The organism is Pseudomonas sp. PAMC25584, assembly GCF_058135675.1.
Map to the genome: position 1 here is coordinate 5038095 of NZ_CM176870.1, position 57671 is coordinate 5095765.

Genomic DNA, 57671 nt, shown 5'->3' on the forward strand with positions numbered 1-57671 from the left:
GACGCTGGGGAATTCTCTGTAGGGGAAATATTAGCGGCAGGCTTCAAGCGCTAGCTCAATCGCGCTCGCCGACCAGCCATTGCAGTTGCACTTCATGCTGGCCGCGGTCGTCGGTGACGAAGATCGTGCCTTCGCTGATCATCACGTCCCACTTGATCACGCGGGGCATGTCCTTGGCCAAGGTCTCGAGGACCTCTTGCGGTACGGCAGCGATGTGTACGTTTTTCAGGTTTTTCGCCACCGGAACCACTTTGCCTTCCCACACGCGCAGGCTGCCGTAAGCCAACAGACTGGTGCGTTCGGTGCGACGCGAGCACCAGGTCAGGCGGTCGGCATCGGGCTGGCCGACTTCGATCCAGTGCAAAACCCGATCATCCAGACTTTTTTCCCACAGGGCTGGCTCGTCTACATCTGACAGGCCACGGCCGAACGACAGTTGCTCGTTGTACCAAAGGGCATAGGCCAGCAGACGCACGGTCATGCGTTCTTCGGTTTCCGAAGGGTGGCGGGCGATGGTCTGTTTGACGCTCTCGTACACCGAGCGATCGAGGTCGGTGAGGTTGAGTTCGAATTTGTAGGTCGTGGACGGCTGGGCCATGAACGGACTTCTAGAGACAGGAAAAGGCTGGCAGTCTAACCGATGGCGAGGCGATTCAACGAATGCTGCGCTGCATCATCCTTATCCCTGCCCCCCTCGGCTATGTTAAAAGGCATCACACCACTGTGCTGCGTATGAAAGGTTCCTCATGTCGTTTAACGCCAAACCGCTTGCCGGCCTGAAGGTCATCGAACTCGGCACCCTGATCGCCGGCCCGTTCGCCTCACGCATTTGCGCCGAGTTTGGCGCCGAAGTGATCAAGGTCGAATCCCCGGACGGCGGCGACCCGCTGCGCAAATGGCGCAAGCTGTACGAAGGCACCTCGCTGTGGTGGTTCGTGCAGGCGCGCAACAAAAAATCACTGACGCTGAACCTCAAGCACCCGGACGGCCTGGCGATCCTCAAGCAGTTGCTGGCGGACGCCGACATCCTGATCGAAAACTTCCGCCCTGGCGTCCTGGAAAAGCTCGGCCTGAGCTGGGACACCTTACATGCGCTGAACCCGAAACTGGTGATGGTGCGCCTCTCGGGCTTTGGCCAGACCGGGCCGATGAAAGATCAGCCGGGGTTTGGCGCGGTAGGCGAATCGATGGGCGGGCTGCGTTACATCACCGGTTTTGAAGACCGCCCGCCGGTGCGCACCGGTATTTCCATCGGCGACTCCATTGCCGCCCTGTGGGCGGTGATCGGCGCGCTGATGGCGTTGCGACACCGCGAGGTCAACGGCGGGCTGGGCCAGGTGGTTGATGTGGCACTGTATGAAGCCATCTTCGCCATGATGGAAAGCATGATCCCGGAGTTCGATGTGTTCGGGTTCATTCGCGAGCGCACCGGCAACATCATGCCCGGCATCACACCATCCTCGATCCACACCAGCGCGGACGGCAAGCATGTGCAGATCGGCGCAAATGGCGATGCGATCTTCAAACGCTTCATGTCCGCCATCGGCCGCGAAGATTTGGCCAACGACCCGCAATTGGCCAGTAATGACGGGCGTGACGAGCGCCGCGACGAGCTGTATGGCGTGATTGATCGCTGGGTCAATTCGCTATCGCTGGAACACGTGATTGAGCAGCTCAACAAGGCTGAGGTGCCAGCCAGCCGCATCTACAGCGCCGAAGACATGCTCGGGGATCCGCAATTTCTGGCGCGGGAAATGTTCCTCAACGCGCAACTGCCCGACGGCAAGGCCTTCAAGATGCCAGGTATCGTGCCCAAGCTCTCCGACACGCCGGGCAGTTGTGAGTGGGTGGGGCCGCAACTGGGTGAACACAACGGCGTAGTACTGGGAGAATTGGGCTATGACGCGGCTGCCATCATCCGCTTGCGTGAGCAAGGAGCGATCTGATGGTGCGCTCAAGATAGTGGCTCACCGCTGGCTGTTGCACCTGTGCGCCCCTTTGCTGGGACTTTTGCCGCTGCCGACCCAGGCGGCGCAAACCTTGATCTGGCTGGTGCGAGACCTGCCACCACTGACGATCTTCGAAGGTCCGCAAAAAGGCCAGGGCGCCATCGACGAATTGTTGCCGATGCTGATGGAGCGCCTGCCGGAGTATCAGCACCAGGTCCAGCACGTCAACCGTGCCAGGAGCATGCAGATGCTCCAGGCGCCCTCCCTCACCTGCGACCCTACCCTGATGTGGACGCCGGAGCGGACCCAATGGATTGTATATTCCGACCAGGCTTTTTCCGTGGTGAGCAATGGCGTAGTCGTTCGCCAGCAAAACCGTGAAGTGTTGGCGCCCTTTGTCGCGCGAGGCAAGGTCGACCTGCAAGCGATGCTACGGGACAAGAGCACACGCCTGGGCATCATCGCCGAGCGCAGTTACGGGCCATTCATCGACGGCATGTTGCGGCATGGCGACACGCACAATCGGGTGATGCACTACGGCAACGACGCCTTGGGCAGCCTGCTGCAAATGCAGCGCCTGGGACGCCTGGAAGGGGTACTGGGTTACTGGACCGAAATTCGCTATCACGCATTGCAGCAAGGTATTGATCCCGAGGCGCTGGCGTTTTATCCGATTGCCGGCACCACGCCCTATCAGCACATCCATATCGGCTGTTCGGATACGCCCGAGGGGCGCCAGGTCATGACGCGTATCAACCAGTTGCTGGGCGACCTGCCGCAGGCGCAGTTGCTACGTGCCTACGCGTCATGGCTCGGCCCGGCCCTGGGTGAGCAATACCTGCTGGATCATCAGCGATTCTATGAAGAAGCGCCCACCCCGTGATAAATCGCGGGCAAAAAGAAACCCCGAAGAGTGGGGAAACACTTCGGGGTTAAACGTGGCCTACAAAGACCAGTACAGCAAGTCACAAACACCGGAGCACAATGTCTGCTCTTGCTGTTACTAAATCAGACCAGCCACGCAGTAGGAAGTTTCCGCCGATAAACAATTCTTCATGCAAGGGCGCTGCTGCGGGTCTGGGCAGCGTTGCGCAAGGCGGCGATCACCGAGGGTTCCAGGCGCCCTTCGGCAATTTTCAGGTCGCGCAGCAGGCAATCGACGACATCCACCAGCACGCGCTTGTCGGTCAGTTGCGCCCGGTCGACATCACGCTCGACCACGATAGCACCGGCAGGATTCTTTACGGTCACCAGGCACTCGCCCTGCACACCAGCGGTGGTCAGCGTAACCTGATAAGGGCTCAGTGCTTCTTCGAGCAATAGGCTGATACTTTCCATTTCGATCACCACTCAATAGTTCGGGAACAATCGTTTCAACGGGGGCTGCCTCTCTCCTAAGTGACGGGTTGTGACGTAGGAAAGTTCGCTTTTTCGTCTTTATGAGGCCGCGGGGGAGTGACTTGGAACAGCATGCGCTTGCAACATGACAACGAAAAAACGGCCGCACATAACTGCTTACGCAATGGGTTGCCGTTTCAGGGTTCGCCCTGCAGCGCGGCTGAGGGTGAACCCTATACTCAGTAAGCGCTGATCACGCTGTCACACAGCTAGAAGTGCATGTCAAAGGCCCTTATTGCTAAGGATGAACATGATGGTGGAACACAACGAACAACAAGCGTCGATGGAGAAGATGCATGCTGACGTATCTCGCATCTATGCCGAAATTTCACGCATGCATGCCGAGCAAGGCAAGCTCAACGCGGAGTCCTTGAAGATAACCTGTGAGACGTTTTGGTACCCCATGGGCGTAGCGATGGCCGTTGTCGCCACAATTGCTTCAATTACCGGAATGGCCATTAAATTACTGTTGTAACCAGCACACTGTTGGGCCTGCCAGAAACAAAAAACGCCGCTGACCCAAGGAAGGGAAAGCGGCGTTTTTGTCTGCGCCGAAGCGCCAGCAGTTTGCCTTACAGCGGCTTACCACGATTGCCATGCTGGCTGACAAACGCCTGCATCGCCTTCAAGTCATTCGGCAGCACGGTGCAACGTTCTTCACGCTCGAACAAGTCGGCCAGATGCTCCGGCAACTCCAGCGCCTTGCCAACGCCCGCTTTCTCCACCGCTTCCGGGAATTTGACCGGGTGCGCGGTGCCGAGGATCACCATCGGAATGTCCAGGCTACGACGGCATTCGCGCGCGGCCTTCACGCCGATAGCGGTGTGCGGGTCCAGCAGTTCGCCGGTCTGGGCATAGACTTCAGCGATGGTTTCGCACGTTTGTGCATCGTCCACAGCCAGGGAGTCGAACAGCTTGCGGGTTTCGGTCCAGCGCTCTTGATCGACGCTGAAACCACCACCGCTCTTGAAGCTGTTCATCAGCTCGGCGATGGCAGCGCCGTTGCGACCGTGCATGTCGAACAACAGGCGCTCGAAGTTCGACGACACCATGATGTCCATCGACGGCGACAGTGTGGCGTGCAGCGTTTCCTTGACGTACTGGTTGCCGCTCATGAAGCGGTGCAGGATATCGTTGCGGTTGGTAGCGACGATCAACTGGTTGATCGGCAGGCCCATGTTACGCGCCAGGTAGCCAGCGAAGATGTCGCCGAAGTTGCCGGTCGGCACCGAAAACGACACTGAACGTGCCGGGCCACCCAACTGCAGCGCGGCGTGGAAGTAGTAGACGATCTGGGCCATGATCCGCGCCCAGTTGATCGAGTTCACCGCGACCAGGCGCGTGCCCTTGAGGAAGCTCTGGTCAGCGAAGCTGTTCTTGACCATTTCCTGGCAGTCGTCGAAGTTGCCTTCGATGGCGATGTTGTGGATGTTCTCACCAAAAATGGTGGTCATCTGCCGACGCTGTACTTCCGACACACGCTTGTGCGGGTGCAGGATGAAGATGTCGACGTTTTCGCAATGCTTGCAGCCTTCGATGGCCGCCGAGCCAGTATCACCGGAGGTGGCGCCGACGATCACCACGCGCTCGCCGCGCTTCTCCAGCACGTAATCGAGCAGGCGACCCAGCAGTTGCAGGGCAAAGTCCTTGAACGCCAGGGTCGGGCCGTGAAACAGCTCAAGGACCCACTCGTTGCCATTCAGTTGGCGCAGAGGAGCGATGGCGCTGTGGGAAAACACGCCGTATGTCTCTTCCAGGATCTTTTTGAAATCCGCATCCGGAATGCTGCCAGTGACGAACGGGCGCATCACCCGGAACGCCAGTTCGTGATACGGCAGGCCAGCCCAGGAAGCGATTTCTTCCTGGGTGAAGCGTGGCAGGTTTTCCGGCACATACAGGCCGCCGTCGGTGGCAAGGCCTGCCAACAGGACGTCTTCGAAATTCAGGGCCGGTGCCTGGCCGCGGGTGCTGATGTAACGCATGACTGGCTCCTCAAAAACATTCTCGAACAGAGGCCGCCGATCACACGGGGCCCCTGGAACAAATCGGTTAGTTCAGGTGTTCGACGCGAATCCGTACCACAGGCCCCACTACGCCTTGCAAGGCTTCCAGGGCGGTGATGGCATCGTTGATGTGCTGCTCAAGCACGCGGTGAGTCAGCAGGATCATCGGCACCTGGCCGTTCTGCTCCTCGACTTCCTTCTGCATGATCGACTCGATGTTGATGCCGCGTTCCGACAAGATGCTGGCAACCTGGGCCAATACGCCCGGGTGATCCTTGGCCTGTATCCGCAGGTAGTAGGCGCTTTCGCACGCTTCGATCGGCAGGATCGGGTGGGCCGACAGCGAATCCGGCTGGAATGCCAGGTGCGGCACGCGGTTTTCCGGGTCGCAGGTCATGGCGCGAACCACGTCCACCAAGTCGGCGATCACCGACGAAGCGGTCGGCTCCATGCCGGCGCCGGCGCCGTAGAACAGGGTCGAACCGGCGGCGTCACCGTTGACCATCACGGCGTTCATCACGCCATTGACGTTGGCGATCAGGCGGTCGGCCGGGATCAGCGTCGGGTGTACACGCAACTCGATACCGGCCGGTGTGCTGCGCGCCACGCCCAGGTGCTTGATGCGGTAACCCAGGGCTTCAGCGTAGTTCACGTCGGCTGTGGTCAGCTTGGTGATGCCTTCGGTGTAGGCCTTCTCGAACTGCAACGGGATACCAAAGGCAATGGACGCGAGGATGGTCAGCTTGTGCGCCGCGTCGATACCTTCAACGTCGAAGGTCGGGTCGGCTTCGGCGTAACCCAGGGCCTGGGCTTCGGCCAGCACGTCTTCGAAGGTACGGCCCTTCTCGCGCATTTCGGTGAGGATGAAGTTACCGGTGCCGTTGATGATGCCGGCCACCCAGTTGATGCGGTTGGCGGACAGGCCTTCACGGATCGCCTTGATCACCGGAATACCGCCGGCCACCGCAGCTTCGAACGCCACGATAACGCCCTTCTCACGCGCCTTGGCGAAGATCTCGTTGCCGTGCACGGCGATCAGCGCCTTGTTGGCAGTGACCACATGCTTGCCGTTTTCAATCGCCTTGAGCACCAGCTCGCGGGCCACGGTGTAGCCGCCGACCAACTCGATGACGATATCGATGTCAGGGTTGGTCGCCACGGCGAAGACATCGTTGGTAATCGCAATACCGGTCGTTTCGAACTGAGGCTTTGGCGAACGCGTGGCAATCTGCGCCACTTCAATCCCGCGCCCTGCACGGCGGGAAATTTCTTCAGCATTACGCTGAAGTACGTTTAAGGTGCCGCCACCGACGGTCCCTAACCCACAGATGCCTACTTTGACCGGTTTCACTGAAGAACTCCCCATGAAACGGCCGACGCGAGGTCGGCCGTGGAAAACAGCCGCACAACTGCGGCTTTCAATTAATGGCCCATCGACTTATCAAAGGGCCATGATCGTCAAAGGTTCGACGATGCTGGTTTATTTGGCACTCAGCGCCAGTTTGGCAACTTGCGGTGCCGGCTGATAGCCCGGAATCACCTGGCCGTCAGCCAAAACGATGGCCGGTGTACCGTTCACACCAATGGACTGGCCCAGGGCAAACTGCTTGGAAACCGGATTGGCGCACTTGGCCGCCTTGATTTCCTTGCCGTCGACCATCTTGTCCATGGCCGCTTTCTTGTCGGCCGAGCACCAGACTGCCTGCAACTGCTCGTCACCCGGCGAGCCGAGGCCCTGGCGCGGGAACGCGACGTAGCGCACTTCCACACCGAGCTTGTTCAGCGCCGGCACTTCGGCGTGCAGCTTATGGCAGTACGGGCAGGTGGTGTCGGTGAACACGGTGATGTGCGTCTTGGTCTCGCCAATGGCCGGGTAAACCACGGTTTCAGCTACCGGAATGCCGTTGATCAGCTTGGACACGCCCAGCCGCTCGGCTTTCTCGGTCAGGTTGACCGGCTTACCATCCTTCAACTGGAACAGGTAGCCCTGGACAATGTACTGGCCGTCGGCACTGGCATACAGCACGCGGCTGCCCTTGAGCTTGACTTCGTACAGGCCGGCCATCGGGCTGGCACTGATGCTTTCGATCGGTGTATCGAGTTGCAGGTTGGCCAGGCTCTTGCGAATAGTCTGCTCGGCAGCGTCATCGGCGAAGGCAAAGGTGGAAACCAACGCAATGGCTGCGGCGGCAATAATCTGGGTCAAGCGCATGGGAACTCCTGAAGGCAGATGCAGGGACGGGCGTGCGGAACACCGATCTGGAAACACGGGGCTGTCATCACAAGTCACGCCGTACCCTTTGCTAACCGGCAAAGCCTACCACAGTTGGGCCGCAGGGCAGCCCGTGGCGGGATAATTTGGCGGTTTTCAGCCACGCGGATGGTGCTTGGCATGCATATCCTGCAAGCGCGCCCGTGCCACATGGGTGTAGATCTGGGTTGTGGATAAGTCGCTGTGGCCAAGGAGCATTTGCACCACGCGCAAATCCGCGCCGTGGTTGAGCAAATGCGTGGCAAACGCGTGACGCAACGTATGCGGCGACAGGCTCTTGCCGATCCCCGCCACCTTGGCCTGGTGCTTGATGCGGTGCCAGAAGGTCTGGCGGGTCATCTGCTCACCCCGTAGGCTGGGGAACAGCACATCACTGGGGCGCCCACCGAGCAATTCGCTGCGCGCATCACGCATGTAGCGCTCGATCCACACAATCGCTTCTTCCCCCATCGGCACCAGCCGCTCCTTGCTGCCCTTACCCATTACCCGCAGCACGCCCTGACGCAGGTTGACTTGCTCAAGGGTCAGGCTGATCAGCTCGGTCACCCGCAGGCCGCAGGCGTACAGCACCTCGAGCATGGCACGGTCGCGCTGGCCAATGGCTTCGCTCAAGTCCGGGGCGGCGAGCAAGGCGTCGACATCGGCTTCCGACAAGGATTTGGGCAATGGCCGACCCAATTGCGGCATATCGACCTGTAACGTCGGGTCGAGGGCGATGAGTTTTTCCCGCAGCAGGTAGCGATAAAAGCCACGCACACCAGAAAGGAATCGCGCCGTAGAACGCGGCTTGTAGTTCTGCTCCAGGCGCCAGGCCAGGTGATCGAGGATCAACTCACGGCCGGCATTGATCAGCTCGAGGTTATTTTCCTGCAGCCAGCCGTTGAACAGGGCCAGATCGCTGCGGTAGGCCTGGCGGGTGTTGTCCGACAGGCCTTTTTCCAGCCATAGGGCGTCGAGGAAGCGGTCGATCAGAGGGTGGTCGATGGCGGGCATGTGGGCTCAGGTTGACTACTGGGATGTCTGGTAGATCCTATCGCAGGCAAGCCAGCTCCCACATGGGATTTGTGTCGCACATCGATTTTATGACCACTGATAATCAAATGTGGGAATTGGCTTGCCCGCGATAGCTGCGACTCGGCCTCGGATCAGCCAACAAATTCCAGGCACAAAAAAAGCAGCCCGCAGGCTGCTTTTTTTCTGCATCGGGAAGCTGGACTTAAGCCAGTTTTTCCTTGATGCGAGCTGCTTTACCGGACAGGTCACGCAGGTAGTACAGCTTGGCTTTACGCACGTCACCGCGACGTTTAACGGCCATGCTGTCGATTTGCGGGCTGTAGGTCTGGAAAGTACGCTCTACGCCAACACCGTTGGAGATTTTACGAACAGTGAAAGCACTGTTCACACCACGGTTACGCTTGGCAATTACCACGCCTTCGAACGCTTGCAGACGCGAACGGTCGCCTTCCTTCACTTTCACCTGAACGACAATGGTGTCGCCCGGGGCAAAGGTAGGGATCTCTTTGGTCATCTGCTCTGCTTCGAGTGCAAGGATGATTTTGTTAGTCATGCTGTGCTCCTAAGGTAAGTCAATGGACCTACCATCGATACGTTGTTAACTATCGTCCCGCGCGAGGATGTATTCCTCGAGCAGCTTCTTCTCTTCTCCAGAAAGCGAGCGGCTTTCCAGAAGATCGGCGCGTCGTTCATAGGTCCGACCAAGGGACTGCTGTAAACGCCAACGCCGGATGTGTGCGTGATTGCCACTTAGCAATACGTCGGGAACACGCTGATCCGCATACACCTCCGGTCGGGTGTAGTGCGGGCAATCCAGCAAACCATCCGTGAAGGAATCTTCCTCCGCGGAGTCCGCATGCCCTAAAGCTCCAGGCAGCAGTCGTGTAACCGCATCTATCAGGACCATCGCCGGCAGCTCACCGCCAGACAGGACATAGTCCCCAATCGACCACTCTTCATCGACATGAGCTTCAATAAACCGCTCGTCAATGCCTTCATAGCGACCGGCAATCAGGATCAGTGCTTCCTCATTCGCCAGTTCGCGTACCGCCGCCTGTTTCAGCTGACGGCCTTGAGGGGACAGGTAAATTACCTTCGCCTTCTCCCCAGCGGCAGCCTTGGCCTGAACCAACGCGTCTTCCAGGGGCTTGATCTTCATCACCATGCCCGGGCCACCGCCAAATGGGCGATCGTCCACAGTGTGATGTCGATCCGTCGTGTAGTCTCGCGGGTTCCAACAGGTGAGCTGCAAGAGCCCCTGTTTCACCGCCCGACTGGTGATGCCGTACTCGCTGATGGCGGAGAACATCTCGGGAAACAAACTGATCACTTCAATGCGCAAATTAGCCACGCTTAGAAGTCCGCGTCCCATTCCACCTTCATCTCGCCCGCGGCCAGGTCGATGGCCAACACGCATTGCTCGGTATAGGGCAATAGGCGCTCGCGATCATCCAGGCTGCCAGCGCAAGGCTTGACCACCATTACATCATTGGCGCCGGTTTCCAGAAGATGATCAATTTTCCCGAACAATTGCCCGAGTTGATCAATAACCTTCAGACCTTCCAGCTGGTACCAGTAGTACTCGCCGTCGGTCAATTCAGGGAACAGGTTGCGCGGCACGCAGATCTCATAACCGGCCAGAAGACGAGCTTCTTCACGATCATCAAGACCCTTGAGCTTTGCGACCAGGAACTTGTCGTTCCCGCGTCCACTGACCAGCTCGACCTGTTTCACATTCCCCTCGCGCTTGAGCGTCCAGGTTTTGTACTGCAACAGGTTTTCTGTCGGATCAGTAAAGGAATACACCTTCACTTCGCCGCGAACGCCATGAACAGAATAAATCTTGCCGATAACGATCAAATCATCAGCAACAGCTGGCGTCGCGTTCATATTGCTCAGGCTGCGGCCTTAGCCGAGTCCTTCAACAACTTGGCAACACGCTCGGAAGGCTGTGCACCAACGCTCAGCCAGTAGGCTACGCGCTCTTGGTTCACGGACAGACGAACTTCTTGACCACGAGCAACAGGGTTGAAGAAACCAACCTGTTCCTTGTGCGAACCGTCACGCGGGTTGCGGCTGTCGGTTACGGTCAAGTGGTAAAACGGGCGCTTTTTGGAGCCGCCAAGGGCAAGACGGATTGTTAGCATGTGAACATCGTTCCTGTAGTCGGTGCTGCAAATCTAAATGCACAGCGGGCATAGGTGCCCGAAAGGCCGCATATTCTAAGGAATATCCGGACTTTTGCAAATGTCTTTTTCTGGCGCCTATCAGCGTGCCATTCAGATCTGCTATAGAGCCGTCGGTTAAAACGGCAAGTCAGCTCCCGCCAGACGGCGGGTTTGCTGGAGATCCCACATCCCTGTGGGTCGGAGCAGGAGCACGCTCCCGCTCGAATTCTTTACATCTTGGGCATGCCGCCGCCGGGCAACATACCGCCCATGCCGCGCATCATCTTGGCCATTCCGCCTTTGGCGGAGAATTTCTTCATCATCTTCTGCATCTGCTTGTGTTGCTTGATCAAGCGACCGATGTCCTGCACCTGGGTGCCGGAGCCCATGGCGATCCGACGCTTGCGCGAACCGCTGATCAGCTCAGGGTCGCGGCGCTCGGCCGGGGTCATGGAGTTGATGATGGCTTCCATCTGCTTGAACTGTTTCTCTGCCGCGCCCTGGGCATTGCCCATTTGCGCCAGGTTCACACCGCCCATATTCGGCAGCTTGTCCATCAAGCCGCCGAGGCCGCCCATGTTCTTCATTTGTTGCAACTGATCGCGGAAGTCTTCGAGGTCGAAGCCCTTGCCCTTCTTCAGCTTCTTGGCCAGTTTATCGGCCTTGTCCTTGTCGAGTGTCGCTTCGGCCTGCTCGATCAGGCTGAGTACGTCACCCATGCCGAGGATACGCGAAGCGATACGCTCAGGGTGGAACGGTTCGAGCGCGTCGCTCTTCTCACCCATACCGATGAATTTGATCGGCTTGCCGGTGATGGCGCGCACCGACAGCGCGGCACCACCACGGGCGTCGCCATCGACCTTGGTCAGGATCACGCCGGTCAGCGGCAGTGCGTCACCAAAGGCCTTGGCGGTATTGGCCGCATCCTGGCCGGTCATGGCGTCGACCACGAACAGCGTCTCGACCGGGTTGATCGCGGCATGCAGCGCCTTGATCTCGCCCATCATCTCTTCGTCGATGTGCAGGCGACCGGCGGTATCGACGATGACCACGTCGATGAATTTCAGCCTAGCTTCTTTGATCGCCGCGTTGGCAATGTCAACCGGCTTCTGGCTCAGGTCCGACGGGAAGAAGGTCACGCCCACTTCGCCGGCAAGCATTTCCAGTTGCTTGATGGCCGCCGGACGGTACACGTCGGCCGACACCACCATCACGGTTTTTTTCTTGCGTTCTTTAAGGAAGCGCGCCAGCTTGCCGACGGTGGTGGTCTTGCCCGCACCTTGCAGACCGGCCATCAGCACGACGGCCGGCGGCACGGCGCTGAGGTTCAGGTCTTCGTTGGCCGCGCCCATCAGGCTTTCGAGTTCGGCCTGGACGATCTTCACAAAGGCCTGGCCCGGCGTCAGGCTGCGGGACACTTCGGTGCCGACCGCGCGCTCTTTGACCGAGTTGACGAAGTCCTTGACCACAGGCAAGGCCACGTCGGCTTCCAGCAACGCCATGCGCACTTCACGCAGGGTGTCTTTAATATTGTCCTCGGTCAGCTTGGCCTTGCCGGTTACGTGGCGCAGCGTCTGCGAGAGACGGTCAGTCAAGTTTTCAAACATGCGCGATCCTTTCAGGCCCTATGGTAGACCGAGGTAATGGCGGCCCAGGCTGTGGTAAATCGCTATTAAAAACAGCGCTCGGCGAGCCTGCGGCGTGGGCAGGTCGCGGATTATAGCGAAGACTGCGCACATGCACACCCGCTGTCTGGCCCTAGAGTCTTTCGTGGAACGCAGGTGTATGCCAAACTCAGCGCCTTTCGGGCTTGCCTAACAGGATTTATGCTCCCTTTGTCACCCAGTTTACTACCCAGCCTCGCCGCCGCCTTTTTGTATGCCGCTGCGACCCTCTACCAAGGCACGCGCCTGGCGCAAGGCGCCAAGGCCGAAACGCGCCTGCTGGCAGGCCTTGGCGTCCTCGCCCTGCTGGCCCATGCCGCGAGCCTGTTCACCCACTTGATGACGCCGGTCGGCCTGGGCCTGGATTTTTTCAGCGCCGCCAGCCTGATCGCCGCCGCAGTGATCGCCCTCACGCTGATCGCCTGCGCACGCATCCCGGTGGAAAACCTGCTGGTGCTGCTGTTTCCCCTGGGGATGCTGACGGTGCTGCTGGCGCAATTCGCGCCCGCCGGCACGGTGCAGGTGATCGATGAAGAGCCGGGCATTCTTGCGCATATCCTGCTGTCGATCCTGGCCTACGGCATGTTCACCATCGCGGTGTTCCAGGCGTTGCTCTTGCTCGTGCAGGACCACCAGCTCAAGCACAAGCACCCGTCCGGCCTGATCAAGAACTTCCCGCCGCTGCAAACCATGGAAAGCCTGCTGTTCGGCTTCCTGTGGGCCGGCTGGACGCTGCTGTCGCTGTCGCTGATCTCCGGCTGGCTGTTCGTCGAAAACCTGTTCGCCCAGCACCTGGTGCATAAAACCCTGCTGGCGTGCCTGGCGTGGGTGGTGTTCAGCGTGCTGCTGTGGGGCCGCAACCGCCTTGGCTGGCGCGGGCACAAGGCGATCCGCTGGACCCTGGCCGGTTTCTGCCTGCTGATGCTGGCCTATTTCGGCAGCAAGCTGGTTCGCGAATACATCCTGCATATCTGACGGGCAGCGATCATGGATAACTTGCCCTTAGGGCCGATGCTCGCGGTAATCGCCTTGCTGGTTTTGTGGGCGGCGCTATTTACCGCCATCGAAGCCGCACAACAACACCTGCTGGCCCTGCGCCCCGGTACACGCCAGGGCGACAAGGCCGCCGCCCGCCTGAACTTCCCACGCCACAGCATGATCCTCTGCAACACCCTGTGCCGTGCTGGCGTGGTGATCCTCTGTACTCTGCTGGCGATCTACGCCTGGGCGCAAAACGGCGCGTGGCTTGGCTGGCTGGTCTCCTGCAGCATCCTGCTGGTGCTGGCCGATTACCTACCCCGCGCCCTGGCCACCCGCCATCCGCAAGCGGTGCTGGGCTTCGGCAATGCCCTGCTGGGCGTGCCGCTGAAAATCCTTTATCCCCTCGCCTGGCTGCTCAATGGCATCAGCCTGCTGTTGCTACGCCCCTTTGCACGCACGCCCGGCGTGGTGAAAAAAAGCGACGACCCGCAACCCGACCATGATGACGAACCCGAGCCAGAGGCCGATGAAAATCGCACGCCCGGCATGCCCGGCATCCACGCGCTGGACAACATCACTGTCAACGACATCCTGGTGCCACGCAGCGAAGTGGACGGCATTAACCTTGACGACTCGCTCGAAGCGATCATCGAGCAACTGCGCAGTTCCCAGCGCACCCGCCTGCCGGTGTTCCACAGCGACATCAACCAGGTCGAAGCCGTGCTCAACACCCGGCTGATCCAGCACCTGTTGCTGGATGCCAGCCTGACCAAGGAGACCTTGCTCGCCGCCTGCTACGAACCCTACTTCGTCCCGGAAAGCACGCCCCTGCAACTGCAATTGCTGAACTTCCACAAGCAGCAGCGGCGCCTGGGCATGGTGGTGGACGAGTACGGCGAAGTGCTGGGCATCGTCACCCTGGAAGACATTCTTGAAGAAATCGTCGGCGAATTCGAAAGCGAACAGAGTGCTGACAACCCGCATATCGAAGCGCAACCGGACGGCCGCTATATCATCGACGGCGCCGCCTCGATCCGCGAATTGAACAAGAGCCTGGGCTGGCACCTGCCCTGCGACGGCCCCAAGACCCTCAACGGCCTGGTGACCGAAGCGCTGGAAACCATTCCCGATTGCGCGGTGTGCTTGAAAATCGGCCGCTACCGCCTGGAAACCCTCGAGACCGAGGACAACCGCGTGAGCAAGGTGCTGATCTGGCACACCAGCCGCGTGCCGGTCGCCGCGTAACCCCTTGTTGGATGCGCAAACCGCTTCCTATAATCGGGTCGGCTTACCCAAGCCCCGCCCGACCGCGTGCTACCCGCACCGAGCGCGTCCAGGCACCGCCTTGCCATGTCTTACCGGTGTTCGCTCCCATCCCGAGCCGCTCCGCTCACAACCCTGATCCTGGGGTGTTCGACCAATAATAATCCGCGTCCAAACGCGCACTGACCGTCAGGGATACCTCCATGAGCACCACTTATAACGAGGCTGCGACCGCCGCCCCGACCAACTCGACCGCCCGCGTCGCCACCGCCAGCATCGTCGGCACTGCCATCGAGTTCTACGATTTCTATATCTATGCCACTGCGGCCGCGCTGGTGATCGGCCCCGTGTTCTTCCCGCAGACCTCCGGCACGGCGCAGATGCTCGCGTCATTCCTGACCTTTGGCATCGCATTCATCGCCCGCCCGCTGGGTTCGGCGCTGTTCGGCCACTTTGGCGACCGTATCGGCCGCAAATCCACGCTGGTGGCTTCGCTGCTGCTGATGGGGGTGTGTACCACGCTGATCGGCTTGCTGCCGGGGTATGACAGCATTGGTGCCTGGGCCCCGATTCTGTTGTGCGTGCTGCGTTTCGGCCAGGGCCTGGGGCTGGGCGGGGAATGGGGCGGGGCGGCGTTGCTGGCGACCGAGAACGCGCCCAAGGGCAAGCGCGCCTGGTTCGGCATGTTCCCGCAACTCGGCCCTTCGATTGGCTTCCTCGCGGCCAACGGCCTGTTCCTGATCCTGGCCATGAACCTGAACGACGAGCAGTTCCGCAGTTGGGGCTGGCGCATCCCGTTCATCCTCAGCGCCGCACTGGTGATGGTCGGCCTATATGCGCGGCTCAAGCTGCATGAAACCCCGGTGTTCGCCAATGCCGTGGCGAAAGAAGCGCCGGTAAAAGTGCCGTTGTTCGAGCTGTTCAGCCAGCATTGGATGCCGGTGCTGCTGGGCGCCGCGTCGATGGTGGTGTGCTATGCGCTGTTCTATATCACCACGGCATTTTCCTTGAGCTACGGCGTGTCGACCTTGGGCTACAGCCGCGAGACATTCCTCGGGCTGCTGTGTTTTGCCGTGTTGTTCATGGGCCTGGCGACGCCGCTGGCAGCCTTGGCCAGCGATCGATTCGGGCGCAAGCCGGTGCTGATTGTCGGTACGGTGCTGGCCATTCTGTCGGGTTTCACCATGGAGCCATTGCTGACATACGGTTCGACCTGGGCTGTGGCGCTATTCCTGGCCCTGGAGCTGTTCCTGATGGGCGTGACCTTCGCCCCGATGGGCGCGATGCTGCCGGAACTGTTCCCGACCCGCGTGCGTTATACCGGCGCTTCGGCGGCCTATAACCTGGGTGGGATCGTCGGCGCGTCGGCCGCACCGTTCTTCGCGACCAAGCTGGTGGCGATGGGTGGGCTGAGTTATGTCGGCGGGTATGTGTCGGCGGCAGCATTGATTAGCTTGATTGCGGTGCTGTGCCTGAAAGAGACGCGGGATAACGATTTGAACAAGGTCGACTGATAGACCGCTATCGGGGGCAAGCCCCCTCCCACACTTAACCGCGTTCAATCTGTAGGAGTGCGGTCAAAATGTGGGAGGGGGCTTGCCCCCGATAGGCGCGACGCGGTTTAAAGCTCTACAACAACCGCCTGAGCCGCACGGGTCGCCTTGGCGCGAGCCGCTTCAATCGACTCATCCCGCGCCAATGCCACGCCCATGCGGCGCTGGCCATTCACTTCCGGCTTGCCGAACAGACGCAACGCCGTGTCCGGTTCGCTCAAGGCCGCGCCGAGGTTAGCGAATGCGGTCTGGGTCGATTGCCCTTCCACCAGGATCACCGCCGACGCCGACGGCCCGAACTGCCGGATCAACGGGATCGGCAGGCCCAGGATGGCGCGCGCGTGCAGGGCGAACTGCGACAGGTCCTGGGAAATCAAGGTGACCAAACCGGTGTCATGCGGGCGTGGCGACACTTCGCTGAACCACACCTGATCGCCCTTGATGAACAACTCCACGCCAAACAAGCCACGGCCACCCAAGGATTCAGTCACGGCCTTGGCCACGCGCTCGGATTCTGCCAGGGCAATCGGGCTCATGGCCTGAGGCTGCCAGGATTCCTGGTAATCGCCCTTCTCCTGACGATGGCCGACCGGCGCGCAGAAGGTCGTGCCGCCGATGTGGCGCACGGTCAACAGGGTGATTTCGTAGTCGAAGTCGATAAAGCCTTCGATGATCACCCGGCCCTTCCCGGCACGCCCGCCTTCCTGGGCGTAATCCCAGGCTTTCTGCACGTCCTCGGTACTGCGCAGCAGGCTCTGGCCCTTGCCCGACGAGCTCATCACCGGCTTGACCACGCACGGGAAGCCCAGGTCGTGCACGGCCTTGCTGTAGTCTTCGAAGGCATCAGCGAAGTGATACGGCGAGGTCGGCAGGTCCAGCTCTTCAGCGGCCAGGCGACGGATGCCTTCGCGGTTCATGGTCAGCGATGCGGCGCGCGCGGTCGGGATCACGGTGAAACCTTCGGCCTCCAGCTCCACCAGGGTGGCGGTGGCGATGGCTTCGATTTCCGGCACGATGAAGTGCGGCTTCTCGGCTTCGATCACCGCACGCAGGGCGGCGCCGTCGAGCATGTTGATCACATGGCTGCGATGGGCAACCTGCATGGCCGGCGCGTTGGCATAGCGATCCACGGCAATCACTTCAACGCCCAAGCGTTGCAGCTCGATTACCACTTCCTTGCCCAGCTCACCGCAGCCACACAGCAAAACGCGGGTCGCGGTTGGCGACAATGGAGTTCCTATTCGGGTCATCTCAGGTCCTCAGGGGAGCGGATCATGGGGAGAAAGGCCGGCATTTTACATGAACTGTGCAGATTGGCTTCAGTTGGCGACGGCCCGTTTGCGGATACGCCAGGCCATGATCAGCCAGACCACCGTGACCCCGGCGAATTTCGACGCCAGGGCGGTGCCCACCACGGCGGGCGTAAGTGCACCGATCAAGCCGAAAAAGATAAAAGTATCGAGGGGAATGCTCAGCGCCGAACTTATCCACAGGCGATCGTGGAGCGGGCGTTTGGTGATGCTGAACACCAGCCAGTCGATGCACTCGGACACCGCGAACGCCGTGGCGCTGGCCAGGGCGATGGACGGGTCGGAGGTGATATACGACAGCGCGAGCGCCGCCAGCATGGCGAGGATCGCGCCGTGGCCGAAGCGGGTTTGCACCATGTCGCGCAGGATGAAAACCAGGCCACCCCAGGCGGACCAGATGACGTCCAGGTGCGGGGCAGTGGAAAAGGCAAAATTGATCAGCACGACGCTGCTGATGTAGGCGATCAGGAAGAGCATGGGGGATGGACCTGTGGGTAGTGCCGCACAGGGTACACAATTACAGGGATGTCGTCTGGGGTGGCCCTATCGGGGGCAAGTCGAATCGTCGCACCGCCCCTCCCACATGTGACCGCATTCCTACAGTTTAAACGCGGTTAAGTGTGGGAGGGGCGGTGCGACGATTCGACTTGCCCCCGATAGCGATGGTTCAGGCACCGGATTTACCGGAAGCCATAAACACCAACCCACTCGCCTTCGCCCGCTCATGACACACCCCCAGCACCACCCGGCGCTCGGCGTTGTCCATGCGGCTCCAGAGCGTGATTTCTTCCACGCTACGCCGGCAGCCGATGCATATATCGTCGTCATCCAGCGCGCAAATGTTCACGCACGGCGAGGCGACAGGGCGCTCTGACGGGTTCATTCTTCCTGCTCAACCAGATCCCGCGCATAACGCTGGGCGTTATGCACATAGTGCGCAGCGCTGGCCTCGAGCATCTTCTTCTGCGCGTCGGTCAATTCGCGCACCACTTTGCCCGGCGAGCCCATGACCAGGGAACCATCGGGAATGTCCTTGCCTTCGCCGATCAGCGAATTGGCGCCGATGATGCAGTACTTGCCGATCTTCGCGCCGTTGAGGATCACCGCATTGATGCCGATCAGGCTGTAGTCGCCGACGGTGCAGCCATGCAGCATGGCGTTATGGCCGATGGTCACACCGGTGCCCAGGGTCAGCGGGTAACCCATGTCGGTGTGCATCACGCTGCCGTCCTGCACATTGCTGTTCTTGCCGATCAGGATCAGTTCGTTGTCGCCACGCAACACCGCGTTGAACCAGACATTGGCGCCCTCCTCCAGCTTGACCTTGCCCACCAACGTGGCATTCGGCGCCACCCAGCTGTGTGGATGCGTCTCGACGCGGGCGTCGCCCAGGCGGTATTTCATGATGTGTCCTCACGGCTGGCCATTTAAACGATGGCTTATAGATGGATGAAGCTCTTGGGCGGCTGGTGCAGGCTGATGTTGGCATCGTCATAAAGCAGGTTGATCAGTTCGACGATCATGATCGCCGTCAAACCCCAGATCTTGTATTCGCCGAACCGATAGCTCGGCACGTACCAACTGCGACCCTGGTAATCGATGCGATGGGTATGTTCGCGCGGGTCTTGGCGGAAAAACTCCAAGGGCACGCTGAAGACCGCAGCGATTTCGGCGTCGTTGGCCAGGTATTCGACGTAGTCCGGGATGACGCCAACGTAGGGCGTGACCCGAATGCCATGCAGGGAAACCAACGGGCTCAACGGGCCGATCACCTCGACCAGGCCGGGCGGCAGGCCGATTTCTTCTTCGGCTTCGCGCAGGGCGGTGAAGATCAGGTCGGGGTCTTCGGGGTCGCGGCGCCCGCCGGGAAAGGCCACTTCGCCACCGTGGGTGGACAGGCCGCTGGCGCGCAGCGTCAGGATCAGCTCGGGTTCGTCACTGCGGGTAATCGGCACCAGCACGGCGGCCTCGGGGAAACGCCCGTCGGTCTCAAGCAGTTGCGGTGTGTGATTGCTTACCCGGCGAAGTAGCTCGTCCAGCATGAGTCATCTCGATCTGTTGGCTACCTTGCATCATGCACCAAAGCGCGCGGGTGCCCAACCCCAAAACCTGAGGGCTGTCGCGAAACGACAACTTGCAGGGCCCTGCCGCCCACGCCAAAATAGGCAGACTTTCCAGGAACCCCAGCATGAATTTCTGCAGCCAGTGCGGTAAACCGGTCACCCAACGCATTCCCGAAGGCGACGCACGCCTGCGTTTTGTCTGCGATCATTGTCAGACCATTCACTACCAGAACCCCAATATCGTCGCCGGCACGGTGCCAGTGTGGGGCGATCAAGTACTGCTGTGCCGCCGCGCCATCGAGCCCCGCCGGGGTTACTGGACCCTGCCCGCCGGCTTCATGGAGAACGGCGAGACCATGGAACAGGCCGCCATGCGCGAAACCATGGAAGAAGCCTGCGCCCACGTGCGCAACCTGAGCCTCTACACCCTGATCGATGTGCCGCATATCAGCCAGGTGCATGTCTTCTACCGCGCCGAACTGATTGACCTGGACTTCGCCGCAGGCCCCGAAAGCCTGGAAGTGCAACTGTTCGACGAAGCCGACATCCCTTGGTCCGAGCTGGCTTTCCGCACGGTCGGGCGTACCTTAGAATACTTCTTCGCCGACCGTCGCCAACAATCGTTCCCGGTGCGCAGCGAAGCTGTGCCGCCGCTGTCCAAGCCCGCCCAATAACAAACCGGCAGATCGTCGTCCAAGGGAAATCGTTTTAATGCGTTGGTTGCTTGCTCTGCTCTGCCTGTCGTTCGCCACGTTGTCCTCAGCCACCACTCTGGAAACCCTGGGCGGCAAAACGGTCGAAAAAATTCTGGTGCTCAAGTCCGCCCATCAGTTGCAACTGATCAACGACGGCAAACCCCTCAAGACCTACCGCATCTCCCTGGGCAAAAACCCCAAGGGCACCAAACTGTTCGAAGGCGACCGCCGCACGCCGGAAGGCTTGTATTGGATCGACTGGCGCAAAACCAGTGACCGCTACAACCTGGCCATGCACATTTCCTACCCCAATATCAGCGACTCCGCCCGTGCCCGCCGCGAAGGCGTGAAGCCCGGCAGCATGATCATGATTCACGGCACGCCCGACAGTGAAGAATACCCGGAGCAGTGGTTCCACACCCTGGACTGGACCGACGGCTGCATCGGCATGCGCAACGTCGACATGCGCGAAATCTGGAACCTGGTCAAAGACGGCACCCTGATCGAGATTCGGCCGTAGCCCTCGCCCCTTGGCAAATTAATTAAAAAAAGTTTCCTGCCCTCGATAGCGCCTGCCGGTGAATACCAATTCACCCCGCAGGCTGCGCAGCTCTGCGCGCCTTAAAGACCTCTCTAATACCACTTGATGCCAGCTACCGTTAAGGCGCCCTGAAACCTGGACCTAAAGCGTTTTAGCAGCATTGACATGGTATTTAAGTGGTATTAGTTTCCGGCCAATAGCGGGCGACAACACTCTAATAACCGCATCGGAAACCTGACAGATGAACCCCATCCTGACGCTGCGTCCCGACGACAAACAATCCACGCCGCTGTACCTGCAACTGGCCCGCAACCTGGAAGCGGCGATCCACGCCGGCCAGTGGAAATCCGAACAGGCCCTGCCGTCGGAACGCGCCCTCAGCGAGCAGTTAAGCCTTTCGCGCGTCACCGCCCGCAAAGCGCTGGAAGTCTTGCTTGCCCAAGGCCTGATCCGTCGCAGCCAAGGCTCCGGCACCTTTATCACCCCACGCCTGGAACAGCCGCTGTCGCGCCTGTCAGGGTTCAGCGAGATGCTGCGACTCAAGGGGTTTGTGCCCAGTTCCCAGTGGCTGGAACGCGACATCAGCGCGCCGACCCATGAAGAATTGATCCGCCTGGGCCTGTCGCCGAACGACAAGGTGACGCGCCTCAAACGCCTGCGCAAAGCCGACGACACGGTGATGGCAATCGAAATGACCGCCATGCCCGCCTCGGTGCTGCCACAACCGCAAGCCATCGGCCACTCCCTCTACGAGTACCTGGAGGGCATCGGCAAACCCATCGTGCGCGCCCTGCAGCATATCCAGGCGATCAACGCCTCGGACGAGTTCGCCGCACTGGTCGGCATCGCCCCCGGCACCGCCATGCTGCTGATGACCCGCGTCGGCTACACCGCCGACAACACACCGATCGAAATCACCGACACCTACTGCCGCAACGACTACTACGACTTTGTCGCAGAACTGCGGCGATAGGCCTTTGCCGCGCACCGCGGCCTCAGAGAACTGCCCATGTCCGAAGACAATATCCTCACGCCCCATGGCTGGATTCGCGGCCGCCTGGCGCATGCACACGGCAAGGTGATCGCCATCGAAGGCGCGCCTTGCAACCCGGCCGACAACGACTTGCCCTACCTGCTGCCGGGGTTTATCGACCTGCACGTCCACGGCGGCGGCGGCAAAGACATCATGGAAGGTGCCAACGCCTTCGAAACCATCACCCGCACCCACGTGCGCTTTGGCACTACCTCGCTGCTGGCCACCACCATGACCGCGCCGGTGGACGAGATTTCCAGCGTACTCGGCCAGCTCGGCAGCTTCTGCGAGCAGCGCCCGAGCGGCAGTGCCCGGGTCCTTGGCGTGCACCTGGAAGGCCCCTACATCAATCCGGGCAAACTCGGCGCGCAACCCAACTTCGCCCACACCGCATTGATGGAAGAAGTGGAAACCTACCTGCGCCTGGCGCCGATCCGGGTGATCACCATCGCCCCGGAAATCGCCGGGCATGACAGCCTGATCCGCGCCCTCAGTACACGCGGCGTGCGTATGCAGATCGGCCACACCCTGGGCAGCTATGAAGAAGGCGTCGCCGCCCTCGCCGCCGGCGCCACCAGCTTCACGCATTTGTACAACGCCATGAGCCCGCTACATCACCGCGAGCCGGGCATCGTCGGCGCGGCGTTGGCCCACGCCCAGTACGCGGAATTGATCCCGGATTTGCTCCACGTACACCCCGGTGCCATGCGCGTGGCCCTGCGCGCGATCCCGTGCCTGTACTGCGTCACCGACTCCACCGCCGCCGCCGGCATGCCCGACGGCGAATACAAGCTGGGCAGCCACACCGTGACCAAATGCCTGGGCGGCGTGCGCCTGGCCGACGGCACCCTGGCCGGCAGCACCCTGACCATGGATCAGGCGCTGCGCAACCTGGTGAAGATCGGCCTGCCCATCAGCGAAGCCTCACAACGCCTGTCGCAATTTCCGGCGGACTACCTGGGCCTGGAAGAACGCGGCCGCCTGCAACCCGGCAGCTTTGCCGACTGCGTGCGCCTGGACCGCTCCCTGCACCTCACCGACGTCATGGTCGAAGGAGAAACCATTGTCCTCAAAAATGCTTGAAGAGGCCCTCGCCTCCTGTGACGCCGTAGCCGCGCAGCTGCAACGCCTGGACCCGCGTCTGCAAGACATCACCGACCGCCTGCGCCGTCAGCCGCCGCAAGTGGCGATGACCATCGCCCGTGGCAGCTCGGACCACGCCGCGAGCTACTTCGCCTACCTGGCCATGCAGCACGTAGGCATTCCGGTGGCGTCGTTGCCGATGTCGGTGGTGACCCTGCTGCAAGCGCCGTTGCAGGTCAGCGGCCAGGTCGTGTTCGGTTTCTCTCAGTCGGGCCAGAGCCCGGACCTGGTCGACAGCCTGCGCCAACTGCGCAAACGCGGCGCCTTGAGCATCTCGCTGGTCAATGCCGAAGATTCACCCCTGGAAGCCGCCTGCGAATTCCATGTGCCGCTGTGCGCCGGCCCGGAACTCAGTGTGGCCGCGACCAAGAGCTTTATCGCGACCCTCAGCGCCAGCGCGCTGTTGATCGGCCACTGGAACCAGGAAGCCGACCTGCTGCACGCCTGCCGTGCGTTGCCCGAGGGCCTGCGCGAAGCAGCCAAGCAGGACTGGACGCAAGCCATCGACGCCCTGCGCGACTGCCAGCAATTGATGGTGATCGGCCGTGGCGCCGGGTTTGCCATCGCCCAGGAAGCCGCGCTCAAGCTCAAGGAAACCTCGGCGATCCAGGCCGAAGCCTTCAGCAGCGCCGAGGTGCGTCACGGGCCGATGGCCTTGATCGGCAACAACTACCCGCTGCTGATCTTCGCCCCACGCGGCGCCGAGCAAGCCGGGCTATTGAGCCTGGCTGCCGATATGCGCCAACGCGGCGCCCGCGTGTTGCTGGCCGCGCCGGACGATATCGCCGAACGCGACCTGACCCTGAGCCGCGCCGAACACCCGAGCCTGGACCCGATCCTGGCCATCCAGAGTTTCTATGTCATGGCCGCCGGCCTGGCGGTCGCCCGGGGCATGAACCCTGACCAGCCGCGCCACCTGAGCAAAGTCACCCGCACCCACTGAGTGGCGTACCGCGATTTCCTGATGAGTACCGTGCCCATGTCCAACAACAATAATGAATTGACCCTCAGCGCCCCCCTCAGCGGGCCGGTGCTGGCCTTGGACAACGTCCCCGACGAAGTCTTCGCCAGCGGCGCCATGGGCGACGGCCTGGCCATCGACCCGCTGAACGATTGCCTGTACGCACCGTGCGACGGCGAGATCATCCATGTGGCGCGCACCGGGCATGCGCTGACGATTCGTGCGCAGAACGGCGCCGAGCTATTGATGCATGTGGGCATCGACACGGTGGAATTGAACGGCGAAGGGTTCACCCTGCTGGTGAAGAACGGCGCGCGGGTGAGCAAGGGCCAGGCGCTGATGCAGTTTGACCTGGACCGGATTGCGCGCCAGTGCAAGAGCCTGGTCAGCCTGATCATTCTCACCAACAGCGAGCGCTTCGAACTGACACCGCTGGCGCTCCATTCGATCAAGCGCGGTGAACCGCTGGCGCGCGTGGCGCTGCGTTCCAGCGTAGCGCCGCAAACAGCTGTGGATAACTCCGTCGCGCAAGCCAGCGCCAGCGTGCGCATCACCCATCGCGGCGGCCTGCATGCGCGTCCGGCAGCATTGATCCGCAAGACCGCCCAGGCGTTCAGCAGCCAGACGCAGTTGCATTTCGCCGGCAAGTCGGCAGCGTGCGACAGCCTGGTTGCCCTGATGGGGCTGGGCATCGGCGAAGACGATGAGGTCCGCGTCACCAGCCGTGGCAAGGATTGTGCGGCGGCAGTGCAGGCACTGGTTGCCGCGCTGTCGGTAGCGATCAGCGACGAACCTCCCGCACCGGTGGCCGTCGCACCCCGTCGCACGCCTACCGAAGCCGGTGTATTGCAAGGCGTATGCGCGGCGCCGGGCTTGGTCTGCGGGCCGCTGTTCCGCCTGAGCGGGATCGAGCTGCCAGACGATACCGCCCAGCATTGCGCCGACGAGCAACTGCAGCGGCTGGATGCGGCGCTTGAGCAGGTGCGCAACGAAATCCGCACCACCCTGGACCTCGCCCGCCAGCGCAAGGCCGTCGACGAAGAAGAGATCTTCGCCGCCCACCTCGCACTGTTGGAAGACCCGACCCTGCTGGACGCCGCCACCCGCGCCATCGAACACGGCAGCGCCGCCACCCACGCCTGGCGCGATGCGATCCAGGCGCAATGCGCGGTGTTGCTGGGCCTGGGCAAGCCGTTGTTGGCCGAACGCGCCAACGACCTGCGCGACCTGCAACAACGCGTACTGCGCGCGCTGCTGGGTGAAGCGTGGCACCTCGAGTTACCCGCCGGGGCGATTGTCAGCGCCCATGAGCTGACGCCCTCGGACCTGCTGCAACTGAGCGCGCAACAGGCCGCCGGCATCTGCATGGCCGAGGGCGGCGCCACCTCCCATGTCGCGATCCTGGCCCGGGGCAAAGGTTTGCCATGCGTGGTGGCGCTGGGCGCCGAGGTGCTCGATGTGCCCCAAGGCCAACGCGTGGTACTCGACGCCGCCAACGGTCGCCTGGAACTGGCGCCCAGCGAGGCGCGCCACGCCGAAGTCCACCGGATTCGCGACACGCAGAACCTGCGCCGCCAGGCACAACAGACCCAGGCGCGACTGCCGGCGAACACCCGCGATGGCATGACCATTGAAGTCGCCGCCAATGTCGCCTCCAGCGCCGAGGCCCAAGTGGCATTTGAAAACGGCGCCGATGGCATCGGACTGCTGCGCACCGAATTCCTCTTCGTCGACCGCCGCACCGCACCGGACGAACAGGAACAGCGCCAGGCCTATCAAGCGGTGCTGGATGCAATGGGCGACAAGTCGGTGATCATCCGCACCATCGACGTGGGCGGCGACAAACAGCTCGACTACCTGCCGCTGCCGGTCGAGGCCAACCCGGTGCTGGGCCTGCGCGGCATTCGCCTGGCCCAGGTGCGCCCCGAGGTGCTCGACCAGCAACTGCGCGCACTGCTGCAAGTCAGCCCGCTGGCGCGCTGCCGCATCCTGCTGCCGATGGTCAGTGAAGTCGACGAACTGCTGCAGATCCGCCAGCGCCTGGATGAACTGTGCGTCGAGCTGAAACTGACCCAGCGTCCGGAACTGGGGGTGATGATCGAAGTGCCCGCCGCTGCGCTGATGGCCGAACAACTGGCCGAGCATGCGGACTTCTTGTCCATCGGCACCAATGACCTGTCCCAGTACACCCTGGCCATGGACCGCGACCACGCCGGCCTCGCCGCACGGGTCGATGCGCTGCACCCGGCGCTGCTGCGGTTGATCGCCCAGACCTGCACGGGCGCAGCCAAACACGGGCGCTGGGTCGGCGTGTGCGGCGCCCTGGCGTCCGACCCATTGGCGACGCCGGTGTTGGTCGGCCTGGGGGTCAGCGAGCTGTCGGTCAGCCCGCCGCAGATCGGCGAAATCAAGGACCGCGTCCGCCACCTGGACGCGGCGCAATGCCGGCAACTGAGCCTAGGTCTGCTCGACCTGAGCAGCGCCAAGGCGGTACGCCAAGCCTGTCAACACCACTGGCCGCTGAGCTGACAACAACAAGAAAAGGGAGACACGCCATGTACCAACACTTTATCGAAGGCCTGCAACGCCTGGGCCGTGCGCTGATGCTGCCGATCGCGATCCTGCCGATCGCCGGCCTCCTGCTGCGCCTGGGCGACACCGACCTGCTCAACATCGCGGTGATGCACGACGCCGGGCAGGCGATCTTCGCCAACCTCGCGCTGATCTTCGCCATCGGCATCGCCGTGGGTTTTGCCCGCGACAATAACGGCACCGCGGGCCTGGCCGGGGCGATTGGTTACCTGGTGATGGTCTCCACCCTCAAGGTGATGGATACGAGCATCAACATGGGCATGCTCGCCGGGATCGCCAGCGGTTTGATGGCGGGCGGGCTGTACAACCGCTTCAAGGACATCAAGCTGCCGGAATACCTGGCGTTCTTTGGCGGGCGGCGATTTGTACCGATTGTCACCGGGTTCAGCGCGGTCGGCCTGGGCGTGATCTTTGGCCTGATCTGGCCACCGATCCAGCACGGCATCAATAGCTTCGGCGTATTGCTGATGGAAAGCGGCAGCCTGGGTGCCTTCGTGTTTGGCGTGTTCAACCGCCTGCTGATCGTCACCGGCCTGCACCATATCCTCAACAACATGGCGTGGTTCGTGTTCGGCAGCTTTACCGACCCGCTGACCGGCGCGGTGGTGACCGGCGACCTGACCCGCTACTTCGCCGGCGACCCGAAAGGCGGCCAGTTCATGACCGGCATGTTCCCGGTGATGCTGTTCGGCCTGCCCGCCGCGTGCCTGGCGATGTACCGCAATGCCCTGCCGGAACGACGCAAAGTGATGGGCGGGATTTTCCTGTCGATGGCGCTGACCTCGTTCCTGACCGGCGTGACCGAGCCGATCGAATTCGCCTTCATGTTCCTCGCGCCGTTCCTGTACCTGCTGCATGCGTTGCTGACCGGGCTGTCGATGGCGGTCACTAACCTGCTGGATATCCACCTGGGCTTTACCTTCTCCGGTGGGTTTATCGACATGGTGCTGGGTTGGGGCAAGTCCACCAATGGCTGGCTGGTCCTCCCGGTCGGCTTGGCTTACGCAGTGATCTACTACAGCGTGTTCAACTACTGCATCCGCCGCTTCCAGCTGAAGACGCCGGGCCGCGAAGATATCCCGGTGGCGCAGGCCGAAGTGATGAGCGATAACCAGCGCGCCACGGCTTACATCCAGGCGTTGGGGGGTGCCGACAACCTGCTCAGCGTGGGAGCCTGCACCACGCGGTTACGGTTGGACATGGTCGACCGCAACAAAGCAGTGGATGCACAGTTGAAAGCCCTCGGTGCGATGGCCGTGGTTCGGCCGGGTAACGGTGGGAGCTTGCAGGTAGTGGTCGGGCCGATGGCGGACAGCATTGCCGATGAGATCCGGTTGGCGATGCCGTCGTTTGTAGCCAATGCGCCCGTGACAGTTGCGCCTGTGGATAAGTTGGTTGCGGTGGATGTCCGGGAAGCCGAGAGATGGCTGATTGCATTGGGTGGCCGGGAAAATGTGCGCCAGTTGGAAGCGGTGGCGATGACCCGGTTGCGGGTGGAATTGGGGGATGACTCGGTGGTGTCCGAGGCTCAACTGACAGCGCTTGGTTGCCAAGGCGTTAGCCAACTCGATAGCGGTGTTTGGCACCTGCTGATTGGTGACAAGGCCTCGGGTTTGAGCGAGGCGTTGGAGCAGATGGTCAGTGGCCGTGAGGTCAGCGCCGGGGTTTAAGAGATGTAGTGGCTGCTCTGACCTTATCGCGGGCAAGCCCCCTCCCACATTTGACCGGCGCCCGACCTGGCAACGCAGCCAAATGTGGGAGTAGGCTTGCCTGCGATTGGGCCTCACAGGCAACAAAAAACCCGCTGCCCCAACAGGCCCAGCGGGTTTCTTGCTCATGCAATCAACGAATCAAAAATCCGCCAACTGCCATACCTCATACGCCGGTGTCTCATAGGGATGGCTCAGCTTCAACGCGGCCACAACAGCCACGATCAACGCATCCGCCACCACCAGCTCAACTTTCCACTCTTCAACCACTTCAACCTGGCCGACTTGCCCGAGAAACGGCTGGCTGCCGTCCAACGCGCGGAATTGGCCCTGGCCCAGCACTTGCCAGGCGCAGCTGTCGTAGTCGCCGATGCGCCCGCCGCCGGCTGCGAAGACGGCGGTTTTTACCGTCTCCACGTGGCTCGCGGGCACAAAGAAAGCGAGCTTGTACACCGCCTTAGTTCACCCACACGCGAGCGTTGCGGAACATGCGCATCCACGCGCCGTCTTCGTTCCACTCTTCCGGGCGCCACGAGTTCTGCACGGCACGGAATACACGCTCCGGGTGCGGCATCATGATAGTGACGCGACCGTCGCGGCTGGTGAGGCCGGTGATCCCGCGCGGCGAGCCGTTCGGGTTGGCCGGGTAGCTTTCGGTGACCTTGCCGTGGTTGTCGACGAAACGCATGGCCACGCAGCCGGACACGTCGGCTTCGAGCAAGGCGTCTTCGCTGGCGAACTCGGCATGGCCTTCACCGTGGGCGATGGCGATTGGCATACGCGAACCGGCCATGCCTTGCAGGAAGATCGAGTTGGACTCCTGCACCTGCACCATGGCGACACGGGCTTCGAACTGTTCGGAACGGTTACGCACAAAGTGCGGCCAGAACTCGCTGCCCGGGATCAGTTCGTGAAGGTTGGACATCATCTGGCAACCGTTGCACACACCCAGGGTGAAGCTGTCGTTGCGCTCGAAGAAGCCCTGGAACGCGTCGCGGGCACGGCTGTTGAACAGGGCCGACTTGGCCCAGCCTTCACCGGCACCCAGCACGTCGCCGTAAGAGAAACCGCCGCAGGCCACCAGGCCTTTGAACTCGTTGAGGTCGACGCGACCGGCGAGGATGTCGCTCATGTGGACGTCGATCGCATTGAAGCCGGCACGGTCGAATGCGGCCGCCATTTCCACCTGGCCGTTGACGCCCTGCTCACGCAGTACGGCAACCTGTGGGCGAATGCCTTTCTTGATGTACGGCGCAGCGATGTCCTGGTTGACGTCGAAGCTGAGCTTGGTGCTCAGGCCCGGGTTGTCTTCTTCCAGGATCACGTCGAATTCCTGCTCGGCGCAGTCGGCGTTATCACGCAGGCGCTGGATCTGGTAGCTGGTCTCGGCCCACTGGCGTTGCAGCAGACGGCGCTGGCCTTCGAACACGGTGTCGCCGTTGAAGACGATGTCGATCTGACCGTTGTTGATCGGCTGGCCGATCACGGCCACGCAATCGCCCAGGCCGGCGGCGCTGAACTGTGCCAATACGTCCGGCGTCGCGTCCTGGCGCACCTGGATCACCGCACCCAGTTCTTCGTTGAACAGGATGCCGTTGATTTCAGAGGCGTCCTCGGCAACGCTGTCGAGCACCAGGTTCAGGCCGCAGTGACCGGCGAAGGCCATTTCGACCACGCTGGTCAACAGACCACCGTCGGAACGGTCGTGGTAGGCCAGCAGGTGGCCGTCGGCGTTGAGGCCCTGGATCACCGCGAAGAAGGCTTTCAGGTCTTCGGCGTCGTCGACGTCCGGCGCGTGTTTGCCGAGCTTGCCATGGGTTTGCGCGAGGATCGAGGCGCCCATGCGGTTCTGGCCACGGCCCAGGTCGATCAGGATCAGATCGGTGGTGCCCTTGTCCATGCGCAGTTGCGGGGTCAGGGTCTGGCGGATGTCGGTGACCGGTGCGAAACCGGTGACGATCAACGACAGCGGCGAGGTGACGCTCTTGTCCACGCCGTCATCGTTCCAACGGGTGGCCATGGACATGGAGTCCTTGCCCACCGGAATGGTGATCCCCAGTTCCGGGCACAGCTCCATGCCGACAGCCTTGACGGTGTCGTACAAGCGCGCGTCTTCGCCGGGGTGACCGGCAGCGGACATCCAGTTGGCCGACAATTTGATGTCGGACAGCTTGCCGATACGGGACGCGGCGATGTTGGTGAGGGTTTCACCAATGGCCATGCGGCCCGACGCCGGAGCGTCCAGCAGGGCCAGCGGCGTGCGCTCGCCCATGGCCATGGCTTCACCGGTGTAGACGTCGAAGCTGGTGGCGGTGACGGCAACGTCGGCCACCGGCACTTGCCACGGGCCGACCATTTGGTCACGGGCAACCAGGCCGGTGATGGTGCGGTCGCCGATGGTGATCAGGAAACTTTTGCTCGCGACCGCCGGGTGGTGCAGCACGCGCTCGATGCTGTCGGCCAATTCCAGTGTGCTTGGGTCGAAGTCATCGCCCAGCTCCGCTTCACGTACCGCCGAACGGTGCATGCGCGGGGCTTTGCCCAGCAGCACTTCGAGCGGCATGTCCACCGGGCTGTTGCCGAAGTGGCTGTCGGTGACGGTCAGATGCGGCTCGGCTGTGGCTTCGCCGACCACGGCAAACGGGCAACGCTCACGTTCGCAGATGGCCTGGAAGCGCGCGAAGTCTTCAGGGCCGACAGCCAGGACGTAGCGTTCCTGGGATTCGTTACTCCAGATTTCGTGCGGGGCCATGCCCGGCTCGTCGTTTGGAATGTTGCGCAGTTCGAAACGGCCGCCACGCTCGCCATCGTTGACCAGTTCCGGGAAGGCGTTGGACAAACCGCCGGCGCCGACGTCGTGGATAAAGCTGATCGGGTTCTTGTCACCCAACTGCCAGCAACGGTCGATGACTTCCTGGCAGCGGCGCTCCATCTCTGGGTTTTCGCGCTGTACGGAAGCGAAGTCCAGGTCCGCCGAGCTGGTGCCGGTGGCCATGGAGGAAGCCGCGCCGCCGCCCAGGCCGATCAGCATTGCCGGGCCGCCGAGCACGATCAGCTTGGAGCCGACCAGGATCTCGCCTTTCTTGACGTGTTCTTCACGGATGTTGCCCATGCCGCCGGCCAACATGATCGGCTTGTGGTAACCGCGCACTTCGTCGCCATGCGGGGTGGTGATCGATTGTTCGAAGGTACGGAAATAGCCGGTCAGCGCCGGACGCCCGAATTCGTTGTTGAACGCGGCGCCGCCCAGCGGGCCTTCAATCATGATGTCCAGCGCGGTGACGATGCGCTCCGGCTTGCCGTATGGCACTTCCCACGGCTGTACGAAGCCCGGGATCTGCAGGTTGGATACGGTGAAACCGGTCAACCCGGCCTTGGGCTTGGCGCCACGGCCGGTAGCACCTTCGTCGCGGATCTCACCGCCGGAACCGGTGGCTGCGCCCGGGAACGGGGCAATCGCGGTCGGGTGGTTGTGGGTCTCGACTTTCATCAGGATGTGTACCGGTTCCTGCACCGCGCCGTACTGGCGGGTTTCAGGGTCCGGGAAGAAACGACCGGCGACGCTGCCGACGATGACCGAGGCGTTGTCCTTATAAGCCGACAGAACGCCTTCGCTGTGCATCACGTAGGTGTTCTTGATCATGCCGAACAGGCTTTTTTCCTGGCTTTCGCCGTCGATGTCCCAACTGGCGTTGAAGATCTTGTGACGGCAGTGCTCGGAGTTGGCCTGGGCGAACATCATCAATTCGATGTCGTGCGGGTTGCGCTTCAAGCCGTTGAAGGCGTTGACCAGATAATCGATCTCGTCTTCGGCCAGGGCCAGGCCCAGTTCGGTGTTGGCCTTCGCGAGGGCGGCGCGGCCACCGCCGAGCACGTCAATCGCGGTCAGCGGCTTGGCCTCGGCGTGGCTGAACAGAGCGCCGGCCTGTTCCAACTGGCAGACGATGATCTGGGTCATGCGGTCGTGCAGGCTGCTGGCGATCAGCTCGGCCTCGGCATCGCTGAACTGGCCCGCGACATAGAAGGCAATACCGCGTTCCAGGCGCTGGATTTTTTCCAGGCCGCAGTTGCGGGCGATATCGCTGGCCTTGCTCGACCAGGGCGAGATGGTGCCGAACCGTGGCAGAACCAGGAACAAGCGGCCAGTCGGCTCTTGAACGGGAACGCTTGGGCCGTACTTCAGAAGGCGTGCCAGCACTTGCTGTTCGTCGGCGGTCAAGACGCCAGTCACGTCGGCGAAGTGAGCAAATTCAGCATACAGGCCTGTAACAGCTGGAACCTTCTGGCTCAGTTGCTCAAGGAGTTTGCTGTGGCGAAAGGCAGAAAGGGCAGGAGCGCCGCGCAGGATCAACATCTTCGGGACAGCCTCGGGAAGGGGTGTGCTTTGAGGCCGTGCATTCTAGCGTAAACCGTCGTCAACGGCACCCGAAACGCTACCGCTGGCCGCTGCCGAACGTCAGTTGGCAGGGTTTGCACGGTAGCGGGGCGTTAACCACAGCATTGGGCGCAGTTATTTTAACCGTCACAATCGCTCGCCAGGCCACGTTTCTGCGGGCTGCAGCACAGTTTCAAGGCGGCTAGCAGACAAGTCCCCTGCTGTCGAGATATGGCGCCGTGGGCCGTTTGCGTATACTGCGCAGATGTTCTCCCCAACTGCTTTACGCCCGCGATGCGCCAAATGGCTCATCGCAACCGGACTCTTCCTGATGCTCAGCGCCTGTGTTGATAAACCCAGCACGCTCGAGCGAATCAAGGAGGATGGCGTATTGCGGGTGATTACCCGGAACAGCCCGGCCACGTATTTCCAGGACCGCAACGGTGAAACCGGTTTCGAATACGAATTGGTCAAGCGCTTTGCCGACGACCTGGGGGTGAAACTGGAAATCGAGACCGCCGACAACCTCGACGACCTGTTCGGCCAGCTCGGCAAACCCAACGGCCCGGTGCTCGCCGCCGCCGGTTTGGTCAGCAGCGAGCAACGCAAGCAGCAGGTACGCTTCTCCCACCCGTACCTGGAAGTCACCCCGCAGATCATCTACCGCAACGGCCAGTCGCGCCCCACCAACGCGGCGGACCTGGCGGGCAAGAAGATCATAGTGCTCAAGGGCAGCACCCACGCCGAACAACTGGCGGAGCTTAAAAAGCAGAACCCTGCGATCGAATACGAAGAATCCGACGCCGTTGAGGTGGTCGACCTGCTGCGCATGGTCGACGAGGGCCAGATCGACCTGACCCTGGTGGACTCCAACGAAGTGGCGATGAACCAGGTGTACTTCCCCAACGTGCGCGTGGCGTTCGACCTCGGCAATGCCAGCAACCAGAGCTGGGCCGTGGCCGCCGGCGAAGACAACAGCCTGCTCAACGAGGTCAACAGCTACCTGGACAAGGTCGGCAAGAACGGCACCTTGCAACGCCTGAAAGATCGCTACTACGGGCACGTCGACGTGCTCGGCTACATGGGCGCCTATACTTTCGCCCAGCACTTGCAGCAGCGCCTGCCCAAGTACGAGAAACACTTCAAGGCCTACGCCAAGGAAGAAAAGGTCGACTGGCGCCTGTTAGCCGCCATTGGCTATCAGGAATCACTCTGGCAACCCGCGGTCACCTCCAAGACCGGCGTGCGCGGCCTGATGATGCTGACCCAGAACACCGCCCAGGCGATGGGCGTATCCAACCGCCTGGACGCCAAGCAAAGCATCATGGGCGGCGCCAAGTACCTGGCCAAGATCAAGGATGAGTTGGACGACGATATCGCCGAGCCGGATCGCACCTGGTTTGCCCTGGCTGCTTATAACGTGGGCACCGGGCATCTGGACGACGCACGCAAGCTGGCGCAGAAGGACGGCCTGAACCCGAACAAGTGGCTGGACGTAAAAAAGATGCTGCCACGCCTGTCGCAGAAGCAGTGGTACAGCAAGACCCGCTACGGCTATGCCCGGGGCGGCGAGCCGGTGCATTTTGTGGCGAACATCCGGCGCTACTACGACATCCTTACCTGGGTGACCCAGCCACAGCTGGAAGGCAACCAGGTGGTCGAAGGCAACCTGCATGTGCCTGGGGTGAACAAGACCAAGCCGCCGGAAGAGAACCCGCAGCTGTAAACCCGATGCCCCCAAACACCACCGCCCAATGTGGGAGGGGGCTTGCCCCCGATAGCGGTGTGACAGTCAGCTTGTCTATAACTGACCCACCGCCATCGGGAGCAAGCCCCCTCCCACATTTGACTCGCTACTGGCCTTGGAGACCGGTGATCAGATGCACGATCCCACCCGCCAGCACCATCACTCCCGACACTCCCGCCGCCTTTAACGCCGCCGCATCCACCCGTGCCGCATCCTGCAGTTGCACACGCACTCGCGTCAGCGCCACGCGTTGTTGCGACTTGAGGTTATCCGCGCCACCGAGGGCATTCAGCACGTCGGCGGACAACAGGTTCTCCCCCGCTGGCACAGGCGCAGCGACGGTCTCGGCGATCAAGTCCGGGGTCAGGGCTTTCCAGAACGCCCGCTGCAATTTCTCGAACATGCTCAGTGCTCCACGACAGGTGAGGTTTCAACGGTGGCCGCGTGGTACAGGCGCAAGGCCTCGCGTACTTGCGCAGCTTCTTCCAGGCCCAGCACCTGACGGGCGATGATCTGGCAGTCCGCCAGGTCCAGCTCGCGCACGGTGGCCTTGATGGACGGGATCAGCGGCACGCTGACCGACAGTTCGTCCACCCCCAACCCGATCAACACCGGCACCGCCAACGTTTCAGACGCCAGCGCCCCGCACACGCCGACCCACTTGCCGTGGGCATGGGCGGCCTTGACGGTGGTGGCGATCAGGCGCAGCACCGCCGGGTGAAAGCTGTCGGCCTGGCTGGCCAAGCGTGGGTGGTCGCGGTCCATCGCCAGGGTGTATTGGGTCAGGTCGTTGGTGCCGATGGAGAAGAAGTCCACATGGGGCGCGAATACATCCGCCATCAAGGCCGCAGACGGCACCTCGATCATGATGCCCAACTTCGGCAGCTCGGTAAGCCCAAGGGCCGATGCTTCCTCTTCAAGAATCGTGCGCGCCAGGTGCAGCTCCGAGAGCAGGCTGACCATCGGCAGCATGATATGCAGCCGCGTCAGCCCGGCACTGGCGAGGATTGCGCGGAACTGTTCGCGCAGCAATTCGGGGCGCTCCAGGCACAGGCGAATACCGCGCAGGCCCAGGAACGGGTTGGTCTCGGCGTCCATCGGCACATAGGCCAAGGGTTTGTCACCGCCGACGTCCAACGTGCGCACCACCAGGTTGCGCTCCGGGCCCAGCGCGCGGGCGATGGCGCTGTAGGTGCCGGCTTGCTCTTCGGGGCTCGGCGCGCGATGGCGGTCCAGGTAGAGGAACTCCGAACGCAGCAGGCCCACGCCTTCGCCGCCCAGGCTCAGGGATTGCTCGACCTCCTGAAGCGACGCGACGTTGGCCGTGACTTCGACATGATGACCGTCGCGGGTGATGGCCGCCAGGCACGCCTGCGCGACGTCGCGTTGGTGCCGCAGCACTTGCTCCCGGCGAGTGGCCTGCAATTGCTCTATCTCGGCCAGGTCCGGGTTCAGGTGCAGCTCGCCCTTGTCGGCATCCAGCAGCACCTGTTGACCATTGGCCAGCGCCAACACCTGCGGCGGCACCCCGCAAATCGCCGGCAGCCCCAGCGCACGAGCAAGGATCGCGACGTGGCTGGTCGCGCCGCCGCCGACGGTGACAAACCCGAGCACCTTGTGCGTATCGAGGCTGGCGGTTTGCGACGGCGTCAGTTGCTCAGCGATCAGGATCGCGCGTTCAGGCAGTTCCCATGCGCGATCCTGAATGCCGAGAAGCAGTTTCAGCACGCGCTGGCCGACGTCGGCCAAGTCCGCCGCACGTTCGGCGAGCAGGGCATTGCCCAGGCCCTGGAACAGTTTGGCGGTGGCGAGCGTGGCGTTGTTCCAGGCAAAGGCGGCGCTTTTGCCCTCGGCTAGCAGGCAGTGGGCGTGCTCCAGCAGGGTCGGGTCTTCGAGCAGTTCCTGATGGGCACGGAAGATCTGCGCCTGGGCACTGCCGACCGCCTTGGCCTGCAGCGCTTGCAAGGCCTCGGTTGCAGCCAGCAAGCCACGCCCCAACGCCGCGCGTTCGAGTGCTTCGCCGCCCCCCGCTTCGGGAATGCTCAGCGCCGGCTCCGCCACCTGGACCACCTGACCAAACGCCGAGCCCGGCGACGCACACACGCCCCGCAACACCCTCGCGGATGACACAGACGCAAGCGGCGCAGCCTCCTCGACCAGCGTCGCGATCGTCTCGCCGCACCCCTCGGCCAACAGCGCCACCAAGGCCTTGATCGCCGCGCTGGCATCCGCTCCCGCCGCGCTCACCTGCAAGGTGTCGCCCTGCACGGTTTGCAGCGCCATGATCGCCACCAGCGACTTGGCGTTGGCACTCTGGATTTGCTTGTGCAAATAGATGCTGGCATTGAACCCCTTCGCCGCCTGGGCAAACACCGCCGCCGGGCGGGCGTGCAAACCGTTGGTATTGGGCAACGTCAGCGGCTTGGAGAACAGCGCATCGCCCTCCTCGTCCACTGTTTCTGCCGCCTCACCTGGAGACAGGCGCAACAGCGGCTGGCCCACCGCGACCAGGCCGCTGGCCGGCGCCAGTAGCGCAAACGGCTCGCCGCTGACCACTAGCATCAAGGTCAGCAGGCTGCGGGCGTTGAGCGCAACGTAGTCGGCGTCGAACTCGATCAGCGGCTGCCCGGCCACCACCCGCTGGCCTTCCTCGACCAATCGGCTGAAGCCCTTGCCCGCCAGGTTCACGGTGTCCAGGCCGATATGCAGCAGCACCTGGACGCCGTTGTCGTCGGTAATGCTCACCGCATGGCCACTCTCCTGGATATTGCTGATCACTCCGGTCAATGGCGCGCAGAGGGTCGGCGAGGTGGGATCGATGCACAGGCCGTCGCCGATCAGGCGGCTGGAGAACACCGGGTCGGGGACCTTGTCCAGTGCCAGCAGCACACCCGACAAGGGCGCAAGCAATTCCAGGGGTTGAGTTGCGGTCATGACGTCACCTGCTGTTTTGTTCTGTAAAAATCATTGGGTGGATACAAATCCCGAGGTGACAAAGATCAAATGTGGGAGGGGCTTGCCCCCTCCCACATTTAAGCCTGTCTACATCCGAAGATTCACTTCCACCAGTACTCGACTTGCACACCGACGTTCGAGCCATGCCGCGCAGTGCCGTAGGCGCCGGTGTCGGACAACGCCGATCCCGCCGCCAGCTCATTCGCCGCGCGCTTGGCCGCTTCGTTCCAGGTCGCATAGGTGTAGTACAGACGCACTTCCGGGCGCGCCCAGAACTCCGGGCCCTTGGGCGACCAGGTCGGGGCAAAGGTGAATTTGCTCAGCTTGCGTGTACCGCCTGTAGCGTCGACCTGATCATGGCCAAGCTCGGTGACCAGTTTGAACTGTTCACTGATCGCATATGCCGGGCGCACACCGATGGACATCCAGGTCTGGTCCTGGCTGCCGGGGCGAATATCCTTCTGGTACACCGCCTCGATCTGCCCACCGAAACGCGGAGTGAGCTGCCAGTCGAAGAACTCCACGGCGCGGTAGCTTTTGCTGCTGCTATCCAGGGCGGTATTGCCGGTGTAGCCGAGGCCGGTGCCGGGGCCTTCGCCGTACTGCAGGGCGAACTTGTTCTTGCCGCCGAGGAACGGTGTTTGCACATGTTGCGCGGTCAGCGCCCAACCGCTGTTGGCGTCACGCCCTCCGGCTTTTTCGATGTAGCTCAAGCCCAGTTCCAGCTCGCCGCCGGGGTTGGTCTTGAAGCCGGCCACGTTGAAGTCGTGACGGGTCGCGTATTCCTTCTGGTACAGGTTGTCCTTGCGCGAAAGCGCGTAGCCGTATTTCAGGTCGCCAATCAGTACGTCCTCGATGCCACCGCCCGTGGCGCTCTGGTTCCAGTAGTAGAAGTCGGAGATATGGATGTCGTTACGTTTGTAGTAACGCCGCCCCGCCCACAGTGAGCCGCCGTTGAGGCTGGGCAGGTTGGACCACTGTGCATACATCTGCGGCATGCGCGCCGAGCCGTTGTCTTCGCCCTGGAATTTAAGCGCGCGGTCGTACTTGTTGTAGAGAGAAGCCATGGCGTCGACGCTGAGCACGGAGCCGTCGTCGAGGGTCAGCAGGTCCTGGCGCAGCTCCAGTTCGCCGTACTGTTCGCATTCGTTGCCCAAACGGTATTTGGTTTGCGCGCCCGGCAGTTGGAAACACTGCTGCTTGCCACTGCCGGTTGAAGTCCCCGCGCCGCTGCGCAAGTAACCGGAAAACTCCAGGGCCTGAGCGCCGAACGGCAAGCTCAGACACGACGCCACTAGGCCCAGCTTTATTGTTTTTTTCATGCAGTACTCCGATATTTTTATTATGTTTTTTGTGAAGCGCCCGGTGCTCCCACACGGGGAATTAATCTCCTGCTTAGCGTCGCGCTCGGCCGTTGCTACAACGCTCCAGGCGTCAGTCCTTGAGGTGCAGCACGAAGGATTCGTAAGGCCGCAACGCCAGCGTGCCCGTGCTTGCCTGGCAATCGGGGTAGTTGCTGATCAGCAGGCGCTGCCGCGTCGTTGCGTTGAGGACGTTGTCGGGCAGCCGGATTTCGCAGGGTTTGCCGTAGAAGTTGTTCAGCACCAGCAGGCGCTCGCCATGGCCTTCGCGCAGGTAGGCCCAGACCTGGAGATGGTCCTGCAACAATTCGCGATAAACGCCGTCTTGAATCAGCGGCTCCTGGCGACGCAGGGCAATCAGGCTGCGGTAGTGATGCAGCACCGAATCCGGGTCATCCCGTTGGCTGTCGACATTGATCTGCGCCGCATTGGCCGGGATGCCGATCCACGGTTCACCGCTACTGAAACCGGCATGCTTGTGGGCATTCCACTGCATCGGCGTGCGCCCGTTGTCCCGCGACTTCTGCATGATCGCCGCCATGCTCGACGCCTCGGACTCACCGGCATCACGTTTGAGGCGGTAGATGTTGAGGGTTTCGACATCGCGGTACTGTTCGATCTTGTCGAAGCCCGGATTGGTCATACCCAACTCTTCGCCCTGATACACATACGGCGTGCCCTGCAGGAAGTGCAGCGCCGTGGCGAGCATCTTGGCCGAGACCACACGATGCTCACCGTCATCCCCAAAGCGCGAGACCACCCGTGGCTGGTCGTGGTTACACCAGAACAGCGCGTTCCAACCGCCGCCGGCCTGCATACCCAGTTGCCAGTCGGAAAAGATCTGCTTGAGCTGCAGGAAATCGAAGTCGGCCTTCACCCACTTCTGCAGGTTCGGGTAGTCAACTTTCAGGTGGTGGAAGTTGAAAGTCATCGACAGCTCTTTCGACTCCGGCCGCGAGTAGCGGATGCAGTGTTCCAGGCTGGTGGACGACATCTCGCCGACGTTGATCAGGGCATGGCCTGCGAAGACTTCGCGGTGCATTTCCTGCAGGTATTCGTGCACGTTCGGACCGTCGGTGTAGAAACGGCGGCCGTCACTGGCGTCTTCGGGGAAGTCGGCGGGTTTGGAGATCAGGTTGATCACGTCCAGGCGGAAACCGCCCACACCTTTGTCGCGCCAGAAGCGCATCAGCTTGAACACCTCGGCGCGCACCTTGGGGTTGTCCCAATTCAGGTCGGCCTGGGTGTGGTCGAACAGGTGCAGGAAGTACTGGCCGGTTTGCGCTTCGTATTCCCAGGCCGAACCGCCGAACTTAGATTCCCAGTTGTTCGGCTGGTCGCGCCAGATATAGAAGTCGCGGTACGGGTTGTCGAGGCTGCTGCGCGCCTGCTGGAACCACTCGTGCTCGATGGAGGTGTGGTTGACCACGATATCGAGCATCAGCTTGATGCCGCGCGTGGCCGCTTCGCTGATCAGCCGGTCGCAATCGGCCATGGTCCCGTAGCTCGGGTCGATGGCGTAGTAGTCGCTGATGTCGTAGCCGTTGTCGCGCTGCGGCGAGCGCAGGAACGGGGTGATCCACAGGCAGTCGACGCCCAGCCATTGCAGGTAGTCGAGTTTGTCCACGATACCCAGCAGGTCTCCGGTGGCGTTACCCGCGTGGCTGTGAAAGCTCTTGGGGTAGATCTGGTAGATCACCGAGTGTTGCCAGTTTTGCATGGGGGTTCCTTCAGTAAAATTTTGTACCAGCCGCTCGGCCTCATCGGGAGCAAGCCCCCTCCCACAGGGGGAACGCATTTCAACTGTGGGAGCGGGCTTGCTCGCGAAGGCGGTAATTCAGGCAACGCGATACCCAGGCCGGACAATCTTCATGCTCAATGCACAGGTCAGAACAAACGGCACGACCATCGCGATGACCATCCCGATCACAAACATCGGGATCGCATGCGGCACGATCGAGATAAACCCAGGCAAGCCACCGACCCCGATGGCCGAGGCCTGCACCTTGTTCAGCGAGAGGAAAATGCTGCCCAGTGCCGACCCCAGCAACGCGGCATAAAATGGAAACTTGAAGCGCAGGTTCACCCCGAACATCGCCGGCTCAGTGATGCCGAAATACGCCGAGATAGCGGAAGTCGAGGCCATGCTTTTGTCCCGCGCATTGCGGGTCATGTAGAACACCGCCAACGCGGCGCTGCCCTGGGCCAGGTTGGACATGACGATCATCGGCCAGATAAATGTGCCGCCCTGGGTGGAGATCAGTTGCAGGTCCACCGCCAGGAACATGTGGTGCATGCCGGTGATCACCAGCGGCGCATACAGCAGGCCGAAAATCGCCCCGCCGAGCATTGGCGCCAGGTCAAACAGGGTGACCACGCCTTCGGTGATCAGGATGCCGAGGTGACGGGTCACCGGGCCGATGATCGCCAGCGCGAGTACGCCGGTGACGACGATCGTGGTGATCGGCACGACCAGCAGTTGAATGGCATTCGGTACCCGCGCACGCAGCCATTTCTCGATGACGCTCATCACATAGGCCGCCATCAGGATCGGCAGGATCTGCCCCTGGTAGCCGACTTTCTCGATCTTGAACCAGCCGAAAATGTCGAAGTACGGCAGGCTCTGACCATCGAGACCGGCCACCGCCTTGCCGTAGTTCCAGGCGTTGAGCAGGTCCGGGTGGACCAGCATCAGGCCGAGCACAATGCCGAGGATTTCACTGCCGCCAAAACGCTTGGCTGCCGACCAGCCCACCAGCGCCGGCAGGAACACGAACGAGGTGTTGGCCATCAGGTTGATCAGGCTCCACAGGCCATCCAGGTTCGGGTAGGCCTCCAGCAGCGTCTTGCCTTCGATGAACATGCCCTTGGCGCCCATCAGGTTGTTCACGCCCATCAACAGGCCGGCGATGATCAGCGCGGGCAGGATCGGCATGAATACATCGGAGAACACCCGCACCAGGCGCTGCATGGCGTTGGTCTTGTCGGCGCCCTTCTTCTTGACGTCGGCGATAGTGGCGGCGGCGAGGCCGGTCTGTTCGCGCAGGGCGGCGTAGACCTTTTCCACTTCGCCGGGGCCGATCACCACCTGGAACAGGCCACCGGTAAAGAACGAACCCTTGACCAGGTCGACCTGGTTCAACGCACTGCCGTTGACCAGGCTCGGGTCCTTGAGCGCCAGGCGCAGGCGGGTCACGCAGTGGGCAGCTTGCTCAAGGTTGTCGCGGCCCCCGAGGTTCTCGAGAATCTCGCGGGCGATGTTCGAATAGTCGTGGCTCATGCTTGGTTTCCACTTTGATTTTTTTATTTGAGGGCAGTCATTGGCAGCACGCCGAAGGCAAAAGTACTCGTACAGACGAGTTAAAGCAACAACTCGTCTGTACGAGTTACATGTTGTTTATTTTTTGTAGGCCTGGCCGCCCCGCAGGCCACAGATATCCACGGGCCCAATAGACAAACCCCAGCCGTGCCACTAAGGTTCCTGCCTTGAACGCAAACGCGGCACAGAGCCATCCCCATGAGCAAATACAACCAGATCTATACCGATCTGCTTGCCAACATCACCACTGAACGCCTGCAACGCGGCACCCGTCTTCCCTCTGAAACCGAACTGATGGATACCTACCAGGCCAGTCGTGGCACCGTGCGGCGAGCCATCGAGCAGTTGCAGGAACGTGGGTTTGCGCAAAAAATCCACGGCAAGGGCACGTTTGTGTTGTCGCCCAACCCTATCGAGTTCCAACTGGGCGGCATCGTCAGCTTCCACGAAACCCACGCCGACCTGGGCGATGACGTACGCACCGACGTCGTCGAATTCACCCAGTTCCCGCTGGAAGGTTCACTGCTGCAGCACATCGAGGCCGAACCCGGCAGCCTGATCACCCGCATCAAACGGGTGCGGCGCATCGGCGGCAAACGGGTGATCCTCGACATCAACCACTTCGTCGCCGACCTGATCCCCGGCCTGGACCGCGACATCGCCGAGCAATCGATCTACGCCTTCATCGAGCAGACGTTGCAGTTACAGATCAGCTACGCCCAACGCACCATCGAAGCCCTGCCCCGCGGCAAAGACGACCAGGCGCACCTCGACCTCGAGGGTCAAAGCCATGTGATCGTGGTGAGCAACCAGACGTTTTTGCAGGACGGGCGGCAGTTCGAGTACACCGAGTCGCGGCACACATTGGATAAGTTTTACTTTTCGGATATCGCGCGGCGATGAGGGCGTTGATCTTCCCTATTCCAGAAACACAAAACCCCGGCACATGGCCGGGGTTTTGTTGTTCAGCATTTATCTGCTAGGGCAGGATCATTCCCACTCAATCGTCGCCGGCGGCTTGCTCGACACGTCATACGTCACGCGCGAAATGCCTTCGATTTCATTGATGATACGGCCGCTGACGGTTTCCAGCAGTTCGTAGGGCAGGTGTGCCCAACGGGCGGTCATGAAGTCGATGGTTTCCACCGCACGCAGGGCCACGACCCACGCGTAACGACGACCGTCGCCGACCACGCCTACCGATTTCACCGGCTGGAACACCACGAACGCCTGGCTGACTTTGTGATACCAGTCGGCCTTGTGCAGTTCTTCGATGAAGATGTGGTCGGCGCGACGCAGCAGGTCGGCGTATTCCTTCTTCACTTCACCGAGGATGCGCACGCCCAGGCCCGGGCCTGGGAATGGGTGACGGTAGACCATGTCGTAAGGCAGGCCCAGTTCCAGGCCCAGACGGCGGACTTCGTCCTTGAACAGTTCGCGCAGCGGTTCGACCAGCTTGAGGTTCATTTCCTCGGGCAGGCCACCTACGTTGTGGTGGGACTTGATCACGTGGGCCTTGCCGCTCTTGGCGCCGGCCGACTCGATCACGTCGGGGTAGATGGTGCCCTGGGCGAGGTACTTGATGTTGTCCAGTTTGTTGGACTGGGCATCGAATACGTCGATGAAGGTGCGGCCGATGATCTTGCGCTTTTTCTCCGGGTCGGACTCGCCGGCCAGGTTGTTGAGGAACTGCTCCTCGGCGTTGGCGCGGATCACCTTGACGCCCATGTTCTCGGCGAACATGGCCATCACTTGCTCGCCTTCGTGCAGGCGCAGCAGGCCGTTGTCGACGAATACGCAGGTCAGCTGGTCGCCAATGGCCTTGTGCAGCAGCGCGGCTACCACGGAGGAGTCGACGCCGCCGGACAGGCCGAGCAGCACATTGTCGGTGCCGACCTGGGCACGCACGTTGGCGATCGCGTCTTCTGCGATTTTCGACGGGGTCCACAGGGCTTCACACGCGCAGATATCGAGGATGAAACGCGACAGGATGCGACCGCCCTGCTTGGTGTGGGTCACTTCCGGGTGGAACTGCACGCCGTAGTAACCACGCTCATCGTTGAACATACCGGCGATCGGGCAGCTCGGGGTGCTGGCCAGGATGTGGAAGTCTTCCGGCATCTTGGTGACTTTGTCACCGTGGCTCATCCACACATCGAGGCCGAACAGGCCGTCGGCGTCGACATGGTCTTCGATGCCGTCCAACAGGCGGCTCTTGCCGACCACGTCGACACGCGCATAACCGAATTCACGCAGCTCGGAACCTTCAACCTTGCCGCCCAACTGCTCGGCCATCGTTTGCATGCCATAGCAGATACCGAACACCGGCACGCCCAGGTCGAATACGGCTTGCGGGCAGCGCGGGCTGTTGGCTTCGTGTACAGACTCGGGGCCGCCGGCAAGGATGACGCCTTTCGGTGCGAATTCGCGGATCGCTTCGTCGTCCATGTCGAACGGATGCAGTTCGCAGTACACGCCGATTTCACGCACGCGACGGGCGATCAGTTGGGTGTACTGGGAACCGAAATCGAGGATCAGGATACGGTGGGCGTGAATGTCGAGGGCCATGAGATCAGTCTCGTCTAATGAATCAGAAACAACTCGGGGCTGCATAAGACAGCCCCGGTTACTTAACTTTATGCTGGAAGCCTCAACCTACGCGGTAGTTCGGCGCTTCCTTGGTGATCTGCACATCATGGACGTGGGATTCGGCCATACCGGCGCCGGTGATCCGCACGAACTCTGGCTTGGTGCGCATTTCTTCGATGTCGGCGCTACCGGTATAGCCCATCGAGGAACGCAGGCCGCCCATCAGTTGATGGATGATCGCGCTCAGGGTGCCTTTGTACGGCACACGGCCTTCGATGCCCTCCGGAACGAGTTTCTCGGCGCCTGCCGAGGAGTCCTGGAAGTAACGGTCGGAAGAGCCTTGCGCCTGGGACATGGCGCCCAGCGAACCCATGCCGCGGTAGGCCTTGTACGAACGGCCCTGGAACAGTTCGATCTCGCCCGGGGCTTCTTCAGTACCGGCGAACATCGAGCCCATCATCACGCAGGAAGCACCGGCGACGATGGCTTTGGACAGGTCACCGGAGAAACGGATACCGCCGTCGGCAATCAACGGAACGCCCGTGCCTTCGAGGGCCTCGGCGACGTTGGCGATGGCGCTGATTTGTGGCACGCCCACACCCGCGACGATACGCGTGGTGCAGATTGAGCCAGGGCCGATACCGACCTTGACCGCATCCGCGCCCGCTTCGGCCAGGGCCTTGGCGGCAGCGCCGGTAGCGATGTTGCCGCCGATTACCTGGACTTCAGGGAAATTCTGTTTGACCCAACGAACGCGGTCGATCACGCCCTTGGAGTGACCGTGAGCGGTGTCGACCACCACCACGTCCACGCCGGCAGCGACCAGTGCCGCCACGCGATCACCGGTGTCTTTACCGGTGCCGACTGCCGCGCCGACGCGCAGACGACCTTGGTCATCCTTGCTGGCCAGCGGGTAAGCCTTGGCTTTTTCGATATCGTTGACGGTCATCATGCCCTTGAGGGCAAATTTGTCGTCGACGATCAGCACGCGCTCGATGCGGTGCTTGTGCAACAGTTCGCGCACGTCGTTCTTGTCAGCGCCTTCCTTGACCGTGACCAGACGCTCTTTAGGCGTCATCACTTCGCGGACGGTGACTTCAAGACGGTTCTCGAAACGCACGTCACGGGAGGTGACGATGCCGACCAGGTCGCCATTGTGCAGCACCGGAACGCCGGAGATATTGTGCAGGCGGGTCAGTTCGAACAGTTCACGCACGGTGGCGTCAGCTTCGATGGTGATCGGGTCCTTGACCACACCGGCTTCGTAACGCTTGACCTTGCGCACTTCGGCAGCTTGCTGCTCGATGGTCATGTTCTTGTGGATGATGCCAATGCCGCCTTCCTGAGCCATGGCGATGGCCAGACGGGCTTCAGTGACGGTATCCATGGCAGCGGAAACCAGGGGAATATTCAGCTCGATGCCACGGGTTAGGCGGGTCTTGAGACTGACTTCGTTAGGAAGCACCTCGGAATAACCGGGCACTAAGAGAATGTCGTCGAATGTCAGAGCTTCTTGGCTGATACGCAGCATCGCGGGGGCTCCCGAGCGGGAAAATGGAAGCGCGCCATTATACTCAGACACCCCTCAGGTCTCAACGTAAAACTCTGACAAACTTGGTAATACTGATAGATGGATTAAAGCTCGACTTTGACCCAACTGATCTTCTGGTCCAACCAATCGGCAAATTCGTCGATAAAGCTCTGCTTGAAACCCGCCTCCGCCCAGTTGTTGAAGATGAATCCGAGGTTGGAAAACCCGCATTCCTGCAGGAACAGAAAGCCGTTGATGTCATCCTCATGCCCACACAGCGGGCAGGTGAAGTTGTCGGTGTGGCCTGGCATCCAGTCTTCCAGGCTGTCGAACAGCGCCTCGCCGACTTCCTTGAGGCATTCCGGGCAGCCGGCTTCTTCGAGAAAGCCTTTGGCCGGTGTATAGATGCAACGCTTGTAGATGATTTCCAGGCCATTGACCGGCTCGTTGAACGGCAGCGCCTCGGGGTGCAGTACCACGGCGCGGGCGCCATCCGCCAGGGCGTAAGCCATGCGATTACCGGTGCGTCCGCACGTGGTCGGCTCTTCCTTGATGATGTTCTTGCGCACCAGCCAGCGCACGACCGCCCGGGCGCGGGGTTCGTGGACAGGCAAGGTGGAGATTTTCGGGACAAGGATGCTTTGGGAGTTCATGGGGCCTGAGAGTCCTGCGGTGTAGCGTCTGGCGCCTTCGCGAGCAAGCCCGCTCCCACCATTCGACCGCGATCCTGCAGGATAAATGCGGTCAACTGTGGGAGCGGGCTTGCTCGCGAAGAGGCCCTGAAGGCAGGCAGCTTAATCCCTGAATAAATCAGGTCAAGTACTCAAGTACCGCCCAATCAATGCGATGCCACTGGCCAGCACCAGCCACGTCACCAATCGCACAAACGCCTCACGGGACATGCGCAGCGTCAGCCTGCGCCCACACCACAATCCGAGGGCCATCGCCGGCAACAGGCAAACCGCCAGCAGCAACAGCGGCATGTCGGCATACACCCCGGCAATCAGGAACAGGCTGAGGCGCACCACGGTGCTGCAACTGATCAACGCGCTTTGCGTGGCGCGCGCGGCGTCCTTGGGCAAACGACTGCTCAGGTAGATCGCATATAAAAAGCCGCCACTGCCGAACAACGCACCGAACAAGCCGCCGACGGTGCCCATGGGAATCGCCCAGCCCGCCGCCAGTTGCGCCGGCCGAGCCTTCACCGCCAAGCTGTAAATCGCATAGGCGCTGATAAACAGGCCCATCAACAGCAGCAACAGATCCGAATGCAGGTTGAGCAAAAACACCACGCCTAAGGTGCAACCGATCGCCATGCACGGCAGCAGTCGCAACAGCTCCGGCTTGTTCACATCCCGTCGCGATTGCAGCAGGTTGCCGAAGGCCGCGACAAAATCCAGCAGCACCAGCAGCGGGATGATCTTCGACAGCGGCATGAACACCAGCAGGATCGGCCCCGCCACCAGTGCCGTACCGAACCCGGCGATACCAAACACGATGTAGGCCACGACAATGCCCAGGCCGATCACCAGCCAATCCATACCGCCAAACGACCACTGACTCATCAGCTCAACCGGGCTCATGGGTAATTCCTTGAAAGAGATGTCCATCACTTTAGCCATCGGTAAGACTTGCGACTAATATCTTCAACGCCCTCTACCCATCTCGAAAAGGCATGAGTCTTGATTTCCACCCGCCAACTGCGCTACTTCGTCGAAATCGCCGACAGCGGCAGCTTCAGCGCCGCCGCCGAGCGCCTGTTTGTCGCGCAGTCGGCGCTGAGCCGGCAGATCAAAGCGCTGGAAAACCAACTGCACACCCCGTTGTTCGAACGCACCGCGCGCCAGCCTCGGTTGACGGCCGCCGGTGAAGCCTTTTATCCCAGGGCACGCAACCTGCTGACTGAACTGCACAAGGCCAGCGAGATGGCGACACAAGTGGGTAACGGCCAAGTCGGCACCCTGCGCCTGAGCCATTCGAGCACCGTGCCGATGAGCGGCCCGTTGTTGCGCGGCATCAGCACCTGGCTGGAGCGTTGCCCCGGCGTATCGATGGATATCGCCAAACTGTCTTCCGAAGCCCAACTGGAAGAAATCGCCGACGGTCGCCTGGAAGTCGGCCTGCTGCGCCTGCCAGTGCTGCGCCAGCGCGAAGGCGTGCATGTAGTGCCTTTATACAGTGAGCAGCTACTGCTGGCGGTGCCGCCGAACCACCCGTTAGCGCGCAGCCAGGCGCCGGTCGAATGGGCGCAACTCAGGGACGAAGCGTTTATCTCGGTCCCCCATCCCCAGCGCGGCGGGCTGAGCTATCTGTCGGCCGAGTTGTGCATGCGTGCCGGATTTTTCCCCAAGCCTGCGCGGGTCATGTCGCGCAAGACCACACAGTTGCAGTTGATCCAGGCCGGCTTCGGCATTGCCTTGCTACCAAAATCGATGCAGGACATTGCCCCGGCCGCTGTGCATTTTCTGCCCCTGGCCGACCCGGACTGTTTGAGTACCGTGGCCCTGGCCTGCCCGCACGCACCCAGCGCGTTGGTGGAGCAATTCTGTCAAACCTTGCGCGAATGCCTATAAACTGCCGCCCATGACTAAAGATCTCTTTCCATGATTAAAGACCCGTTCGCCCGCTTGGGCCTGGACCGCGAGGTCCTGACTGTCAGCCAACTCAACGGCCGTGCGCGGGTGTTGCTGGAAGACGTGTTCACCAATATCTGGGTCGAAGGCGAGATCTCCAACCTCGCCCGCCCGGCTTCCGGCCATGTGTATTTCACCCTCAAGGACAGCGGCGCCCAAGTGCGTTGCGCACTGTTCCGGCAGAACGCCGCACGGGTGCGCCAGGCCTTGAAAGATGGCCTGGCGGTGAAGGTACGCGGCAAGGTCTCGCTGTTCGAGGGCCGTGGCGACTACCAACTGATCCTCGATACCGTCGAGCCCGCGGGGGATGGTGCGCTGCGCCTGGCCTTCGATGCGTTGAAGGAAAAGCTCAGTGCCGAAGGCCTGTTCAGCGCCGAACGCAAGGTGGCACTGCCGGCCCATCCGCAGCGCATCGGCATTATCAGTTCGCCGACCGGCGCGGTGATCCGCGACATCATCAGCGTGTTCCGCCGCCGTGCGCCGCAGGTGCAACTCACCCTCATCCCCACGGCCGTACAAGGCCGCGAAGCGGTGGCGCAGATTGTGCGCGCGCTGAAGCTGGCCGACGCGCGGGGCTTTGACGCGTTGATCCTGGCCCGTGGCGGCGGCTCGCTGGAAGACCTCTGGTGCTTCAACGAAGAAGCCGTGGCCCGCGCGGTGGATGCTTGCGTGACGCCGATCGTCAGCGCCGTCGGCCATGAGACCGATGTGTCGATCAGCGACTTTGTCGCCGACGTGCGCGCGCCTACGCCGTCTGCCGCTGCAGAACTGCTGGCCCCGGACTCCAGCAGCCTGGTGCGCCAGGTCGACAGCCTGCACCGTCGCCTGGTGCTGCTGATGCGCAACCGGCTGACCCACGACCGCCTGCGCCTCGAAGGCATGGCGCGCCGCCTGCGCCATCCCGGCGAACGTCTGCGCCAGCAGGCCCAACGCCTGGATGACTTGGACATGCGCCTGCGCCGCGCCTTCGAACGCAGCCTCAATACCCGCCGCGAACGCTTGATCCGCCTGGAAACGCGCCTCGCCGGCCAACACCCCGGCCGCCAATTGGCCTTGCTGCGCCAACGCCTGGACAGCCTCGCCGAGCGCCTGCCCCGCGCCATGCGCGAGGGCCTCAAGGCGCGCCGCCTGCAACTGCAAAGCCAGGTGCAGACACTGCAAGTGGTCAGCCCACTGGCGACCCTCGGCCGTGGCTACAGCATCCTGCTCGACGAACGCGGCCAGGCGATTCGCAATGCCGCGCAGACCCACACCGGCCAGCGCCTGACCGCGCGCCTCGGTGAAGGCCAATTGCAAGTGCGGGTGGAAGACAACCATCTGACACCCGTCACCCTTTCGTTATTGGATTGATCGATGCCACGTCTATTTAGCCTGTTGATGCTGCTGTGCCTGACCGTCAACGCCCACGCCGACAGCTACATCTCCCGGACCTTGAACAAGCCGGTGCCTGGCGGTGTTGCAGTCGTCGACCTGGGCTCCTCGGCCGCCGCACCAAAAGCCACCTACCAGGGCAAGCCGCTCCTGGTGGTGAAGGAGCAGGCCAACTGGCTGGCGATTGTCGGTATTCCGCTGACGGTCAAACCGGGCAACGAACGCATCAGCAGCGGTGGGCGCAACCTGCCGTTTATCGTCGGTTACAAGCAGTACCCGGAACAGCGCATCACCCTGAAAAACAAAAGCCAGGTCAACCCCGCCCCGGCGCAGCTCAAACGCATCGAGGCGGAGCTGGCGGTACAGATCAAGGCTTACCGCAGTTTCAGCCCTAACCAGCCAAGCAACCTGGTGCTGGACAAACCGGTCAACGGCCCGCTGTCGAGCAAGTTCGGCGTGCGTCGTTTCTTCAACGGCGAAGAACGCAATCCGCATTCAGGCCTGGATTTCGCCGTCCCCGCCGGCACGCCGATCAAGACCCCGGCGGCGGGCAAGGTGATCCTGGTCGGCAACTACTTCTTCAACGGCAACACGGTGTTCGTCGACCATGGCCAGGGCTTTATCAGCATGTTCTGCCATATGTCGAAGATCGACGTCAGCGTGGGCCAGCCACTGGCACGCGGCGCAGTGGTGGGCAAGGTCGGCGCGACGGGCCGCGCGACCGGGCCGCATATGCACTGGAATGTCAGCCTGAACGATGCACGGGTAGATCCGGCGATCTTTATCGGCGCGTTCCAACCTTGAATGGCCCGATTGCGCGGCCAACAAAGGCTGCGCAATTTAAGCAAGCCAACAACCATTTACTAAGCATAAAATCTCGTTTCCTACGCACAGAGAAGAACTTCTCTCAATTTTTCCGCACTACTTGCCATCTTTCACCTCTGGGGTTAGGGTTGAGCTTATGAAAACTTCTCACACCCTCATTCTGCTCCGTCAGCACCGCAGCCTGTGCCTTGTCAGCGCACGACTGCCAGGCTGAATCGATCTGCCTCGTCTCCCGCTTTATCCCCAATAACAGTTCCACGGCAGGCCGCCTTTTTTCGGCCCCTACTACAAAGGATTTCCCGATGAGCATGCTCAAAGACCCGTCTTCGAAGTACCGCGCGTTTCCAACCATCGATATCCCGGACCGCACCTGGCCGTCGAAAACCATCACCAGCGCGCCGATCTGGTGCAGCTCCGACCTACGTGATGGCAACCAGTCGCTGATCGAACCCATGGATGCAGTCAAAAAGCTGCGCTTCTGGAAGACCTTGGTCGCCGTCGGCGTGAAGGAAATCGAAGCCTCGTTCCCGGCCGCTTCGCAAACCGACTTCGACTTCGTGCGCACCCTGATCGAAGGCAACCACATCCCCGAGGACACCACCATCCAGGTGCTGACCCAGGGCCGCGAAGACTTGATCGAGCGCACCTTCGAATCCCTGCGCGGCGCGAAAAAAGCCATCGTCCACCTGTACAACGCCACCTCGCCGTCCTTCCGCCGCATCGTGTTCAACCAGGACAAGGACGGGGTCAAGGCCATCGCGGTCAACGCGGCCAAGCTGTTCGTCAAATACGCCGCCCAGCAGCCAGACACCCAGTGGACGTTCGAATACTCGCCAGAGACCTTCAGCGCCACTGAATTGGAGTTCGCCAAGGAAGTGTGTGACGCGGTGATCGAGGTGTGGAACCCGACGCCTGAGCACAAGATGATCCTCAACCTGCCGGCCACCGTTGAATGCGCCACGCCGAACATCTATGCCGACCAGATCGAGTGGTTCGGTCGTCATATCAACCGTCGTGACAGCGTGATCATCAGCCTGCACACCCACAACGACCGTGGCACCGGCGTAGCCGCCACCGAGCTGGGCCTGATGGCAGGCGCCGACCGTGTCGAAGGCTGCCTGTTCGGCAACGGCGAGCGTACCGGTAACGTCGACCTGGTCACCGTGGCGTTGAACCTCTATACCCAGGGCGTGCACCCTGAGCTGGACTTCTCCGACATCGACGGCGTGCGCAAAGTGGTCGAGGAGTGCAACCAGATCCAGGTGCATCCGCGCCATCCGTATGTCGGCGACCTGGTACACACCGCGTTCTCTGGCTCCCACCAGGACGCGATCCGCAAGGGCTTCGCCCAGCAAAAAACCGACGCCCTGTGGGAAGTGCCGTACTTGCCGATCGACCCGGCCGACATCGGCCGCAGCTACGAGGCCGTGATTCGGGTGAACAGCCAGTCGGGCAAAGGCGGCATCGCCTACCTGCTGGAGCAGGAATACGGCATCAGCTTGCCGCGTCGCATGCAGATCGAGTTCAGCCAAGTGGTACAGGCCGAAACCGACCGTGTGGGCCTGGAGATGAGCGCTTCGCAGATTCACGCGCTGTTGCAGCGTGAATACCTGCAAGCCAACACGCCGTATGCGCTGGTCAGCCATCGCCTGCAGGAAGAAAACGGCAACAGCACGGTGGAAGTGGAAGTCTCGAGCAAAGGCCAAGGCGAAACCAACCTGCGCTGGCACGGCAAGGGCAACGGTGCGCTGGAAGCCCTGGTCGCCGGCCTGCCGATTGGCGTGGAGATCATGGACTACAACGAACACGCGATCGGTTCCGGCACCAACGCCAAGGCCGCGGCCTACATCGAGCTGCGAGTGAACGGCGAGCGTCCGGTGCATGGTGTGGGTATTGATGAAAACATCACCACGGCCAGCTTCAAGGCGGTGTTCAGCGCCCTGAACCGCTCGCTGAGCCAGGTGGAAGCGAAAGCGGCGTAACTCCGCCGACATGCAAAAGGCCCCTGGGTGAGAACTCAGGGGCCTTTTTGTTGGGCTTTGGAGTTGTGTTGTGTGTCGGGGCCTCATCGCGGGCAAGCCCACTCGCACATTTTGAACGTGTTCCTGCAGGAAAAATGCGGTCAAAATGTGGGAGTGGGTTTGCCCGCGATAGCGCTCTGTCAGACAAACTGAAAGTTATCAGCATCCAGATTCGCCGGAAACTTGCTGCGATACGCCGCCAGCTCAGCCGCGTCCAGGCACACCTGGAACACCCCGTCAGCCTCCCCCGCACTCAGCAGGTTCTCACCCTGGAAATCCAGCACCTGGCTATCTCCGGTATAGACAAAGCCCTTGCCGTCCGTACCCACCCGATTCACCGCCGCCACATAACACAGGTTCTCGATCGCACGCGCCGGCAGCAACCGGTTCCAATGCTGGCGTCGCGCCCCTGGCCAGTTGGCGGTGTACAGCAGCAGATCGGTGTCCTGGGCATCACGGCTCCACACCGGAAAGCGCAGGTCGTAGCAAATCAATGGGCGAATACGCCAGCCCTTTATCTCGAACTGCACCTGGCGCTCGCCGGGCGTGTAGTGACTGTGCTCGCCGGCCATGCGGAACAGATGGCGCTTGTCGTAATGCAGCACCTCGCCATCCGGCCGCGCCCATAACAGACGGTTGCGATGGCTGCCGTCGGCCGCCTGGATAATCACACTCCCGGTGATCACCGCGTTGTACTTCGCCGCCTGGGCCTGGAGCCAGCGATGGGTCGGGCCACTTTCCGGTTCGGCCAGGGTGGCCGAGTCCATGGAAAAACCGGTAGTGAACATCTCTGGCAGGATGATCAGGTCAGCGCCCCGGGCCTGCTCCAGCAGCAATTCGAAGTGATCGAGGTTGGCCTTGCGGTCGTGCCAGGCCAGGCTGGTCTGGACCAGGGCGATGTTCAGGTCAGGCAGTGCATTCAGATCACGCATAGTTTTTCGGCTGCTTGTTGCAGCGTCTCCTCGCGTTTGGCAAAGCACAGGCGCACCAGGCGCTGGCCTTGGGGTGGGTGCTGGTAGAACACCGAAACCGGGATTGTTGCTACCCCATGCTCGCGGGTCATCCACAAGGACATAGCGACGTCATCCAGGTCCGGGCGAATCGCTGAGTAATCCACCAGTTGGAAGTAAGTACCGGTGACCCGATTAAAGCTGAAACGCGACGGCGTCAGCAGGTCACAGAACAGGTCGCGCTTGGCCTGGTAAAAGGCCGGTAATTCTTCGACGTGTTCCGGGTGCTCAGCCATGAAATCGGCCAACGCGTACTGCAACGGGGTCACGCCGCAGAAGTTGACATATTGATGCACCTTACGCAATTCGGCGGTCAGGGCCGGGGGCGCGACCACGTAGCCGGTTTTCCAGCCGGTGACGTGGTAGGTCTTACCGAAGGAGCTGACCACGAACGCACGTTGATACAGCTCTTCGTGGGCCAGCACGCTGACGTGGGGCACGCCATCAAACACCAGGTGTTCGTAGACCTCGTCGCTGACCAGGTAGATATCACGGTCGCGGATCAAGGCCGCCAACAGGTCCAGCTCGGCGCGACTGATCAGTGCGCCGGTGGGGTTATGCGGTGTGTTCAGGATGATCATGCGCGTGCGCGCAGACAACGCCGCCTGGATCTTTTCAAAGTCGAGGGTGAAGTTTTTCAGGTTCAGTTGCACGTGCACACAACGACCGCCGGCCAACTCGACCGAGGGCTCATAGCTGTCGTAGCACGGGTCGAATACGATGACTTCGTCACCGCTGCGAATCACCGCCTGAATCGCGCAGAAGATTGCCGCAGTGGCGCCTGGGGTGATGGTCACTTCGCTGTCGGGGCTGACCGTGGCGCCATAGCTACGAGCGATCTTGGCCGCCACTTGTTGGCGCAGGGCAGGCAGGCCGGTCATCGGCGCGTATTGGTTATGGCCGCTGGCAACATGCTTGCCCACGGCATCGAGCAAGCCCTGTGGGCCATTAAAATCGGGGAACCCCTGGGACAGGTTAAGCGCGCCGGTCTCGGCAGCGAGTTGCGACATGGTGGTGAAAATGGTCGTGCCGACATTTGGCAGCTTGCTGTTGATCATCGGAGGCCCCTGCAGGTGAGCCCCAAGTTTTAAGCTGCCAATTGCATCGGGTCAAGGCGCAAACCACCGCGCACAAAAAAGGGCTCGTAAAGAGCCCTTTTTGCGAGGTCGGAATCAGCGCTTGTCGCGGCGCTTCTTGTCGGCCTTCTTGTGGTGAGTCATCAAACGACGCTTCTTGTTCACCTGACGGTCAGTCAGTGTGTTCTTGTTGCCTTCGTATGGGTTCTCGCCACCCTTGAACTCGATACGGATCGGCGTACCGACCAGCTTCAAGACACGGCGGTAGGTGTTTTCCAGGTAACGCACGTAGGACTTGGGCACCTTCTCGATCTGATTACCGTGGATCACGATAATCGGCGGGTTGGCACCACCCAAGTGGGCGTAACGCAGTTTGATCCGGCGGTTGTTGACCATCGGCGGTGCGTGCTCGCCTACCGCGTCTTCGAGGATCTGGGTCAGACGGTTGGTCGGCCAGCGGGTCACCGCGGACTTGAACGAGTTCTGTACGGACGCGTAGAGGTTGCCCACGCCGGTGCCGTGCAGTGCCGAGATAAAGTGGATATCGGCGAACTCAACGAAGAACAGGCGACGCTGCAGCTCGATCTTGACGAAATCGCGCTCGCTCGGCGTCATGCCGTCCCACTTGTTGATCGCGATCACCAGGGCCCGACCGGCTTCCAGGGCGAAGCCCAGCAGGTTGAGGTCGTGGTCCACCACGCCTTCGCGGGCGTCCATCACGAAGATCACCACGTTGGCGTCTTTGATCGCCTGCAGGGTTTTCACCACGGAGAACTTTTCAACTTCCTCGTGGATCTTGCCGCGCTTGCGCACACCGGCGGTGTCAATCAGCGTGTACTTCTCGTCGTTACGCTCGAACGGGATGTAGATACTGTCGCGGGTGGTGCCGGGCTCGTCGTACACGATGACACGGTCTTCACCGAGCATGCGGTTGACCAGGGTCGACTTGCCGACGTTGGGGCGGCCGATGATGGCGATCTTGATACCATCTTTTTCGCTCGGGCCAGGAATGCGCTTGGCTTCCTCACCTTCGGCGACGACCTCTTCTTCGCCCTCTTCTTCCTCGGCGTCATCCCTAGGGAAGTCGCGCAGGGCGATTTCCAACATCTGGGTGATGCCGCGACCGTGGGCACCGGCGATCGGAATCGCGTCGCCCAGGCCCATCGGACTGAATTCGGCACGGGCCATTTCAGGATCGATGTTGTCGATCTTGTTGGCCACCACATAGGAACGCTTGTTGCGCTTGCGCAGGTGCTCGCCGATCATCTGGTCGGCAGCGGTGTAGCCCGCGCGGGCGTCCACGAGAAACAACACGACATCGGCTTCTTCAATGGCCAGCAGCGACTGCTCGGCCATCTTTTCGTCCATGCCATGCTCGTCACCGGAGATACCACCGGTGTCGACAATAATGTAGGAGCGCCCTTGCCACTTTGCCTCACCGTATTGGCGATCACGGGTCAAACCGGACAAGTCGCCGACAATGGCGTCGCGAGTCCTGGTCAGGCGGTTGAACAAGGTGGACTTGCCGACGTTAGGTCGGCCCACCAGGGCGATTACGGGAACCATGCGGCTCTCCACTTCGTTATTTCAGAAAATACAAAAGCCGCTGCAAGGCAGCGGCTGGTGCTCGGGGCAGCATCGTCAGATGCAGCATGCCCCGCCGAAGCGGGGCCGCCTGGGGATTACCCCAAGCATAGTCAAACCTTTACTTGATGGTCAGGGCTTCCAGCTTGCCGCTGTTGCCAAACACATAAAGCATGTTACCCACGACCAGCGGACGCGCACGCAGGCCGTCGCTGTCGATGCGCTCGCGACCCACAAAACGACCGTCCACCTGGCTCAGCAGGTGCAGGTAACCTTCGAAGTCGCCTACCGCTACGTAGCTGGAGAACACTTCCGGTGCCGACAGTTGACGGCGGGCCAGAGAGTCGTTGCTCCACAGCGCAGTGGTAGAACGTTCGTCGACACTTTCAACGGTGCCAGACGACAGACTTACGTAGACGCTGCCAAACCCTTGGGCGACACCGGCGTAGCTGGAAGCATCACGCTGCCAGTTGACGCGGCCGCTTTGCAGGTCCAGTGCCGCGACACGGCCCTGGTAGGTAGCGACGTAGAGGGTTTCGCCGGACAGCAGCAAGCCACCGTCGATGTCGACGACGCGATCCAGTTCCGAACGACCTTGCGGGATGGCCACACGCGTTTCCCAGATCGGCACGCCGTTCTGGGTATTCAGGGCGACCACTTTACCGGTCGACAGGCCTGCAACGGCCAGATTATTGGTCACAACCGGACCACTGGTACCGCGCAGGGTCAGCACCGCAGGGGTGCTGTCGTACAGCCAGCGCTGTGCGCCGGTGCTGGCGTCGAGGCCGATCACACGGTCGTCCTGGGTTTGCACCACGACGATGTCGCCGTTGGTGGCAGGCGGTGCGAGGACTTCACTGGTCACGCGAGCGCGCCATTTCTCTTCACCGGTGCTGGAATCCAGCGCCACGACTTCGCCTTTGAGCGTGCCGAGCATAACCATGCCGTAACCCACGCCGACG

50 protein-coding genes (1 of these 50 only partly in view) are annotated in these 57671 nt (G+C 61.5%); 19 read left to right on the top strand and 31 right to left on the bottom strand.

The window, feature by feature from the left end; translation table 11 throughout:
- Nucleotides 1-55 precede the first annotated feature (55 nt).
- Nucleotides 56-598: a YaeQ family protein gene (locus ACS5Q8_RS23520; protein WP_276194678.1), complete on the bottom strand. Its 543-nt coding sequence runs from the start codon at nt 596-598 to the stop codon at nt 56-58.
- 148 nt (nt 599-746) lie between these two features.
- Between ACS5Q8_RS23520 and ACS5Q8_RS23525 the strand changes: the two genes are divergently transcribed.
- Together ACS5Q8_RS23525 and ACS5Q8_RS23530 are read left to right on the top strand one after the other, a co-directional pair.
- The gene (locus ACS5Q8_RS23525) at nt 747-1946 is read left to right on the top strand and encodes a CaiB/BaiF CoA transferase family protein (protein WP_276194679.1); all 1200 of its coding nucleotides are present in this window, start codon (nt 747-749) and stop codon (nt 1944-1946) included.
- Nucleotides 1947-1962: 16 nt separating this feature from the next.
- A complete protein-coding gene (locus ACS5Q8_RS23530) occupies nt 1963-2832 on the top strand; it encodes a TIGR02285 family protein (RefSeq protein WP_276194680.1) in 870 nt (289 codons plus the stop codon).
- 170 nt (nt 2833-3002) lie between these two features.
- On the opposite strand, the gene ACS5Q8_RS23535 is transcribed toward ACS5Q8_RS23530, so the two are convergent.
- Complete coding sequence (locus ACS5Q8_RS23535) at nt 3003-3287, bottom strand: DUF3509 domain-containing protein (RefSeq protein WP_276194681.1); 285 nt, start codon at nt 3285-3287, stop codon at nt 3003-3005.
- A 313-nt stretch (nt 3288-3600) separates the two neighbouring features.
- Here ACS5Q8_RS23535 and ACS5Q8_RS23540 point away from each other — a divergent pair, with 313 nt between their 5' ends.
- Complete coding sequence (locus ACS5Q8_RS23540; RefSeq protein ID WP_253400439.1) at nt 3601-3822, top strand: hypothetical protein; 222 nt, start codon at nt 3601-3603, stop codon at nt 3820-3822.
- A gap of 97 nt (nt 3823-3919) precedes the next feature.
- On the opposite strand, the gene thrC is transcribed toward ACS5Q8_RS23540, so the two are convergent.
- From thrC to ffh, 9 genes are all read right to left on the bottom strand, one after another.
- Nucleotides 3920-5329: a threonine synthase gene (gene thrC, locus ACS5Q8_RS23545; RefSeq protein WP_253398599.1), complete on the bottom strand. Its 1410-nt coding sequence runs from the start codon at nt 5327-5329 to the stop codon at nt 3920-3922.
- A 67-nt stretch (nt 5330-5396) separates the two neighbouring features.
- The gene (locus tag ACS5Q8_RS23550; protein ID WP_247396790.1) at nt 5397-6701 is read right to left on the bottom strand and encodes a homoserine dehydrogenase; all 1305 of its coding nucleotides are present in this window, start codon (nt 6699-6701) and stop codon (nt 5397-5399) included.
- A gap of 129 nt (nt 6702-6830) precedes the next feature.
- Entirely contained in the window at nt 6831-7562 is a 732-nt protein-coding gene (locus ACS5Q8_RS23555) for a thioredoxin fold domain-containing protein (RefSeq protein ID WP_010207987.1), read from the bottom strand.
- Between the two features lie 156 nt (nt 7563-7718).
- Nucleotides 7719-8615, bottom strand: coding sequence for a site-specific tyrosine recombinase XerD (gene xerD / locus ACS5Q8_RS23560; protein WP_465159482.1), 897 nt, complete (start codon nt 8613-8615; stop codon nt 7719-7721).
- 223 nt (nt 8616-8838) lie between these two features.
- The gene (gene rplS, locus ACS5Q8_RS23565) at nt 8839-9189 is read right to left on the bottom strand and encodes a 50S ribosomal protein L19 (RefSeq protein ID WP_003175895.1); all 351 of its coding nucleotides are present in this window, start codon (nt 9187-9189) and stop codon (nt 8839-8841) included.
- Between the two features lie 45 nt (nt 9190-9234).
- Complete coding sequence (trmD, locus tag ACS5Q8_RS23570) at nt 9235-10008, bottom strand: tRNA (guanosine(37)-N1)-methyltransferase TrmD (protein WP_024077235.1); 774 nt, start codon at nt 10006-10008, stop codon at nt 9235-9237.
- Complete coding sequence (rimM, locus tag ACS5Q8_RS23575; protein ID WP_276194692.1) at nt 9990-10526, bottom strand: ribosome maturation factor RimM; 537 nt, start codon at nt 10524-10526, stop codon at nt 9990-9992. Before rimM ends, trmD begins: the two co-directional genes overlap by 19 nt.
- A gap of 5 nt (nt 10527-10531) precedes the next feature.
- Nucleotides 10532-10783 (bottom strand): 30S ribosomal protein S16, encoded by a 252-nt coding sequence (gene rpsP / locus ACS5Q8_RS23580; protein ID WP_003175899.1) that lies wholly within the window; start codon nt 10781-10783, stop codon nt 10532-10534.
- A 251-nt stretch (nt 10784-11034) separates the two neighbouring features.
- Nucleotides 11035-12411 (bottom strand): signal recognition particle protein, encoded by a 1377-nt coding sequence (ffh, locus tag ACS5Q8_RS23585; RefSeq protein ID WP_247396781.1) that lies wholly within the window; start codon nt 12409-12411, stop codon nt 11035-11037.
- A gap of 219 nt (nt 12412-12630) precedes the next feature.
- On the opposite strand from ffh, the gene ACS5Q8_RS23590 reads away from it, so the two are divergent.
- The 3 genes from ACS5Q8_RS23590 to ACS5Q8_RS23600 all read left to right on the top strand — a co-directional run bounded on the left by ACS5Q8_RS23590 (nt 12631) and on the right by ACS5Q8_RS23600 (nt 16226).
- Nucleotides 12631-13443 (top strand): cytochrome C assembly family protein, encoded by an 813-nt coding sequence (locus ACS5Q8_RS23590; protein WP_426100164.1) that lies wholly within the window; start codon nt 12631-12633, stop codon nt 13441-13443.
- A 12-nt stretch (nt 13444-13455) separates the two neighbouring features.
- The gene (locus ACS5Q8_RS23595) at nt 13456-14694 is read left to right on the top strand and encodes a transporter associated domain-containing protein (protein ID WP_276194695.1); all 1239 of its coding nucleotides are present in this window, start codon (nt 13456-13458) and stop codon (nt 14692-14694) included.
- Between the two features lie 221 nt (nt 14695-14915).
- Entirely contained in the window at nt 14916-16226 is a 1311-nt protein-coding gene (locus ACS5Q8_RS23600) for an MFS transporter (protein ID WP_276194696.1), read from the top strand.
- Nucleotides 16227-16333: 107 nt separating this feature from the next.
- Here ACS5Q8_RS23600 and purT read toward each other — a convergent pair whose 3' ends face one another.
- The 5 genes from purT to ACS5Q8_RS23625 all read right to left on the bottom strand — a co-directional run bounded on the left by purT (nt 16334) and on the right by ACS5Q8_RS23625 (nt 19617).
- Complete coding sequence (gene purT / locus ACS5Q8_RS23605; protein ID WP_426100166.1) at nt 16334-17515, bottom strand: formate-dependent phosphoribosylglycinamide formyltransferase; 1182 nt, start codon at nt 17513-17515, stop codon at nt 16334-16336.
- A gap of 69 nt (nt 17516-17584) precedes the next feature.
- On the bottom strand, nt 17585-18052 hold the full coding sequence (locus ACS5Q8_RS23610) for a VUT family protein (RefSeq protein ID WP_276194698.1): 468 nt from the start codon (nt 18050-18052) through the stop codon (nt 17585-17587).
- Between the two features lie 190 nt (nt 18053-18242).
- On the bottom strand, nt 18243-18458 hold the full coding sequence (locus tag ACS5Q8_RS23615) for a DUF1289 domain-containing protein (protein ID WP_465159483.1): 216 nt from the start codon (nt 18456-18458) through the stop codon (nt 18243-18245).
- Nucleotides 18455-18979: a gamma carbonic anhydrase family protein gene (locus ACS5Q8_RS23620; RefSeq protein WP_276194700.1), complete on the bottom strand. Its 525-nt coding sequence runs from the start codon at nt 18977-18979 to the stop codon at nt 18455-18457. The genes ACS5Q8_RS23615 and ACS5Q8_RS23620 overlap by 4 nt, the downstream gene beginning before the upstream one ends.
- A gap of 35 nt (nt 18980-19014) precedes the next feature.
- Nucleotides 19015-19617, bottom strand: coding sequence for a CoA pyrophosphatase (locus ACS5Q8_RS23625; RefSeq protein WP_247405466.1), 603 nt, complete (start codon nt 19615-19617; stop codon nt 19015-19017).
- A gap of 146 nt (nt 19618-19763) precedes the next feature.
- Between ACS5Q8_RS23625 and ACS5Q8_RS23630 the strand changes: the two genes are divergently transcribed.
- The 7 genes from ACS5Q8_RS23630 to nagE all read left to right on the top strand — a co-directional run bounded on the left by ACS5Q8_RS23630 (nt 19764) and on the right by nagE (nt 28273).
- Entirely contained in the window at nt 19764-20312 is a 549-nt protein-coding gene (locus ACS5Q8_RS23630; protein ID WP_276194701.1) for an NUDIX hydrolase, read from the top strand.
- A gap of 37 nt (nt 20313-20349) precedes the next feature.
- Nucleotides 20350-20853, top strand: a complete 504-nt coding sequence (locus ACS5Q8_RS23635; protein ID WP_276194702.1) for a L,D-transpeptidase family protein — start codon at nt 20350-20352, stop codon at nt 20851-20853.
- A gap of 262 nt (nt 20854-21115) precedes the next feature.
- Nucleotides 21116-21847: a GntR family transcriptional regulator gene (locus ACS5Q8_RS23640; RefSeq protein WP_276194703.1), complete on the top strand. Its 732-nt coding sequence runs from the start codon at nt 21116-21118 to the stop codon at nt 21845-21847.
- Between the two features lie 36 nt (nt 21848-21883).
- The gene (gene nagA / locus ACS5Q8_RS23645) at nt 21884-22990 is read left to right on the top strand and encodes an N-acetylglucosamine-6-phosphate deacetylase (protein WP_426100168.1); all 1107 of its coding nucleotides are present in this window, start codon (nt 21884-21886) and stop codon (nt 22988-22990) included.
- Nucleotides 22971-23993 carry an SIS domain-containing protein gene (locus ACS5Q8_RS23650; RefSeq protein WP_426100169.1) on the top strand — a complete coding sequence of 341 codons (1023 nt, stop codon included), beginning with the start codon at nt 22971-22973 and terminating at the stop codon, nt 23991-23993. Before nagA ends, ACS5Q8_RS23650 begins: the two co-directional genes overlap by 20 nt.
- 36 nt (nt 23994-24029) lie before the next feature.
- Nucleotides 24030-26540 carry a phosphoenolpyruvate--protein phosphotransferase gene (gene ptsP / locus ACS5Q8_RS23655; protein ID WP_426100170.1) on the top strand — a complete coding sequence of 837 codons (2511 nt, stop codon included), beginning with the start codon at nt 24030-24032 and terminating at the stop codon, nt 26538-26540.
- Nucleotides 26541-26566: 26 nt separating this feature from the next.
- Nucleotides 26567-28273, top strand: coding sequence for an N-acetylglucosamine-specific PTS transporter subunit IIBC (gene nagE, locus ACS5Q8_RS23660; protein ID WP_276194707.1), 1707 nt, complete (start codon nt 26567-26569; stop codon nt 28271-28273).
- Nucleotides 28274-28453: 180 nt separating this feature from the next.
- Here nagE and ACS5Q8_RS23665 read toward each other — a convergent pair whose 3' ends face one another.
- On the bottom strand, nt 28454-28765 hold the full coding sequence (locus ACS5Q8_RS23665) for a YqfO family protein (protein WP_247404083.1): 312 nt from the start codon (nt 28763-28765) through the stop codon (nt 28454-28456).
- 4 nt (nt 28766-28769) lie between these two features.
- Entirely contained in the window at nt 28770-32666 is a 3897-nt protein-coding gene (gene purL, locus ACS5Q8_RS23670; protein ID WP_247404079.1) for a phosphoribosylformylglycinamidine synthase, read from the bottom strand.
- Nucleotides 32667-32952: 286 nt separating this feature from the next.
- Between purL and mltF the strand changes: the two genes are divergently transcribed.
- On the top strand, nt 32953-34413 hold the full coding sequence (mltF, locus tag ACS5Q8_RS23675) for a membrane-bound lytic murein transglycosylase MltF (RefSeq protein WP_276194709.1): 1461 nt from the start codon (nt 32953-32955) through the stop codon (nt 34411-34413).
- Nucleotides 34414-34540: 127 nt separating this feature from the next.
- Here the strand turns inward: mltF and ACS5Q8_RS23680 are convergent, their stop codons facing one another.
- The 5 genes from ACS5Q8_RS23680 to treP form a co-directional block, all read right to left on the bottom strand.
- The gene (locus ACS5Q8_RS23680; protein WP_276194710.1) at nt 34541-34837 is read right to left on the bottom strand and encodes a PTS sugar transporter subunit IIB; all 297 of its coding nucleotides are present in this window, start codon (nt 34835-34837) and stop codon (nt 34541-34543) included.
- A gap of 2 nt (nt 34838-34839) precedes the next feature.
- Complete coding sequence (gene ptsP, locus ACS5Q8_RS23685; RefSeq protein WP_443694502.1) at nt 34840-37368, bottom strand: phosphoenolpyruvate--protein phosphotransferase; 2529 nt, start codon at nt 37366-37368, stop codon at nt 34840-34842.
- 122 nt (nt 37369-37490) lie between these two features.
- Nucleotides 37491-38711, bottom strand: a complete 1221-nt coding sequence (locus tag ACS5Q8_RS23690; RefSeq protein WP_465159484.1) for a maltoporin — start codon at nt 38709-38711, stop codon at nt 37491-37493.
- A gap of 112 nt (nt 38712-38823) precedes the next feature.
- Nucleotides 38824-40470, bottom strand: coding sequence for an alpha,alpha-phosphotrehalase (gene treC / locus ACS5Q8_RS23695; protein WP_465159485.1), 1647 nt, complete (start codon nt 40468-40470; stop codon nt 38824-38826).
- A gap of 117 nt (nt 40471-40587) precedes the next feature.
- Nucleotides 40588-42030, bottom strand: a complete 1443-nt coding sequence (treP, locus tag ACS5Q8_RS23700; protein WP_247402663.1) for a PTS system trehalose-specific EIIBC component — start codon at nt 42028-42030, stop codon at nt 40588-40590.
- A 237-nt stretch (nt 42031-42267) separates the two neighbouring features.
- On the opposite strand from treP, the gene treR reads away from it, so the two are divergent.
- Entirely contained in the window at nt 42268-42972 is a 705-nt protein-coding gene (treR, locus tag ACS5Q8_RS23705; protein WP_426100174.1) for a trehalose operon repressor, read from the top strand.
- A gap of 87 nt (nt 42973-43059) precedes the next feature.
- On the opposite strand, the gene guaA is transcribed toward treR, so the two are convergent.
- The 4 genes from guaA to ACS5Q8_RS23725 all read right to left on the bottom strand — a co-directional run bounded on the left by guaA (nt 43060) and on the right by ACS5Q8_RS23725 (nt 47772).
- Entirely contained in the window at nt 43060-44637 is a 1578-nt protein-coding gene (gene guaA, locus ACS5Q8_RS23710; protein ID WP_247402671.1) for a glutamine-hydrolyzing GMP synthase, read from the bottom strand.
- Between the two features lie 82 nt (nt 44638-44719).
- A complete protein-coding gene (gene guaB / locus ACS5Q8_RS23715) occupies nt 44720-46189 on the bottom strand; it encodes an IMP dehydrogenase (RefSeq protein ID WP_321861888.1) in 1470 nt (489 codons plus the stop codon).
- Between the two features lie 104 nt (nt 46190-46293).
- On the bottom strand, nt 46294-46842 hold the full coding sequence (locus ACS5Q8_RS23720; protein WP_465159486.1) for a sugar ABC transporter ATPase: 549 nt from the start codon (nt 46840-46842) through the stop codon (nt 46294-46296).
- Nucleotides 46843-47004: 162 nt separating this feature from the next.
- Complete coding sequence (locus tag ACS5Q8_RS23725) at nt 47005-47772, bottom strand: sulfite exporter TauE/SafE family protein (RefSeq protein WP_276194715.1); 768 nt, start codon at nt 47770-47772, stop codon at nt 47005-47007.
- A 99-nt stretch (nt 47773-47871) separates the two neighbouring features.
- Between ACS5Q8_RS23725 and ACS5Q8_RS23730 the strand changes: the two genes are divergently transcribed.
- From ACS5Q8_RS23730 to leuA, 4 genes are all read left to right on the top strand, one after another.
- Nucleotides 47872-48762 carry a LysR family transcriptional regulator gene (locus ACS5Q8_RS23730; RefSeq protein ID WP_426100175.1) on the top strand — a complete coding sequence of 297 codons (891 nt, stop codon included), beginning with the start codon at nt 47872-47874 and terminating at the stop codon, nt 48760-48762.
- A 30-nt stretch (nt 48763-48792) separates the two neighbouring features.
- The gene (xseA, locus tag ACS5Q8_RS23735) at nt 48793-50172 is read left to right on the top strand and encodes an exodeoxyribonuclease VII large subunit (RefSeq protein WP_426100176.1); all 1380 of its coding nucleotides are present in this window, start codon (nt 48793-48795) and stop codon (nt 50170-50172) included.
- Between the two features lie 3 nt (nt 50173-50175).
- The gene (locus tag ACS5Q8_RS23740) at nt 50176-50997 is read left to right on the top strand and encodes a M23 family metallopeptidase (protein ID WP_276194718.1); all 822 of its coding nucleotides are present in this window, start codon (nt 50176-50178) and stop codon (nt 50995-50997) included.
- 323 nt (nt 50998-51320) lie between these two features.
- The gene (gene leuA, locus ACS5Q8_RS23745) at nt 51321-53000 is read left to right on the top strand and encodes a 2-isopropylmalate synthase (RefSeq protein ID WP_276194719.1); all 1680 of its coding nucleotides are present in this window, start codon (nt 51321-51323) and stop codon (nt 52998-53000) included.
- Between the two features lie 179 nt (nt 53001-53179).
- Here the strand turns inward: leuA and ACS5Q8_RS23750 are convergent, their stop codons facing one another.
- From ACS5Q8_RS23750 to bamB, 4 genes are all read right to left on the bottom strand, one after another.
- The gene (locus ACS5Q8_RS23750) at nt 53180-53971 is read right to left on the bottom strand and encodes an amidohydrolase (protein ID WP_465159487.1); all 792 of its coding nucleotides are present in this window, start codon (nt 53969-53971) and stop codon (nt 53180-53182) included.
- Nucleotides 53959-55107, bottom strand: coding sequence for a pyridoxal phosphate-dependent aminotransferase (locus ACS5Q8_RS23755; protein WP_253398716.1), 1149 nt, complete (start codon nt 55105-55107; stop codon nt 53959-53961). Before ACS5Q8_RS23755 ends, ACS5Q8_RS23750 begins: the two co-directional genes overlap by 13 nt.
- A gap of 114 nt (nt 55108-55221) precedes the next feature.
- Entirely contained in the window at nt 55222-56691 is a 1470-nt protein-coding gene (gene der / locus ACS5Q8_RS23760) for a ribosome biogenesis GTPase Der (RefSeq protein ID WP_247403065.1), read from the bottom strand.
- A gap of 139 nt (nt 56692-56830) precedes the next feature.
- Nucleotides 56831-57671, bottom strand: partial view of an outer membrane protein assembly factor BamB gene (bamB, locus tag ACS5Q8_RS23765; RefSeq protein WP_017846172.1) — the 3' portion only. Its footprint extends 311 nt past the window's final position; 841 of the gene's 1152 nt are visible here — the last part of the coding sequence; its start codon lies beyond the right edge, outside the window — the gene reads right to left on this strand; its stop codon occupies nt 56831-56833.

What these genes read in the sequence shown, in the direction of transcription:
- ACS5Q8_RS23555 (WP_010207987.1), bottom strand. Translation starts at nt 7,562, where the DNA reads ATGCGCTTGACCCAGATTATTGCCGCCGCAGCCATTGCGTTGGTTTCC.
- ACS5Q8_RS23690 (WP_465159484.1), bottom strand. Translation starts at nt 38,711, where the DNA reads ATGAAAAAAACAATAAAGCTGGGCCTAGTGGCGTCGTGTCTGAGCTTG.
- nagA (WP_426100168.1), top strand. Translation starts at nt 21,884, where the DNA reads ATGTCCGAAGACAATATCCTCACGCCCCATGGCTGGATTCGCGGCCGC.
- ACS5Q8_RS23610 (WP_276194698.1), bottom strand. Translation starts at nt 18,052, where the DNA reads ATGCTCTTCCTGATCGCCTACATCAGCAGCGTCGTGCTGATCAATTTT.
- ACS5Q8_RS23520 (WP_276194678.1), bottom strand. Translation starts at nt 598, where the DNA reads ATGGCCCAGCCGTCCACGACCTACAAATTCGAACTCAACCTCACCGAC.
- ACS5Q8_RS23540 (WP_253400439.1), top strand. Translation starts at nt 3,601, where the DNA reads ATGGTGGAACACAACGAACAACAAGCGTCGATGGAGAAGATGCATGCT.
- rpsP (WP_003175899.1), bottom strand. Translation starts at nt 10,783, where the DNA reads ATGCTAACAATCCGTCTTGCCCTTGGCGGCTCCAAAAAGCGCCCGTTT.
- ACS5Q8_RS23755 (WP_253398716.1), bottom strand. Translation starts at nt 55,107, where the DNA reads ATGATCAACAGCAAGCTGCCAAATGTCGGCACGACCATTTTCACCACC.
- ACS5Q8_RS23725 (WP_276194715.1), bottom strand. Translation starts at nt 47,772, where the DNA reads ATGAGCCCGGTTGAGCTGATGAGTCAGTGGTCGTTTGGCGGTATGGAT.
- ACS5Q8_RS23640 (WP_276194703.1), top strand. Translation starts at nt 21,116, where the DNA reads ATGAACCCCATCCTGACGCTGCGTCCCGACGACAAACAATCCACGCCG.
- purT (WP_426100166.1), bottom strand. Translation starts at nt 17,515, where the DNA reads ATGACCCGAATAGGAACTCCATTGTCGCCAACCGCGACCCGCGTTTTG.
- ptsP (WP_443694502.1), bottom strand. Translation starts at nt 37,368, where the DNA reads ATGACCGCAACTCAACCCCTGGAATTGCTTGCGCCCTTGTCGGGTGTG.
- rimM (WP_276194692.1), bottom strand. Translation starts at nt 10,526, where the DNA reads ATGAACGCGACGCCAGCTGTTGCTGATGATTTGATCGTTATCGGCAAG.
- ACS5Q8_RS23635 (WP_276194702.1), top strand. Translation starts at nt 20,350, where the DNA reads ATGCGTTGGTTGCTTGCTCTGCTCTGCCTGTCGTTCGCCACGTTGTCC.
- nagE (WP_276194707.1), top strand. Translation starts at nt 26,567, where the DNA reads ATGTACCAACACTTTATCGAAGGCCTGCAACGCCTGGGCCGTGCGCTG.
- ACS5Q8_RS23625 (WP_247405466.1), bottom strand. Translation starts at nt 19,617, where the DNA reads ATGCTGGACGAGCTACTTCGCCGGGTAAGCAATCACACACCGCAACTG.
- thrC (WP_253398599.1), bottom strand. Translation starts at nt 5,329, where the DNA reads ATGCGTTACATCAGCACCCGCGGCCAGGCACCGGCCCTGAATTTCGAA.
- ACS5Q8_RS23590 (WP_426100164.1), top strand. Translation starts at nt 12,631, where the DNA reads ATGCTCCCTTTGTCACCCAGTTTACTACCCAGCCTCGCCGCCGCCTTT.
- trmD (WP_024077235.1), bottom strand. Translation starts at nt 10,008, where the DNA reads ATGGGACGCGGACTTCTAAGCGTGGCTAATTTGCGCATTGAAGTGATC.
- ffh (WP_247396781.1), bottom strand. Translation starts at nt 12,411, where the DNA reads ATGTTTGAAAACTTGACTGACCGTCTCTCGCAGACGCTGCGCCACGTA.
- guaA (WP_247402671.1), bottom strand. Translation starts at nt 44,637, where the DNA reads ATGGCCCTCGACATTCACGCCCACCGTATCCTGATCCTCGATTTCGGT.
- guaB (WP_321861888.1), bottom strand. Translation starts at nt 46,189, where the DNA reads ATGCTGCGTATCAGCCAAGAAGCTCTGACATTCGACGACATTCTCTTA.
- ACS5Q8_RS23535 (WP_276194681.1), bottom strand. Translation starts at nt 3,287, where the DNA reads ATGGAAAGTATCAGCCTATTGCTCGAAGAAGCACTGAGCCCTTATCAG.
- leuA (WP_276194719.1), top strand. Translation starts at nt 51,321, where the DNA reads ATGAGCATGCTCAAAGACCCGTCTTCGAAGTACCGCGCGTTTCCAACC.
- ACS5Q8_RS23630 (WP_276194701.1), top strand. Translation starts at nt 19,764, where the DNA reads ATGAATTTCTGCAGCCAGTGCGGTAAACCGGTCACCCAACGCATTCCC.
- treP (WP_247402663.1), bottom strand. Translation starts at nt 42,030, where the DNA reads ATGAGCCACGACTATTCGAACATCGCCCGCGAGATTCTCGAGAACCTC.
- ptsP (WP_426100170.1), top strand. Translation starts at nt 24,030, where the DNA reads ATGTCCAACAACAATAATGAATTGACCCTCAGCGCCCCCCTCAGCGGG.
- ACS5Q8_RS23615 (WP_465159483.1), bottom strand. Translation starts at nt 18,458, where the DNA reads ATGAACCCGTCAGAGCGCCCTGTCGCCTCGCCGTGCGTGAACATTTGC.
- ACS5Q8_RS23720 (WP_465159486.1), bottom strand. Translation starts at nt 46,842, where the DNA reads ATGAACTCCCAAAGCATCCTTGTCCCGAAAATCTCCACCTTGCCTGTC.
- der (WP_247403065.1), bottom strand. Translation starts at nt 56,691, where the DNA reads ATGGTTCCCGTAATCGCCCTGGTGGGCCGACCTAACGTCGGCAAGTCC.
- treR (WP_426100174.1), top strand. Translation starts at nt 42,268, where the DNA reads ATGAGCAAATACAACCAGATCTATACCGATCTGCTTGCCAACATCACC.
- ACS5Q8_RS23750 (WP_465159487.1), bottom strand. Translation starts at nt 53,971, where the DNA reads ATGCGTGATCTGAATGCACTGCCTGACCTGAACATCGCCCTGGTCCAG.
- xseA (WP_426100176.1), top strand. Translation starts at nt 48,793, where the DNA reads ATGATTAAAGACCCGTTCGCCCGCTTGGGCCTGGACCGCGAGGTCCTG.
- ACS5Q8_RS23600 (WP_276194696.1), top strand. Translation starts at nt 14,916, where the DNA reads ATGAGCACCACTTATAACGAGGCTGCGACCGCCGCCCCGACCAACTCG.
- treC (WP_465159485.1), bottom strand. Translation starts at nt 40,470, where the DNA reads ATGCAAAACTGGCAACACTCGGTGATCTACCAGATCTACCCCAAGAGC.
- ACS5Q8_RS23525 (WP_276194679.1), top strand. Translation starts at nt 747, where the DNA reads ATGTCGTTTAACGCCAAACCGCTTGCCGGCCTGAAGGTCATCGAACTC.
- mltF (WP_276194709.1), top strand. Translation starts at nt 32,953, where the DNA reads ATGTTCTCCCCAACTGCTTTACGCCCGCGATGCGCCAAATGGCTCATC.
- xerD (WP_465159482.1), bottom strand. Translation starts at nt 8,615, where the DNA reads ATGCCCGCCATCGACCACCCTCTGATCGACCGCTTCCTCGACGCCCTA.
- ACS5Q8_RS23740 (WP_276194718.1), top strand. Translation starts at nt 50,176, where the DNA reads ATGCCACGTCTATTTAGCCTGTTGATGCTGCTGTGCCTGACCGTCAAC.
- rplS (WP_003175895.1), bottom strand. Translation starts at nt 9,189, where the DNA reads ATGACTAACAAAATCATCCTTGCACTCGAAGCAGAGCAGATGACCAAA.
- ACS5Q8_RS23595 (WP_276194695.1), top strand. Translation starts at nt 13,456, where the DNA reads ATGGATAACTTGCCCTTAGGGCCGATGCTCGCGGTAATCGCCTTGCTG.
- ACS5Q8_RS23680 (WP_276194710.1), bottom strand. Translation starts at nt 34,837, where the DNA reads ATGTTCGAGAAATTGCAGCGGGCGTTCTGGAAAGCCCTGACCCCGGAC.
- purL (WP_247404079.1), bottom strand. Translation starts at nt 32,666, where the DNA reads ATGTTGATCCTGCGCGGCGCTCCTGCCCTTTCTGCCTTTCGCCACAGC.
- ACS5Q8_RS23620 (WP_276194700.1), bottom strand. Translation starts at nt 18,979, where the DNA reads ATGAAATACCGCCTGGGCGACGCCCGCGTCGAGACGCATCCACACAGC.